Below are 57,671 nucleotides of genomic sequence, written 5' to 3'. Positions count from 1 at the left end.
TGACTTGCCTTGAAACAAGCAACCTGAATTTACAGGTTAACTAAAACAAATTATTTTTTGCTTTTAGCTGCTTTTTCTTCTTTTGCATCAGCGATTACTTTTTCTGCTACGCTGTTAGGACAAGGCATGTAGTGTGAGAACTCCATAGAGAACTGACCACGGCCTGAAGTCATAGTACGTAATGAACCGATGTAACCAAACATTTCTGAAAGAGGTACGTCAGCTTTGATACGAACACCAGTTGCACCAGCGTCTTGACCGTTGATCATACCACGACGACGGTTAAGATCACCGATTACGTCACCAACATGATCGTCTGGCGTGAAAACGTCAACTTTCATGATAGGTTCGATTAACTGTGCACCAGCTTTCGGGATAGACTGACGGAAAGCGCCTTTTGCAGCGATTTCGAAAGCAACAGCAGATGAATCAACTGCGTGGAAGCCACCATCGTATAATTCAATTTCAACGTCTAGTACTGGGAAGCCAGCTAGAACACCTTCGTCCATCATGCTCTTGAAGCCTTTCTCAACAGCAGGGAAGAATTCTTTAGGTACGTTACCACCAACAACAGATGATGAGAAAACGAAACCTGAACCTGGTTCACCAGGCTTGATACGGTAATCGATTTTACCGAATTGACCAGAACCACCAGATTGTTTCTTATGTGTGTAAGAATCTTCGATTTCAGACGTGATAGTTTCACGGTAAGCAACCTGTGGTTGACCTACTTCAAGCTCAACGCCATAAGTACGCTTAAGGATATCTACTTTGATATCTAAGTGAAGTTCACCCATACCTGAAAGGATTGTTTCACCAGAATCTTGGTCAGTTTCAACTTTAAATGTTGGATCTTCTGCAACCATTTTACCGATAGCAATACCCATTTTCTCAGTTGAACCTTTATCTTTAGGCTTAACAGAGATTGAGATTACAGGTTCAGGGAATACCATCGCTTCTAGGATGATAGGGTCTTTAGGATCACATAAAGTATGACCTGTTTGAACGTTACTCTTCATACCTACGATAGCGATGATATCACCAGCTTGTGCTGAAGATAGCTCATTACGATCATCTGCTTGCATTTCACACATACGACCAATACGCTCAGTTTTACCTGTTGCAGCGTTAAGGATTGTATCGCCTTTATTTAATGTACCAGAGTAGATACGTACGAAAGTAAGGGCACCAAAACGGTCATCTGAAATTTTAAATGCTAATGCTTTAAATGACTCATCTGGAGAAACAGTTGCTACTGCGCCAGTTGCTTCACCTTCTTCATCTGTAAGTGGTTGAGGATCAACTTCAGTTGGGCTTGGTAAGTAATCAACAACAGCATCAAGGATTAATTGAATACCTTTGTTCTTAAATGCTGAACCACAGTAAGTTGGGAAGAAGTCCATAGTACGAGTACCTTTACGGATACAACGTTTGATTTCTTCTAATGAAGGCTCTTCACCTTCCATGTATGCTTCCATTAGGTCATCGTCTTGCTCAACAGCAGTTTCGATTAGCATCTCACGGTATTCTTCTACTTTATCAACCATGTCCGCAGGAACATCAGTTACTTCGTAGTTTTCTGGAAGACCAGAGTCATCCCAAACGTATGCTTTACGAGTAAGAAGGTCAACAACACCTACAAATTCGTCTTCGATACCGATTGGTAAAACCATAACTAATGGATTTGCAGCAAGTACGTCTTGAGTTTGTTTAACAACACGGTAAAAATCAGCACCCATACGGTCTAATTTATTTACGAAGATAATACGTGCAACTTCTGATTCATTCGCATAACGCCAGTTAGTTTCTGACTGAGGCTCAACACCACCAGAACCACAGAAAACACCAACACCACCATCTAATACTTTAAGTGAACGGTAAACTTCTACTGTGAAGTCAACGTGTCCAGGAGTATCAATAACGTTAAAACGGTGATCATCCCAGAAACAAGTTACAGCAGCAGACTGGATAGTAATACCGCGCTCAGCTTCCTGTTCCATGAAGTCAGTCGTAGACTCACCATCATGTACTTCACCAGTTTTGTGGATTTGACCAGTAAGTTTCAAGATTCGTTCAGTTGTCGTTGTTTTACCAGCATCAACGTGAGCGAAGATACCAATATTTCTGTACTTTGATAAATCTGCCATTGTTCTACTCTTAAAGTTGCATTCAAAATGAATTCTGGAGTCACAGTATAAGCGAATTTTTGATTTTCTTCCGCTTTGACTCGATATTTGGGGCGCTATTATAAGGCAATGTGAACTAGATGGGAATAGAAGTTAAAAAAACAACGAACAAAAATGATACAAATTGATATTTTAGTGAGAAAAACACTTAAAAAAGGCATTGTAAATTTAAATGAAAAGACTGTTAGTGATTGATTTAACGATAAAAATATAATGTAGATGTAAAAGTGTAAAATAATATCTCAGAAACAAAAAAGACCTCAAATGAGGCCTTAAGTAAATGATTAAATGGCGGAGAAGGAGGGATTCGAACCCTCGATAGAGCTACAAACCCTATACTCCCTTAGCAGGGGAGCGCCTTCGGCCACTCGGCCACCTCTCCGACGCTTAATATTTTAAAATTTTAAAAAGAAAAAACTCTTTTATGGAAATGCTTTATTTCAGATAAAAAGAGTGAATTTAAATCTAAAACAAAAATTACCGCTTAAATGGATGGATATTAATATATCTACCAAGTTTAAAATGGCGGAGAGATAGGGATTTGAACCCTAGATGGGCTATAAACCCATGCCGGTTTTCAAGACCGGTGCATTCGACCACTCTGCCATCTCTCCGTGGGGTGAGATAATACTTAGCTGATTTGCTTGTGTAAATACTTTATTGTGTTGTTTGCCTAAACTTTAATCAAAAATGTGAATTTATTTATTATTTGTTAGTTTTTTCTAACTTTTAATATTAATTTGAACACTTTTTATTGATTTTTCGTTCTTAATTATTAGAAGGTTTTTCTCTGGAAGTAAAAATGCTGATAAAAAACAAACAAAATAACCTATTAACAGAAGCTGATGTCACAGATGAAGTCATTTATAGGCAACGTCGCGATGTGATAAAGACAATGGGATTCATGGGTGGAACTGCTTTAATGAGTCATTCAGTACAAGCAAACCCCTTTAGTTTTTTTAGTAAAGAAGAAAAACCTTTATTTAAAACAAGAAAGCTTGATTATAAAGCCGCAATACTCGATGAACAAAAACGTACTCCTGAAGCAAAAGTTATTTCCCATAATAATTTTTATGAATTTGGTACTAAAAAGTCCGATCCAAGTGAAAATGCACAACATTTTCAGGTTAATCCCTGGCAGTTAAAAGTACATGGCGAAGTAAATAAACCCTTTATTTTAGATTATGATGACTTATACAAGCAGTTTTTTTTAGAAGAGCGTATTTATCGACTTCGCTGTGTAGAAGCTTGGTCTATGGTGATCCCTTGGTTAGGATTTTCATTGGCAAAGTTAATTAGAAAGTCAGATCCTACTTCAGATGCTAAATATGTTGCTTTTGAAACTTTACATGATAAAGAGCAAATGCCAGGACAGCGTAGTCGTTTTGGTGGTATTCATTATCCATATGTTGAGGGCTTAAGATTAGATGAGGCAATGAATCCACTTAGTTTTTTGGCCGTAGGCTTATATGGTAAAACATTACCCCCGCAAAATGGTGCCCCCATCAGATTAGTCACACCATGGAAATATGGCTTTAAAAGTATTAAATCTATTGTTTCTATTAAGTTAGTTAAACATCAACCACCTACAAGTTGGAATAGGTTAGCCCCTCAAGAATATGGTTTTTATGCCAATGTAAACCCTAATGTCGCGCACCCTAGGTGGAGTCAAGCATCTGAAAGGAGAATAACCAGTGGGGGGTTATTTGATCGGAATCGTATCGCGACCTTACCATTTAATGGTTATGGGAAAGAAGTTTCACACTTATATAAAGGTATGGATCTTGAAAAATACTTTTAAGTGCGGTTGTCGGTGTGATTTTTATTATGCGAGCTTAATCTAGAGATTGGTAATGTGATAGAAGAACAGCGCTATATAATTAATTTAATTTTGTCTGAATATGATGATTTGATATTCAAAAAAATAGATATTGAAATAGGTAATAAGATTGAAGTTAACAAGCAAAAATAAAACGGTATTATTAAAAACAATCTTGCATTGTATTTTATTTGGGCCCGCAGCATGGTTTTTTTATTTAGCTGTACTTAACCAGCTAGGTGCGGATCCGGTGCAAGCTATTATTCACTTTACCGGTTTAAGTGCTTTAAAGGTTTTAATTCTTGGATTAATTGTTAGTCCATTGGCTCCTAAAGTAAAAATGATTCCTTTAATGCAAGTGAGACGTTTAATTGGTTTATACGCTTTCTTTTATGCTTGTTTGCATTTACTCAGTTTTTTTATTTTTGACTTACAACTTGATTGGTCTTTGTTTATTAGTGAAATTATTAAACGCCCTTACATTACAGTCGGTATGATCGCTTGGCTGGCATTACTTGTTTTATCCGTAACATCACCTATGTTTGTTCGTCGGCGACTGGGTAAACGTTGGCAGTCGCTACATAATTTAATATATATTACCGTACCTGTTGTGATATTACATTTTTATTGGTCTTTAAAGTCAGGTTGGGTAGAGCCTTTGGTTTACTTAATAATCACTCTATTATTATTGCGTTATAGAAGCCAAAAAATAAGCCGTTTATTCAGCCGTAAAATAAAGACAACACTGCTTAAAAACTAAAGCTCAAGCTTGCTCAGTATTAAAGTGCTGAGCATTCTTAATTAATGCTCATTATATTTATTCATTTTCTATTAACCGGTAGCCAATACCTCGTTTGGTTTCTACCATGCTAATCTGCTCTTGATTACGGTCAAACATGAGTTTTTTTCTCAATTTACCTATGTAAACATCTACAACATTCGTCATAGGATCCATATCCATACCCCACACATTTGTTAATATGCGTTCACGACTTAAATATTTACCAGGGTGTGTCATCATAAGCTCTAAAATAGCCATTTCTTTAACGGTAAGAGAGACTTCTGCTTCATTTAAAGTAACAACATAACTATCGCGATTAAATTTTATTGGACCAAATATGAGTGAGTCGTCATTGTTTTTAGTTGTTTGTGTTCGCTTTGAAACGACTTCAATTCTTGCTAATAATTCGTCATAGGCAAAAGGTTTGGTAACATAATCGTCGGCGCCTAAACGTAGTCCTTTTACGATATCTTGAGATTCATCCATGGCGGTTAACATTATTATTGGCGTATGGTTTTGTTTTATTCTTAAAGCCTGACATACTTCTAAACCATTTAAACCTGGTAACATGATATCTAAAAGTATTAATTTAAAATCACCTTCTAGTGCTAATGCTAATCCTTCTTTGCCATCTGAGGCACGTACAATAAAATAACCTTCGGCTCTCAAGCCTCGCTCTAAAAAACTCGCTACCCGATCGTCATCTTCAACTAATAATATTCTCATTAAATTTCAACCTTTTCTTTAAAGTGCCAGGGTAACAGTATAGTTGCAGTACTACCTGTGGAGTGTTCATTGGGTTTTAATGTTATGTGGCCATCGTGTGCATCTATAATTGCCTTTGCTACAGGTAAACCTAAACCTGAACCTTTAGCCTTACTGCGATTGCCACGATAGAAACGTTCAAAAATTTGCTGCTGCTCATTATCAGTAATGCCTATACCTTGATCTATAATTTTAATCGCAATGAATTCTTTTTGTACATGTATCTGAATTTCATTTTGTGCGCGTGATTTTGAATAGATTAAGGCATTTTCTAATAAGATCATGAGAACTTGACGTATTCTTCGTTCATCAGCTTCAATAAAAAGATCTGTTACCATTGAATTTAAAACAAGTTGTTGTTGTTTTTCAAGGGCTTTTCTTTGATAAGTATCGAAGAGTTCATTAAGTAACTGTGAAATATTAAACTGACTTCTTTGTAATGTTAGTTGTCCTGCACTGGAACGAGCAACTAGCATTAAGTCTTCAATTAAAGCTGTGGTGTGTTTAACCTCATCTATAATGCATGCAAGTACTTGTTGGTATTCACTAACTTCTTCAGACTGGCTTCTTAATAATACTTCTGATTCCCCCCTGATGATGGTTAAAGGTGTGCGTAATTCATGGCCGATATCGGCTAAAAATTGGCGCCTTTGTTGGTCAACCTGAGCAAACCTTTTATTACTGAGCTCTAAATCATAGGTTCTTTGTTGGACTTTTTCTTCAAGAGAGCGCTTTGCTAAGTTTAGTTGATATTGTTGCTCAGCTAACTGCTCAGCCATATTATTTAATGATTTAGCTAAAAATTGAAATTCAAAATCGTTTTGAGGCGCAATTCTGTGGTTTAATTTCCCGGCAGTGAACTCTTGTGTTGCCCATAATAATTGCTTTGTGGATAAATTAATACGTCGCCAAAAATACCAAAATGTAAAAAGTGTGAATAAGCTCATGACTGCTAAAGCTGTCAGGAGTATTTTATTATTTGTATGATAGAGCTGGTTGACACTTTTGCGAATGAGTTCCGCTTGTTGTTGTTCTTGCTTCACCGCTTTATCTATTAATAAATTGAATTGCGTATCTACATTTTGTTTCTGTAATAAGCTAAATAGCTTTTTTGCTTGAGACAATTTATTTTCTGCAACAAGTAATTTTATTTCATTATTTGTTGCTAAAATTCTCTCTACTTTTTGTGATATTTGATCATAAGCCTGGAGTTCAAGATTAATGCTGATATGTTTATTATCATTAAGTTTATGTAATAAAATTTGGCGAATATCAAATAATGTTTGGCGTAAAACTTGTGCTTTTTCTGCTTTCAATTGAGGTGTTTGTACTTGTCCTGTTCTTACTATCTCCCCCATAGCAATTAGCTTTTCTAAGCTAAGCTTTGCAACAGATGCATACTTAATTAAAATATCATGAGTATGATCTGACTCTTGAGCGTGCTGGTTATATTGGGTTGAACTGTCAAAATAAAACCAACCAATTAAGCAGCTAAGCAAGAAAATAATCATAAAAGACAGTAATAATTTATGAGTTAGTTTACTGATAATTGGCTTCAATCAAATATCTCAATAACAGGTTGGTAAACGATATATAACTAAAGTATATCAGTAAAAAAACTCGTTATAGTGAAAAAGCAAAAGAACGCAATAACGAGTTTGAGGGTAATGAATTCTTAGTTATTTTTATATATCAAATTTGAGTAAATTACCGACCGGTTGTAATGTTTATATTGTTATAAATATCACAACCGGTTAGTAATACAGGAACGCATGATTAATATACAGAAAAGTTATAAATGCATCTTGTTGAAAACATTAAAACAGGCTAAGAGTTGGTTAAATTTAACTTAAATAAAAAAGACCACTTAAGTGATCTTTAGATGACTGACTTTACTTTTACTTAATGATTTACCGCAAATAAATCATAGGCTTTAAGTTCTGGTAAAAATTCTTGTATTTGATCTTCTTGTTTTGCTAGTTGCTTCATAGAACTGCAAAAAGTATGTGCTTTTTGTTCTAAGTTTTTTGCTTGTGTTTCTACTTTTTCTTCAATTTGTTCACCCATGCGTTGCATTCTATTTTCAAATTCATTCATATCACCGCCAGCACCGATCATTTCAGATCCTAATGCCATTAATAAACTACCAATAGAGTCCATCACTGCGCTTTGCATCGCTTCTTCCATTTTATTTTCGAATGATTCATTAAAAGTATTTTCAATAGAGTCAAATTCTTGCTGGCTCATAACAAAGGTACCGTCTTGATAAAATTGATTATGGATTTCTACTGATAACTCATCCATTAATTCAGTCATAGAATCTATGTTATTTAGACCAAATACATTGCTAACCTCAGTGATAGCGACACCTGCAATTTTGACACCTTCCAGCGCTATAGTGGCGACTTGAGGTAATTGCTCTCTTAAGTTATCAGCGTAATCTTCTATAGAATCTTGATCTTGCTGGTTTAGCGCTACTATTTTGTTATTGATATACAAATTCCCATTTTGTTCGATACGCATAACTTGGTTGTTGGGTGTTTGTATTTCTATGGTATTTGGTTGAATGCGAACGGTATGTTGTAATGCGATATTGCAGTTATCTGAAGAAATATTAATGTTGTTTGAATGGGCAATCGCAGAGCCTGACAATAAACTTGAACTAATAATAAGCGCAGTGCTAATTTTTTTTGAATTTGATATTAATATATCTTTAGTGACCTTTTTCATGTTTAGTCTTCCCATATTGAAATAGTTATTATCTTTTTTGTTGATGAATAAACTATTTCAATATCGGTGCCAATGTTTATTTTTAAGTAAAAACATGTGGTTATGTTTATTTGAGCTTTTTATTTTGTGTACTTAATCATTTTTAAACTAAAAATTGGTTAAATAGACCATATTTGTTGCAAGTTATTTTAACTGCGATATTAAATACTCTAATAAATTTTTAAGTTGCATTGCATTATTCGTATCATAATTTGTTTGTGAAATAAGTTGCTTTGGAATACAAGAAAGTTCTTTTTTCAGTTGCCAACCTTTATCCGTGAGTTTGATATTTATTAATCTTTCGTCTGTTTCACTTTTAACACGCTCTAATATATTTGCCAGCTGCATGCGTTTAAGAAGGGGTGTTAAAGTATTTGTATTAAGTAATGCTTTTTCACCAATTTGTTTAATACTCGCACCATCATATTGCCATAAAATCATTAATACTATGTATTGGGTATAGGTCAGTTTATGTTGCTCTAATAGTGGTTGATATAAACGCGTAACTAAGCGAGACGCAGCGTAAAGCGGAAAACATAGCTGGTTTTCTAACATCTGATGATCAATTGTTTTATCTGACATTTAAGGCTCTATTAATGCTTGTTTTATAAAGTTTTCAATTGCAGCAGGTTTTGTGGTTGGAGCAAAGCGTTTTAGTGGCTTTCCGTCGCGGCCAATTAAAAACTTAGTGAAATTCCATTTTATATTATTGCCCAAAATGCCAGGTAAAGCTGATTTTAGATATTGATATATTGGGTGGCTATTTTTTCCGTTAACTTCTATTTTTTCAAACATCTCAAAACTAACGCCATAATTAATCAAACACCCTTCGGAGATTTGTTTTGTATCACCAGGCTCTTGTTGGCGAAATTGATTACATGGAAAACCTAAAATTACTAAGCCTTTTTCTTGATATTGTTCATATAACTTCTGTAGACCTTCATATTGTGGTGTAAGCCCACATTTACTTGCTGTATTGACAATAAGAACCACTTTGCCCTGATATTCACTCATATCGATAAGTTTATTTTGTAGGTTAGTGGCTTGCAGTTGATAAAATGGACGCATAGGTTATCTCTTTTAAAATATTTATATCATTGTATCGTGCGCGATGTAATTATCAAGTTTTAATCAGGTTTAGTCTTAGTATTAAGATGCAAAATAGTAACGTGAGTTGTTTGGCTTTATGTCACAATACGGTTCGTTTGTTTATTATTGAGGGTGTCAGGTGCAAAAAGTTAAAGTTTGGGATGGATTTGTTCGATTTTTCCATTGGTCGTTGGTGATATTAATTGCTGTGCTGTATTTTTCTGGTGAAGAAGGTTTGATGGATTTACACTTTATTGCTGGGTACTCTTTATTATCTTTAGTGATTTCACGTATTTTTTGGGGTTTCATTGGGAGTGATACCGCCAAATTAAAAGCATTATTACATACTCCAGTAGCTGCAATAAACTCCGTAAAATCAAACGAACATTCAGTAGGGCATAATCCCGCAGGAAGTTATATGGTATTAGCATTTTTTATCTTGTTATTAGTGCAATCAATTACTGGATTAATGACAACTGATGATATTTTAACGGATGGTCCTTTGGTTGAATACGTGTCATCGGCTTGGGTGGAGATTGCAACGAGTCTGCATCATTTAAACTTTAATTTTTTGCTATTTGCGATCGTGATACATTTTCTTGCGATTGCGATTTATAGATTAAGAGGTAAAAACTTAGTGAAGCCTATGATCACAGGGTTTAGCTCTGGGCCTTATATTTCTGAAATAAAAATGAGAACGGGCTGGTGGGGGTTTATGGTTTTGTTAATCGTTCTAAGTCTTATCCTTTCAAGCTGGGGTTGGGAACCATTAATCACCTTGTTTGACAATTTATAATGCTTTTCTGTGGTAAGCAAAAAAATATTTTTTACCACAGAAATAAAATTTCAGAATTTAGAAACGCAACTTAATCTTTAAACATTTTGTGGCAATCCTTACAGCCTTTAGCCCAATTTCCAAATGCTTTTCCAATTTGTTTTTTATCCCCTTTCATGGCAACTTGCGCAAGTTCATCTGCATATTTTTGAAAGGTGGAGGCCTTTTTCATAAAGGTCTCATTGTCAGACCAAATCGTAGGTAAGGCATCTGTTTTTGCACTGCCTTTAGCTGTTCCTGCAACAAATCCTTCCCAAGGCATTTTAGAAAGAGCTGCTGCATTATTGGCGCGCATTGCAAAACGTTTTTCATCAAAAGGAATTTTGCCTTTTAGCATGGCACCCATATCTGCAATTTGAATTCGTATCATTGAAAAAGCCGATTGACGGTATTCAACAGCATCGGCTGGCTTTTCAAAAGCACTATTTGCCATACTAGGTGCAGCATAAGCACTGGTTGCAAGTATTAATGAAAGCATTAAGTTCGACGGTTTTAATTTCATTGTATTTCCGAATTATTGGTTTGGTAATTGTTCCTTTTACCTGAGCAAAGTTCAACATTCAATTAAAAGCGGTGAATTTAATTATTTAGTGAAAGAATTATTGTGAAATTGCAGCCTGCATATGTATTCACTTTTTATTTTAGATAGTCGATAAATAATATTGCTATTTTTCTGCTTGATTTTTGTTCCTTTTTAAGTATTTTATTTACCTTGTTTACAATCATTAACAAATGATGTTATTGTCCTAAATCTACTACTTTCAGTGTATTAGCTGGTTGCTTGATGGGCTTCTAAATAAAAAGTTTATTTTTTGTTTACTAATTGTTGTTTTTAATCATCAAGTCACCTTATAGTAATGCCCGATAATCGTTATGTTATTAACAAATAAAAAACAGAATATTTATTCCAGGGGAAAATATGTCTACCAATTTAATTAAAAAATCAGCCATTGCAATGGCTGTTACCGGCGCTTTAGTTGCTGCGGGTACGGTTCAAGCTGCTAATATCTCAGTATCTCAATTAGCACAAACACCGGTTCAAATTAAAAATGTAAGTTCAAAATTGAAAGCTTCAGTGGGTCCTGTTTCAAGCAGTGCTATTTTTACTCCTGAAGCAAACTTAGCGTCTGGTACTCATCGTTACTTTGTGCGCCTTATCGAAAGTCCTGTTGCTTTATATGAAGGTGGTATTGAAGGCTATAAAGCAACAAGCCCTGCTGCAAAAAATAGTGATAGCCGTAAATTAAATGTAAAAACAAAACGTGTTAAAGCGTATCGCTCTTTCCTAAATCAACGCCAAGATGATTTAATTTCTAAAGCGACAGCTGCTTTAGGTGAACTAAATGTTAAGCAACGTACAACACTTGCTTACAATGGTTTAGTGGTAGAAATGACTCAAGCACAAGCAATGAAATTAGCTTCTGTTTCTGGTGTTGCGCATATTAAACGTGAAACTTTACGTTATACTTCAACTGATTCTGGCCCTGCTTATATTAAAGCTCCTAGTATTTGGGATGGTTCAGCAACGGGTGGTTCCGGCACTAAAGGTGAAGGCATGGTTGTTGGTATCATAGATACTGGTGTTAATACTGATCATCCATCTTTTGCAGATGTAGGTGCAGATGAATATGATCATACAAATCCAGATGGTGCAGGTGTTTACTCTGGTGATTGTGCTACTGAACAGTGGGCTTCTCTTTGTAATGATAAATTAATTGGTGTTCATAGTTATCCGTTAATTACTGATGAGTATGCTGCTCATAATAGTGAAGTACCTGCAAATGGTGAAGATCACGACGGTCACGGTTCACATACTGCAAGTACAACGGCTGGTAATGTTGTATCAAATGTTCCATTACTTAATATAGATGGAATTACATCTGGTATTAATTTTGATGCTATTTCAGGTGTTGCACCACATGCTAATATCGTTTCATATCAGGTATGTAAGCCAGGTGATGATGATGCAATTAACTTCCGTGGTTGTTACCCATCTTTAACAGTTCTTGCTGTTGAGCATGCAATTGAAAGCGGTGTAGATGTAATCAACTACTCAATTGGTGGTGGTTCAAGTGATCCATGGCAAGATGCTGACGCATTATCTTATTTATCTGCACGTAAAGCAGGTATTCATGTAGCCACATCAGCTGGTAACGATGGCCCAGGTCCTGAAACTGTAGGTTCACCTGGTGATGCTCCATGGATCACAACTGTTGCTGCATATACACATGATCGTGATTTTACTGGTAAGGCGATGAATACTTTCACTGGTGGTGAAACTATTCCTACAGCTAATATAACAGGTAAGAGTATTACTGGTGGTATAACTGGTAAGGTTGTTTATGCTGGTGATTTTGAAAATCCTAATGACACTGTAAATGCCTCAGCTCTATGTGCACAACCTTTCCCTGAGGGTACATTTGAAGCTGGCACTATTGTTTTATGTGACCGTGGTGCTGTTGCACTTGTAACGAAAGGTCGTAGCGTTAAAGCTGGTGGTGCTGCTGGTTTAATTATTGCGAATGTTCAAGGAGCTGCAACTGTTCTTCATGATATTGCTCATGCAGTTCCTGCAATTCATGTGAATGCAGATGATGGTGATCAACTAAGAACTTGGTTAGCTTCAGGTTCAGATCATATGGCAACAATTACAAATGCTGAATTAGCACAAAATGATGATGTTGCACGTATTGCTGCTGACTTTACATCTCGTGGTCCAAATAAATCAGTACCTGATGTAATTGTTCCTTCAATTGCTGCACCTGGTGTAAGTATTTATGCTGCCAATGCAGATGATCAACCTGTCGGTTTTAAAGAGTTTCCAGCACCAAGTGATTATGGGTTTAAAAGTGGTACTTCAATGGCAAGTCCGCATATTGCCGGTGCTTTAACATTATTAGCTAAACTTCAACCAGAATGGTCTCCAGCTGAAGCACAGTCTGCATTAATGTTAACTGCTAACCAAGATACATTGAAAGATGATGGTGAAACAGCATCTGATTTCTTTGATATGGGTGCTGGTTACGCAAATGTAACAGCTGCTGCGCAAACTGGTTTGATCATGGATGAAACTTATGCAAATTACATGGGTGCGAACCCATCTGTAGGTGGTACACCATCAGAAATTAACTTAGCAAGCATGGCAAATTCTAAATGTGTTGATACTTGTAACTGGACTCGTACGGTAAAAGCAACTAAAGATGGTTCTTGGACTGCAAGTGCATCAGCAATTGAGGCTGATGGTTTTGCTATCACAGTTTCTCCTGCAACATTTGAGCTTAAAGCGGGTGAAACACAAGTACTAACAGTGAGTGCTGACGTTACAGAAGCAAATGCAGGTTGGAATTTTGGCAATGTAATGTTAACTGCTGAAGGCATGCCTAATGTTAAGTTACCTGTTGCGGCAAAAGCAAACGGTGATAACTTACCTGAGTCTATTACGCTTACTTCACATCGTGATACTGGCACTATGACACTTTCAGGTTTCATGTCAAAAGAGTTAACAGATATCAAACTAGGTGTTTATGACAAACAATCAAATGTTGTAGAACCACAAACACTATCTGTTGAAGTTGGTAAGTTTGCTTTCTTTGTATTAACACTTGAAGAAACTGCGCCAAATATCACTATCAATACATCATCTATGGCCAAAGATATTGATTTACGTATTTTAGATGCTGGTTTTAATAACATAGCATCGAGTGGTGGGCCTGATTCAAATGAGTCTGTTTCTTTTGTTAATTTAGCTGCAGGTTCTTATTATGTTGTAGTTGATGGTTTTGCAACAGATACACCTGGTGGCATTGATGATGTACTTGTTAATGTAACATCAATTCTTACAAATGATGACTCTCTAAGTGATGACGTAGTTGCTACTGTTGCTGAAGAAGATGGTAAATTTAGCTTAACATTTGATTGGAACGATGAAGTTGAAGGTGGCTTATTATCACTGACTTCTGGCGATGACAGTGTAATGAAGCAAATACCATTTAGCATTACACGTGGTGAAAGTGATGTTGAAGGTTCAACAAGTGTTGCAGCTGAAATGGTACCAGGTGTTGCATCAGCAGTTAAATTTAAGTTAGCACCTAACTTTACTAATGCTGACAAGGTTTATACTTTAACAGCTGATATTTCAGAAAATGCAGCAGAGAACATTTCACATGAAGGTGTGCAAGATGGTTCTATGATTACCTGGACTGTGACGCGTAAAGCTGGTGAGTCTGCTGAGATGATGGAAGTAGGTTTTGACCTTATTCCACGTAAATCTGGTGAGCATACTCTTAAGCTAAAAAATACTTTAGGTACTGATGTTGTTGAAACTAGTCATGACTTTAGTGTTAATGAAGTTGCACCTATCGCTGCTATTGATGCGCCTTCTGCTGCTGAAGAAGGTAGCTCAGTATCGATTGATGCTTCGGTATCAACTGATGCAAATGCAGACACTTTATCTTACAAGTGGATTCAGTTAGCAGGTGCTCCTGTTGCATATTCTGATACAGATGCAAAACTTAGCTTCGAAATGCCTAAAGTATCAAGTGAAAATGATGTGGTATCTTTCCATGTAACTGTAAGTGATGGTAACGGTAATTCAGATGAAGAATTTGTATCTGTAAGTGCTGTTAACAAGAAAAAATCTTCAGGTTCTCTTGCATGGTTAACGCTTTTAGCTGCACCATTTGCATTTATTCGCAGAAGAAAATCTCAAAAATAATTTGATTTTATAAATCATGTTTAAAAAGGGCGCTTTATGCGTCCTTTTTCATGTTTACACCTATTTACATTGCTATTCATATTTAGGCTGAAATTGCTCTAATATGCACAAGTTAAAAATTTAAAACACAAAGGAATTGATGATAATGAAAACTCGAAATTCATTGAGCTTAGCTTTGCTCTCAGTAGCTGTGCTTGCAGGTTGTAATAGCACTGAAGAAAAAAGCAATGAGCAAAGCGTAAAAACTGTTGAAGCAGAAAATTCTGTATTTGCACCTATTGCTAAAAAGGTTGCCTATGAAATGAATATTCATGGTTCTAAGCGAGTTGATGATTATTATTGGATGCGTGATGATAAACGCGAAAATCCTGAAATATTAGCGCATTTAGCAGCAGAAAATAGCTATACAGATGCAATGCTAAAACACACTGAAAATTTGCAAGATGATTTATTTGAAGAGTTAAAATCCCGTATTCAAAAAGATGATGACTCAGTACCTGTAAAACGTGGAGATTTTTATTATTCATCTGAAATGCGTGGCGATAATGAATATCCAATTTATGTGCGTAGCAAAAATTTTAAAGGTGATGATAAAGAAGTTTTATTAGATGTTAATGCGCTTGCTAAAGCGCATGAATATTACCAAGTATCAGGTTTAAATATTAGCCCTAATGATAAGATCATGGCTTATGGTGAAGATACATTAAGCCGCCGTGTTTATACCTTACGTTTTAAAAACTTAAAGACTGGAGAGTTATTTTCTGATGAACTAAAAGGCACTGAAGGCAATGCTATTTGGGGGAATGACAATAAAACGGTTTATTACATTAAAAAAGATCTACAAACTTTATTAGGCTTTCAAGTATATCGTCATACATTAGGAACATCTCAAGATCGTGATGAATTAGTATATGAAGAAGAAAATAAGTCATATTATACTGGCATAAGTAAAAGCAAAGATGGCTCACATATATACATTCATCACAGCAGTCCTGAAGCATCCGGTATGTCATTAATTGATGCCAATAAGCACACAGCACAACCATTGCGCTTTGTGCCTAGAGAGCAGGGATTAGAATACAATGTATCTAAATTGGGAGAGTGGTATTACGTAAATACCAATTTAGATGCTGTTAATTTTAAATTAATGAAAGTGCATCAAAGTAAGTTAGGAAATAAGCAAAAATGGCAAGAAGTAATACCTCATAGGGAAGGGGTAAAGCTAGAAGGTGTTAGCTTGTTTAACCAGCACTTAGTTTATCAGGAACGAGAGCTAGGTATTAATACGGTTACAGTTCGTTCTTTAACTTCCGGAAAAGAACAAAAACTTAAATTTAAAGATAAAGCTTTTGCAGCCTATTTATATGGTAATAATGAGTTAGATAATGAAAATGTTCGTCTTTATTATACAAGTTTAACAACACCTGGTACCCACTATGACTTTAACTTAAAAAGTGGTGAACCACAGTTACTTAAACAACAAAAAGTACTTGGGGACTTTCACCCTGAAAACTACACATCGGAACGTATTTTTATTAAAGCGAGAGATGGTGAACAAGTACCAGTATCTTTAGTTTATCGTACTGATAAATTTAAAAAAGATGGTACAAACCCTCTTTATCAATACGGTTATGGTTCATACGGACATACAATTCAACCTAGCTTTTCAAGTGCTAGATTAAGTTTGTTAGATCGTGGTTTTGTTTATGCTATAGCGCATATTCGAGGTTCTCAAATGTTAGGTCGTCCTTGGTATAATCAAGGAAAAAAACTAACGAAACAAAATACATTTAATGACTTTGTTGATGTGACTAAATCTTTAACTGCCCAGGGTTATGGTAATAAGAAACAGGTCTTTGCTGTTGGAGGTAGTGCAGGTGGTTTGTTAATGGGAGCTGTGATTAATCAAGCCCCAGAGTTATATCAAGGAGTTGCTGCACATGTTCCATTTGTTGATGTAGTAACAACTATGCTTGATGAAACCATACCACTTACAACAAATGAATATGATGAGTGGGGTAATCCAAATGACAAATCATATTATGATTATATGTTATCTTATTCACCATATGATCAAGTTTCAAAGCAAGCATATCCTAATTTATTAGTTACGACGGGTTTGCATGACTCTCAGGTGCAATACTTTGAGCCTGCAAAATGGGTTGCTAAGTTAAGAGACTATAAAACAAATGATAATAAATTATTGTTTAAAGTTGATATGGAAGCGGGTCACGGTGGTGCATCAGGTCGCTTTAAAGGCCTTAAAGATCGTGCTTTAGAATATGCTTTTATTCTTGATTTAGCTGGTAAAAATAAGCTTTAACTTTTTCATTAAAATGTGTACATAAACATGAGGTAGGGAGTTTATCTCATGTTTATGTTATGAAGCAGGTGTGAATCGCTAAATTTGGCTAAGCTGCTTGCCTGATGCTAAATTCAAATAATGTTCCTTTGCCAAACTCACTGTGTACTTTTATATCTGAATTAAGTATTTGCAACAGACGTTTGCTAATTGCGAGCCCTAACCCACCGTGTTGCTTTTTATGCCCTACAGCATTGCTTGCTCGATATCTAGCATCAAAAATATAATTTATTTCTTCCGCTTTTATACCTGTTCCAGTATCACTTACTTGTATTACTAGTTTTGAATTTTTTGCAAAAACATTAATAATAATTTCGCCATTTTCTGGGGTGTGGCGTAAAGCATTTTCAATCAGGTTGCTGAGTACTCTCTCTAATTTTGCGATATCACATAATGTATTAAAATCACATACGGTAGGTTTTATGGTCAGCTTTACGTTTGCTTTTTGTGCTTTAAGGGTGAATTTTGCCACGATATCGTATATCAGTTCGCCCAAATTAAACATTTCATTATTGACTGAGACTCGACCACTTTCTAAATGTGCTAATTCAAAAATCTGATCTATTAAATGTTTAAGCTGCTTGCAGTTATTCAATGTGATTGTTAAATACTCTTGTTGCTGTTGCTCATCTAGCTTGGTATTTTGATGGTTTAGAATTTCTAAATACCCTTGTAGTGATGCAAGTGGTGTTCTTAAGTCATGAGATAAATGTGTTAGTAATTCCCGTCTTTGGCTGTCGTTTTGTTCTAATAAATTAATTTGCTGATGTATTAGCCTGACTATGACATTTAAACTATTGCCCAGTAAATGCACTTCATTAGATTGGTATTTTGGCCACTGGCTAAGCTGTACCTTACTTAAATCAAAATTAGCGGCTTGAATTTGAGATATTTCTTTGGCGAGTTTATTAATTGGGTTGGTAAAATATTTAAACAATAATAATAAAATTATAAATAGAAATATTAAGGCGGCAAATAACCAACTCGCTGTGATGAGTAGTGTATCATTGGATTTTATACGTGAAAAAACGGTATCGTATATTTCTCCGCCAATAATGACATAAAGATAACCTTGTAATTTTCCTCTATTTTTTATGCCATCTTGATCTTCATGACTATAAACGGGAGCAGCAGAGAATATTTTTAGCTTATTTAAATTTCTTGGATCATCACCGTAAATGGGCATATTTTCAGCATGCTCAATTAATTGTAAAACAGGGCTTAAGTTTATGCGTTTACGTTTTACTTTTCCGGGTTTTGCTGAGTAAGTTAAAATTTCTCCTGATGGGTCAACAAAATAAAACTCAAAGGCAGGGCCTAATAACATAAGAGTATGAAAGAGGTTTTCAAGTGCTTGATGATCATAAACTCCTTGTTGTAATAATGGGTTATCCTGCACTAAATGTTCTGCAAGATTTAAATGGAGTTTTTGTTCTGCCTGATTTTGCGATATATGATCTAATTGCTGACTCCATGAAAGTACTAAAGTACAAATTAAGCTAAAAATAATAAATAATGAAAATGCTAACTTTTGATATAAAGAAATTTTCATAATAAGACCTAGTGATGTATTAAACTGTTTGAGTTAAGTTTGTAACCTACACCCCATACAGTTTCTATGATGTGTGTATTACATGTTTGTTCTAATTTAGAACGTAAACGATTAATATGTGAGTTAACGGTATGTTCGTAACCGCTATGCTGATAACCCCAGACAGAATCTAATAATTGCGTACGTGAAAATACTTGATTTGGGTGTTTTGCAAAAAAATGAAGTAAATCAAATTCAGTAGAAGTTAGGCTGATAGTTTCATTGTCAAAATAGACTTCGTGACTTTGTAAATTGATTAATAACTTGCCCAAATATACAGATTTAATATCAGTTTTTGGGTTGTGCTTGTCTCTGAGTAAATGTACATGTCGCAATTGAGCTTTTACGCGAGCTTGTAATTCTCTTGTACTGAAAGGTTTGGTAATGTAATCATCTGCACCCATCTCTAACCCTAAAATTCTGTCCATTTCAGCACTCCTTGCTGTTAACATTAAAATACTTTGTTCAGGAGACTTGTCTTTAATTTTACGACATAAAGTTAAACCATCCATGCCTGGTAACATAATATCTAATAGTAATACTGAGTATGTGTGTTGTTGGATTGCTTTTAGAGCTAACTCTGCGGAAGTGACATGATCAACTTTGAGGGATAATTCAGCTAAATGAACTTGTAAAATTCCAGCGATATCATGATCATCTTCTACGACTAAGATCTTGTCTTGCATTGTTTCACCCAATAAAAAGGAGTGATGTCTATTTTTAGAATAGGCACCACTCAATAAATTTATTGTATCCGTGTGATTGAAACAGCCATTAAGGGATTATCAAATTTATGTTGATAATTTAACACTGAATTTGTTAAGCCATCATCATTACCTATAATGCCAGGATGCATACTTACAAAGTTAACATCTTCACGCTGGGCATTAAAACCTTCTCCCATGTCAGCAGGTCCTGGTATGGTACCTGCAGCTTCATTATTCGCTTCAGTACCAGAATCATAAGCATGGGTTTTAAAGTTGAGTTTAGCACCAATAGCTAACGCGGATACGTCTATAGCATTAAGACCGGAGAAGCCATCATTTGTATTCACCATCATAGAAATCAGACTTAATTTCATATCGGTTATATCTTGGGTGGAAAGAGTTAAAGTAACAGATTTACCGGGTACTAAAGGCGCAGTATCACTGATTGAAGTATCTATCATATCCATGGCTAATAAAGCTGTGTTATCACCTGACTCAGCTAACATTTCAAGTTCAGATGATGCTGCTTGCCCTAAGTTCCAAAAGTGACCTTGTTTATGAAGTGCAATACCTATGGGTGATAAAGGTTGACCATATGTTAGGTTATTAATTTTAACTTCAAAGCTAAATGTTGGCACTGGTACAGGTCCGGGTGCTGGCATCATGGTCATGTCATCATTGTTATTATCGTCACCACCACAGCCTAATAAAATCATTCCCAATAAAGGTAATAAAAGAGCTTTTTTATTTAACATGATAAGTCTCCTTATTTTACAGTAACGATTACTTTCGCAACTGGGTTTAACCATCTGTGAACGGTATTATTTAAATCACTTTTACCACCTGCCATATCATCGTCACCTAAAGAGCCTCGATGAATATGTACCATAGGATTTGCTTCGTCACTGGTAACAGAGCTGCCATTTGTGCCTGCACCCATACCAGGAGCCGCAGGTATGCCTAACATGCCTGGTGCACCGGAACCTTCTAGAATTAATTCGTTATTTGCTTCTGTTCCTGCGTCATATGCATTTAACAGTATGGTATAAGTACCTGCTTCAGTTGGAATTTTCCAGCTATCTAAGCCAACAAAACCATCATTAGTTGGTAACATCATGGCTGTAATTGATAGCATGGTATTGCCATCTGTGGTTTCTAACATTGTCATAGCTGATTGGCCTGGGGCCAATAATCCAGCTGCTGGGTTTTCAACTTTATTGGCTGAATAGGTATCTAACATACTAGATAAACCTGAAATGTTTCCGCCTTCAGCCATCATTTGTAATTCGGTTGAAGCAGTCATGCCTGATTCAAAAAGGTGGTTTGTGTCTGGATGAGCGGCAATCAGAATAGGAGTATAATAAATGCCTTGAGTGAGGTTTTTAATTTTTATATCTAAAGAAGCAGCTTGTGCATGCTGCATTCCTAAAGTGATTAAACCTAAAGCGGCAAATGCTGAGATCTTCATGTTGTTTTCCTTTTTATCTGTCGATGTCGTCTTGTTTAAAATAAGAATACAAAGCAAATATCAAGGAAGTGTCACCGAGTTGTCACATTTTTATCACAATTAGAGTGATTCTTTATCACAGATAATTTTTAATTACTCCCAAATAATACGATCTATAGTGTGTTGATCTTCCCCTATTAAAGCTTTTACTAGTTTGTTATTTTCATCTAATAGCAATAACCTAGGCAGACCTGTATTGGCAAATTGGTCATATATTGCTTTATCTGGATCTGATATCAAAGGAAATGATACTTGATATTCAAGTTTGAACTTTTTAAGAGATGTTACTGACTCTTCTTTACCTATACCAACTATTTGTAAATTTGGATCTGTGCTGAGTTTTGAGGCTAAAATATCACTTATAGTGCGCTGTGAATCGTGACACCAAGTCGCAAATAATAAAATGAGTTTTCGTTGTTTAGGTTTATTAAGTTGTATTGTTTTATTATTTATATCAATTAGGCTTTTAATTGGGAATGTTTGGCCTGCAGATATGTAAGTTTCACGTTTTGTTGTTTGTGAGTGTGTGATCCCAACACATGCTGAGAGCTGTGTGATTAAGAAAAGCATGAATAGCTTATTCATTGTATATCCTAATTTTTGTTATGATTGCTTTTTGTTTTTATAGATTAGCAATTTCATATTTAAATGATATATTTTTCATTATTTTTGACCTCGTTTATTGCTGCAACTTTATTTCCTGCTGCTTCAGAAGCTTTACTGGCAGCATTGGTGACTCAAGATTATGGCGTATTTTTGTTATGGATCAGTGCAACTCTAGGAAATACATTAGGAAGTTGTGTTAATTGGTGGTTGGGAAAAGAGAGTTTAAGATTTAAAGAGAAAAAGTGGTTCCCAGTATCAGATACCCAATTGAAAAAATCACAAATGTATTTTCAAAGATATGGGCTACTCACTCTACTATTTGCTTGGTTACCGATAGTGGGTGATCCTTTGACTTTGATCGCAGGTGTGATGCGGATCAGATTTGGGTTATTTTTAATTCTAGTGTTTTTGGGCAAGGGTATGCGATATGCGTTTGTGATTTGGCTTGCAACATCGATAGCCTAGTTTGCATGAATAAGTTTGCGCCTTCATGCTACTGTCAGGTTTATAGATTAGTCTTTTTGCCAAGTTAAGGTTAAAGAAACGGAATCTGCAAATCTAAGGGCGTGGGGCTTATCGACTCTGACTTTTGCAAAAGTAACAGATTCATGTTGATGAGTAACTTCTAAAATGTCAGCGACTAATTTTTCAAGCAGTAAAAAGTGTCCTTTTTCTACTAATTCAATGATAGCTTTGGTGATTACCTTGTAATTAAGTGCTTTATCTACTTGGTCGTATTGGCAGGCAAGTTCGGCAGGGTAATGCACTTCAACATTAATCACGACATCTTGTTTTTTGCTTTTCTCATCGGGATTGAAACCAATATAAGTTCGTAATCTGAGGTTTGTGACATTAATAATTGCAGCTTGCATTTTCTTCCCTATAAAAGCGATTTAAGGTGGGTAACCACCTTAAATTAAACAATATTTAGCTTTTTAGCAACTGTAAAAATTCATTTCGTGTTTTAGCATCTTCTCTGAAGTTTCCTAACATCACAGATGTACGCATTTTTGAATTTTGTTTTTCAACGCCACGCATCATCATGCACATATGTTGGGCTTCTACAATAACGCCTACGCCTTTAGCACCTGTAACTTCTTCAACTGCTTTGGCAATTTGGTGAGTCATTTGCTCTTGAATTTGAAAACGGCGGGCAAACATATCAACAATACGGGCAAATTTAGATAAACCTAAAACTTTGCCATTAGGAATATAAGCAATATGACAGCGGCCAACAAATGGTAATAAATGATGTTCACACATAGAGTAAAGCTCAATGTCTTGGATCATCACCATATCATCGGCATCAGAAGTAAATACTGCATTATTCGTAATGCCTTCTAAGGTTTGATTATAACCTTGTGTTAGGTATGACATTGCTTTGGCGGCACGTTTAGGTGTATCTAATAAGCCTTCTCGCGCTGGATCTTCACCAACACTTTTAATGATCTGTTGATAACTATTTTCTAATTCTTCATGCATAATAAGCTCGACTTTTTTACTTCAGATGACGTCCGCCATCTACTTGAATTGTGCGACCAGTAATATAGCTGCTACTTAGCAACATATCTAGACAATTGAGTATTTCTTTACTGCCAGGTTCTATTTCCATTAAGGATTTTTTTAATGTTTTAGCTTTGTATTCTTCGTCGTCATTTTGATTAAAAATAATCAAAGAGGGCGCAATCGCGTTCACCTTAACTTGTGGTGCAAGTTTGCTGGCAAAAGATTTTGTCATATTATCTAAAGCAGCTTTACTTGCCGCATAAGCAATATGCTTAGGGCTTCCTGTTTCAACGACATAATCTGTTAAATGAACAATATCGGTTTTATCTGGGGTGACTGTTAATAATTTGCTACATGCTAAATTAATTAAGTAAGGCACTTTGGCATGAATACGCATCATATCATCAAATAAAGATGCAAAATCCGGGTTGTTTTTTTCACAATCCCAACTTGAAGCATTATGAATGATTCCGCGAAGGCATGATGTATGTTGTTTTATTTGATTAATAAAATGATCAATGCTTGCATTATCAATAAAATTTGCCTGAATACAAATCGCACCTAGGCTTTCTAACTCTTGTATTTCTGCATGCTGAGTTCGATAACTTAAAATAAGATCATGGCCTTGACGTAATAAATGATGGGCAATTGCAAGCCCTATTCTTTGTCCTGCGCCTGTGATTAAAATAGGTGATGTCATTATTTAAAGTATGGTTGCCGATTTAGCTAAAAATTAGTGCCGTAATTATAAACTAAGATCTACAAATTAATAAACACTTAGGGTAATTAGACAAGAATTATTCATTTTAAAGCTTATTTATACGTGTCAATTTGATTATAAACTCCGCATAATGATAGTGCTATTCAGTTAATGTGATTGTTATGCCACATAAAAATAATAAAAATATACTATTCATAAAGTTAATCCCTTTATGCTTTCCCATTTTTGTATGTGCTATTTGGTTTTATAGTCAGGGGCCTGATGCAGCGTTAGCAAATTTTACAGAGCAGTTTAATATTGCATTAACTATGGTTTTTGGTTCTTTTGTTGCGGGAGGTACAGCCTTAGGTGGAGGTGCCATTGCGTTTCCTGTGATGACTAAGATTTTACAAATAGAACCCCAAACAGCTAAGGTTTTTTCATTAGGGATCCAAAGTTTTGGTATGACAGCAGCAGCATTAACCATTATATATAGCAGAATTAGCTATTATAAAATTATTGTGTTTCTTGCGCTACTAGGGGCAATACCAGGTGTAATTCTGAGTTTGACCTTAATAGCCGATTTTATTCCAAGATTAGCAGTAAAGTCGATTTTTAGTTTATTATTATTTTGTTTTGCGATTACCTTAATTAAACAGCACTTTACGAAAAAAAATGCGCGTACAAGTACAGCTTGGAAACATAAACTTTTAATTCCTTTGGTTGGTTTTATCGGAGGGATAACAAGTGGTTTAATAGGCTCAGGTGCCGACATAGCTATTTTTGCTTTATTGGTTTTGTTTTATAAAAAGGATTTAAAAGCTTCAACTGCAACGTCCGTGATCATTATGGCCGTGACCTCTTTGATTGCGTCTGTATTTAATTTTTATTATTTGGATGCATTTAATAATCAAATCAATGAATATGTTTTAGCTGCAATACCTGTTGTGGTAATAGGGGCGCCATTAGGAGCCTATGTATGTACCAAGGTGCATAATTATGTTTTGATGATTTTTTTGCTATGTTTAATTAGTCTTGAAGTTAGCTTTACATTATACGAAGTATTAACGGTTGTTTAGCACAATTCAACTCTGTTTCTGCCATTTTCTTTTGCTTTATAAAGGGCTGAGTCTGCTTTTTCTACAAATGTATCAGGAGTTTCATTAAAATACTCTGCAACACCAAAAGAAGCGGTAATATTATGTAAATTTTTACCCGATTTATTATCTTTAATAATAATACGTTCTATATCAAGTCTAATTTTCTCCGCATATCCAGATGCCTCATTCATATTATTTGCTTGCGATAATATGCAGAACTCTTCGCCACCAAAACGATAAGGAGTATTGAGTTGATTTGAATTTTTCAATAGCTTGTCGGCAACGGCTTCTAGTACTTTATCTCCTTTCTTATGACCAAAATTATCATTAAAAAGTTTGAAGTGATCTATGTCTACAAATGTTAAAAATAGCTTTAGTTTAGAGCTATTGTTATCGCATAATAACTGTATATCTGAATCAAAAGTGCCTCTATTAAGTAACCCTGTGAGAGCATCTGTTGTGGCAGCTTGTTGAGTGTGAGCGAGTTCGTCTTGTAATCTGGAAATTTCTTGATACGCGGTGCTTAATTTATCTTGAAACTTTTCAGCACTGCTTTGCATTGCTTTAGATTCTTCAGACAATTTGGTGACTAAATTTAGAATGTCAGTACTAGATGCACCATCTTGTTGCATTTTATCTAAATCTTGATTGCATTCATTTAATGCCGCAGAAAAATCTTTTGTATTATCTAAGGTTAAGTCAACATCTTGTTGAAAGTGAGATACAAGCTCTGAAATAGTTGTTGTAATTTCATCATATAGTTCAAGATCTTTATCCGATAAAAACTCTTCGAATAATTCTCTAGACAGGGTTGGAGGACAAGTACCAAATTGCTTTAAGGCTTTATTTAACTTTTCGTTTAATTTCGGATGATTACCAGAAACATAGGTATACCAAAGAGCATAATTAGAAGGTGTTACTGCGATATTATATTTTACCATCAAAGGTACTGCTTTACGTAAACACTCAGCAGAATGGGTCATTGTATTATTATTTACATTTATACTCATAATCACTTTGATATTTTGATTTTATATAGAGAACATAAAGGACTAAGCATTTAGTTATTATGTTGTGTATTGTTCAGTGTAGTAAAGGATATATAACTTGGGTAATGAAGATTTGATTTTTCTTAAATGAAATTTTTCCCAGCTAATTAAACTTATTTTTTAATTAGTTGGGAAGAGTGGATGTTTTTAATCGTATATAGTTGGAATAGGCTGGCGTTTATGTTGTGTTCGTTGATAAATCGCAATAAGTTTTTCTTCAATTTCCTTATCAACTGATTTTCCCTCTAGGAAATCATCAATTTGATTATAACTCATGCCGAGTGCATCTTCATCGGCAAGACCTGGTTTATCACATTCAAGATCAGCTGTAGGGACTTTGTTTACAAGTAAATCAGGAGCGCCTAATGTAAGTGCAAGTAAGCGAACTTGACGTTTAGATAAACCAAATAGCGGTGCTAAATCACAGGCACCGTCACCAAACTTAGTGTAAAAACCAGTGATATTTTCAGCGCTATGGTCTGTGCCTACGACTAAACCGCCGGTGAGCCCAGCTATTTCATATTGGGCAGCCATTCGCTGGCGTGCTTTTACATTGCCTTTTACAAAGTCTATCGCTGTTTCATTTGGCTGTTGTAAACCTGCTTTAGTTAAAGCTTCAAGCGCTTCATTATGAATGCCATCGGCACCGTCTTTAATATTTACCGTGACGCAGCTAGAAGGTTTAATAAAGTCTATTGCTAATTGTGCTTCGTCTTCATCGGCTTGAATACCATAAGGTAGGCGCATAGCAATGAACTGATATTGATCTGTGAATTTCTCAGCATTAAGTTCATCAATGGCTAATTGGCATAAACGACCACATGTTGAAGAATCTACACCACCGCTGATCCCTAAAACTAAAGACTTTGTATTTGATTGAAGTAATTTTGTTTTGATGAAGTCAGTACGGCGTTTGATCTCAAAATCGGCATTTATATTTGGTTGAACGCGCATTTCTTTAATAATAGTGTGCGTAAGAGATAACGCAGTATTCTCAGCTAAATCTGTAACCGGTTCATCGGTTAATAAATTAGCATATCTATGATCTCGTTTACCAACTTCTTTAGCTAATTTAGCAATATGTCCTTTTTCTTGTAATTTATCTAAGCTTTGCTCTATTTGTTGTATATCATTAAAGGTTGCTAAGCGACTTGTTCTTGTTTTTAATTCTCCAATACTTTGTGCTCCGCGCAATAAAGTAATGCAAATAATCGCTTTTTCTTGCTCTGTAAATTGCAATGAGCCAAAAGCTGTATTACAAAAGCGGTGACGATATTTACTTACGCGGCCTGATACGCCTTCATCTATCATGACAAGTCTTTGTTCTGTTAGTTCATTTAAAGTGTGTTGTACTTCACCTTCAGATAAAGACATGACAGGTTCGCGGCTAGATTTTTGATTACATGCATTAGTTAGAGAATTTAAAGAAAGTGGATATTGATCTGGTGTTGTGACTTCTTTTTCTAGCATACAGCCGATCACTCTGGCTTGAATTGTTGAGAGTTTTATTTCCATTGCTAAATTCTCTAGTTAATTAAGGCTGGGCTGAGTTTAACGTAATAAATCAAGCGGGAAAAGAAGAGTAAAGACAAAAGCGGCCTGATTTTAATTCATTTATTATCGTTATTGAATTAATTGCAAAAGAAGGCCTATATTGAAGAAGAAAGTAAGTTACAGTTATTTTAGTTAAATAAAGTTGAGCTTGTTAGTTTTTTCTGGTAAGAAAAGAGTATTTTTAGTTTCGTTTTTTGTTCATAAATTTTTCATCTGTAACGGCTGTTTTTTTGTGGTAGTGCCGTTAGAATTAAGTTTATAAAAATAATATAGGTGATATCAAATGCTTAAAAAGTTAAAAATATCGATTTTGGGGTTAGGTATTTTAGGCTTATTTCTCACTGCTTTAGTGTATGGACTGCTGAGTTTAAGTTTGCCGTCATTATCCGGAAAAACGAGTAGTAAAGGCATAAATTCCAAGGTTAGTATTGAGCGAGATAAGCTGGGTATCGCAATTATCAACGCTGATAACCGCCAAGATGCAGCTTATGGGTTAGGTTATGCCCATGGGCAGGACAGATTTTTTCAAATGGACTTGTTAAGGCGAAATGCAGCTGGAGAATTATCTGAGTTGTTTGGTAAGGCGGCTATCCCAGTTGATAAAAAGCATCGGTTTCATCAATTTAGAAAACGTGCCGAAAAAGCATTTTCACTCATGCCTGAGAAAAATAAAAAATTACTAAAAAGTTATGCTTTGGGTGTTAATGAAGCTGTTGCGCAAATTCAATATCCCAGTTTTGAATATATGTTATCTGGTGCAAAAGTGAAGCCTTGGCTACCTGTAGATAGCTTATTGGTTATTTATACTATGTATCTTGATTTACAAACAAATACTTTTAAGCGTGATTTAACATTAACACAAGTTGAAAAAGAGTTCGGAACAGATATGTTGGCTTTTATTACGCAGCCAAGTGAATATCAAGTCGCTCTCGATGGTAGCAAATTACCTGAATATACACTTTCAATACCTGATATACCTAAACAAAAAACAATTAATATGAGTTATCACAAAATAACTGAGCCTTTGGATATAGGCAGTAATAATTGGGCTGTTACTGGGGCACTGACAAAAACAGGGCATGGTATGTTATCTGATGATATGCATTTATCATTACGCGTACCTGTAATTTGGTATCGTGCGCAATTAAATTACAATGAAAATAATGATAATCGTCAGATCAACGGCGTTTCTTTACCTGGCACACCTGCTATCGTTGTTGGTACAAATAGTCATATAGCATGGGGGTTTACGAATGGTTATTTAGATACTGCAGATTGGTATAAATTAAGTGAACAAGATGAGACATATTTTATTACACAAGACATAAAATTACCCCAAGGCAGTGAGCCTTATATATTGGAAATGAGTGATTATGGTCCCGTAAAAATTCTTGATGGTGAAAAGTATGCGTTAACTTGGGTTGCTCACCAAGAATATGCGGTAGATATGGAGTTAATGAATTTAGAAGGCGCTAAAACGGTAAAGCAAGCACTCGATATAGCAACAACTATCGGTATTCCAGTACAAAATATGTTGGTTGTTGATAGACATGGCGATGCGGCTTGGAAACCTGCGGGAGCTGTTCCTGGGCGTTTAAAGCCAATGCAAACTGCTGGGATGTCAGAACAGTATTCGGCGAGTTGGTCTATTGATGAAATACAATTACCTCAGGTTTTGAATCCTGAAAATAATAGGTTGTGGACAGCAAACGCTCGAGTCATATCTACTGAACAATTAAAGAGGTTTGGTAATGGTGCTTATGCAATGGGAGCAAGGGCACAGCAAATAAAAATGCGATTATTTGAAAAAAGTCAGTTTTCAGAATCTGACTTCTATAAAATTCAGCTAGATAATCAAGCATTGTTTTTGAAATCTTGGCATAAATTATTAACAAAAGTATTGTCTGCTGAACCAACAAAATATAAAGAAGACCTTAAGCTGCTATCGCAATGGGGCGAATGTGCATGCAGTGATTCCGCTGGGTATACCTTAGTGAGACACTATAGAGCTGCACTTATAGATGAAATTTTTGCCCCAATAGAAAATGCATTAATTAAGCATGATTTGAGTTTGGCTCCTGTTAAAAGGGATTTAGAGCCAGGTGTTTGGCAGTTAATATCACAATTTCCAGACTCTTGGTTAACTGAAAAACATGCTTCTTGGCCACAAATGATGATCAATACATATCAAGATATGCGCAAAAACTTACTGAACGAATATGGTGCCAACGAGAGGGATTCTTTACATGCATTGGCTTGGGGTAAAGTGAATGCTTTAAAGTTGCAACATCCTTTTAGCAAGCAGATGCCATTTTTATCATCTTTGTTAGATATGCCTACAGCTTCCGGTTTTGGTGATAGTTTTATGCCTGCAGTACAAAAGAGTGGTTTTGGTGCATCCCAGAGGTTCTTTGTGCAACCTGGTTTAGAAGAAAATGCGATATTAACCATTCCTGGTGGACAATCTGGTCATCCACTTTCACCATTTTACCGTGCAGGGTTTGATGATTATATCAAAGAGCTAAATACGCCATTATTACCAGGTGAAGTAATTCATCGTATTGAAATTAGCCCTAATCAGTAGAATGTAAATTAACTTAAAATCTATATAAGTTGTTTTTTACAGCCGAAATAGTCTTTAACTCGGCTGTTAAAATAATTTATTTTGTGCTCTTTTCATCTGATCCGGATTTAAATTTTAAAGTTTTAAGGTGTATAAATTTCTTAAATCTTAAGAAATCAATAGGATGATTACATAATTGATAGAGATTGCTAAGGGGTTGTATTGACAAGGGATGTTATTTGGATGCTTTAACTTTATAAACATCCAAACTTATAAACAGATAAAGAAAGGTTAATTATGCCATTTTATTATTGTTGCTAAGGTATGACTCTCTCCTGGTGACAAGGTGATAGTGTCTTCTTTTACATTTGCAGCTTCTAAACATAGCATTTTTTGATATTCGTCATCGCTGAAATTACTTAAACGTTTTGATTTTTCTATCCAAGGATTCCATAAAACACAGGAAGTTGAATTTTCTCTTGTGACATTAATCGTACCATCTTGCGTAATGATGTTTTGAATTTGAGAGGCGTTGTTATAAACCATATCAGTTTCTCGCTCAAAGCTTACGATATCATTTTGTTTAAAAGGCCCTTGGCCAAACTCTATGTATTGCGCTCCTTGTAGACCATCAACGTGAGTACTTTTAATATCTGGAGTTGGAAAGTAAGTATGTAATGCTTGCGTAAAAGATATTTCAGCATTACCTAAGTTGGTGTTTGTAAGATAGACACTTAAACTAGTTGATAATCGAAAAGTCACTTTTAGCGCTGTTTTGTGCGGCCAGTAATTTTTGTCAATCTGGTTCATAGGTAATGAAAGAATAATTTCAATATAGTCATCTAATTCATTAACTTCTTCAGCACGCCAAATTTGTGTTCTGGCAACGCCATGAATTGGCCAGCCTTGTTTTTCATGTAAACCAAACCATGGCCAACAAATTGGAATGCCACCTCTAATGCTTTTGCCTTCACTATAGTCTTCATCTTGAGAAACCCAAATTAAAGGTTTTTGATTTTTAGGGATGAACTGAGTTATTTGTGCTCCTTGTAAAAATATCTTAGCACCACAGAGATTGGAATTTATGGATATATACTCTAAACCTGTTTCAGTTTGTTGAATGCTAACGGAAGGAGAAAGTTTCATAAAATCCCTTAAAGGCTAATGTTAAATGCTTAGCTACCATACCTAAAATGTTGGGTAAGTAAATTTATTTATTCTCAAGTACAATAAATAAAATGATGTTTTTAAAATTTTGTTTACGTATTATCACCTTTGAAATTACATGATTTTTTTGTTTTTAATCTTATTTTGAGTGGCATTAGTGAGAAAGAAGGTAACTCTATGAAGGGCAACAAATGTTAGATTTAAATACTGTTTTTTATACCAGCATTAGTGTCACTGTGCTTATGAGCTTCCTTAATTTTTTAACTTGGCGGGCTAATAAATCAATACCAGGTACTTTACTTTATGTTTTTTACCCTGTTGTTATATTTGTTGCTTTATCATGTTTCTTTATTCTGAAGTCTTTACCTTCAGGGGTGAGCCTTGGATCTGGTATATGCACAAGTATGCTTTTTATCGCCTCTTTATTACAAGCGTATGCCTTATGTAAATTTCTTGATTTTAAGCATATTTCTTTTAATATTTTTATTGCTGTCACGACATGGTTAATTATTGCATTTTGGTGGTTTCTTTATGGTGATGTTAATCTCCATAATCGCATTCTTATCGTTGACCTTCATCGTATTATAGAAGCATTATTTTTAAGTTACTTGTTTATTAAAATTGGTTTAAACACATACCCAAATGGTAGTTATATTTATTTATGTAATTCTGCTTTATTGTTGGCTGTTTTTTCATTAAGAGCATTTTTATTATTTGATGTTAATAGTAACGAAATCACACAAAACCTATTTTTTAGTTTACCTATTTTTATGGCCGGTATCTTATCTCCAATGTTAATTGCAACGGGTATAGCGGTTTTATGTAATGAAAGGCGTGCTTTACACTTAAAAAACATGACTGAAAAAGCGCAAAAAGATTCAGAGCTAAGGGGGCTATTTTTATCTACTATGAGTCATGAAATTAGAACGCCGCTTAATGGTATTTTAGGCAGTGCACAATTGGTTATGAATCAATCAAATGACCCAAGAGATAAACCTTATTGTGAAGCCATTATAAATTCGGCTGAGTCGCTAAACTTATTGATAGATAAAGTATTAGATTACGCAAGTTTAGACCAAAGTACAGGGCCTCTATACGAAGAAGATATAGAACTTAAGCCTTGGTTAGAAAATTTATGTTTATTATTAAGCCCATTAGCAGAGCAAAAAAATATCAAATTTGAATTGAATTTTAATTTACCTGATCAAGCTTGTTATTACTGTGATCAGCAAAAGATAAGACAAGTATTAATAAATTTAGTGGGTAATGCCATTAAGTTTACCGATAGAGGTAAAATTAAAATTCAAGTTGATTTAATAGGTTCGACAGCTTTAGAGCACAGTTTACGTTTTGCTGTTGAAGATACTGGGCCTGGCATTGAAAATGATGAGATAGAATATTTAACTGAACCTTATGTACAAAGTTCGGCAGGAAAAATCAAAGGGGGGACTGGGTTAGGTTTAGCTATTAGTAGCCGCATCCTTGATAAATTAAAAAGTCAGTTAAATATTAGCAGTGAATTGGGTAAAGGCAGTATTTTTAGTTTTGATATTACTTTAGGTTTAGGTGAATTAAGTTTAGTGGAGCAACGCCATCAATCCTCAGAGTACTTAACTGGGTTGAATATTTTATTGGTTGAAGATTTACCGCTTAATCAAAAGATAGCAATTGAGTTCATGGCAATGGATGAGCATAAAGTAAAACTGGCTGATAATGGGCAATCGGCAATTGATATGATGCAAAAACATCAATTTGACTTAGTATTGCTTGATATGAATTTACCCGACTTTAATGGCCCTGAAGTACTTAAAAAGTTAAAACTGCTTAAGCATAAAAATCAGAGAACTCCAATATTGGCATTTACTGCGAGTTTAAGCCCAGATGAAATTAAAGAATATTTATCATTGGGTATTAAAGATATTGTAGGTAAACCGATAAAGCTAGAAAAATTAAGGCAAGCCTTACTAAACTCTCAAAATACACAAGCGCCTTCATTAGTTACTGAATTAACACCTGTTTTATATGATGAAACTGCGGCCAAGACACTCGAGAACTCTTTTACCGAAGATGAACTGTCATCTATTTATAATGAGTTTGTATTATCTGCAAGGAGCAAGTTAAATCGATGCCAGGAGTTGTTGAATACTGATACAGAGCAAAGTATCAAAATTATACATAGACAAGCTAGTACTGCGTTACAGCTCGGGTTTAATTTATATGGCATGGCACTAAAAAAAGTAGAAAGAAAGTTATTAGATAAAAAACCGACAGAAACAGAATTTGAACATATTAGTGAGCTATGGCAGGAAAGTTTGGTTGGATATTTGGCATATGTTAAAGGTAGTCTTTAGCGGTAGATAAGTTAATGTTACTATTTTTAATAGGTTAGTTATGTTTTAAAAATAAATTTATATAAATGGAGTTTCAAAAGTGAAAAAAGTATTAATAGCGGTCGCTGCAATCGCAGCTGCAGGCACTGCGTATCTATATAATAAACAAGATAGCAGTGTGTCTAATGTGCAATCATTAGAGTCACCTGCTTTATCATATGTTCCGGCTGAAACTTTGTTCTTCTCAGGGCAGTTAAAACCTTTCCCACTTAAAAAATATATAACATTATTTTCAAAAAATGAAGCAAATCACCAGCAACTAGACTCTATCGTAACTGAGCTTTCTACAGGGGAGCATTCAGGTCAAAAGTTTCTTGTTAGTTTACTGGAAACTTATAGAGATACGATAAACTCACCTGATTTATTAATGCAAAACTATGGTGTAGAAGATAGCTTTAGTAGCTTATTTTATACTGTTGGTTTGTTACCTGTCATGCGCTATGAAATTAGTAAACCTGAAGCGCTATGGGCTATGTTAGATAAAGCACAAAAAGCATCGGGCATTAAAGTAAAAGTGAATACAAGCTCTGGGATCGAATATAAAAGTTATACATTATATGAAGAAGATAATCAGGTCATTGAGTTAACAGCAGCAGTTAATAATGGCTGGGCAACAGTCACATTTAATACTCCGGTTAACGATCAAAAGCAGCTGGAATTAGCCTTAGCGATTAATAAGCCTGAGAGTTCTTTAGAAAATACACACTTATTGAACAAGATGGTCACAAAATATGGTTTTGATTCTGCTTATTTAGGGTTTTTTAATCATGTCGCACTGGTTAATGGTTTAACAAATAAAGATAATAATCAATTTAGTCAAATGTTTAATAAAATGTTGACACTGGCTAATACTAAAACGGATACAAATACATTAGATGTATTTCGTGATAAAGCATGTCAGGATGATTTATCTACAATAGTTAATAATTGGCCTAGAACCGTTTTTGGCACCAAAGCGTTTAATGTATCTCAGTCATCACTTAATCTTAAAGCGTCGATGATCATTGAAAGTGAAAATACAGAGCTAATGCAGGTATTATCCGGGTTACGAGGCTTTTTACCTGAGCATTTACATTCAGCAAAAGATAAAATAATGAGTTTTGGTTTAGGCCTTGATGTTGCCAAGGTTACGCCTGTATTAACAACGTTGTGGAACGATTTTACACAAACAAAATATCAGTGTACTCCTTTAGTAGAAATGCAAGCTGAAGTGGCTAAAAATAGCCCTATGATGACTGCTATGGTGACTGGCATGGCTACAGATGTTAAAGGGTTGAGTGTGTCTTTGTTTGATTTTGAACTGAGTACTGAAAATAATAAACCTGAATTAAAAACGCTTGATGCATTAATGACTTTTTCAGTTAAAAACCCGATCTCATTTTTTAATAGTATTAAAGCATTTTATCCTCCATTTTCAAATTTGAAATTAGAAGCTGATGGTACATCTGTTGCCTTAAATGAATATCTTCCTATATTAACTGAGTTTGGTGTTAATTTAGAACTCGCAGTTAAAGGCGACAATATTGTACTGTTGAGTGGCAATAAAGCACTAGAAGTAAGTCAGAGCTTGATCAAACAGTCACTCGTTAATAATGGTGTAAATAGTTTCAGTTTAGATTATAAAAAGTTTTTCACTCCTTTATTTGATGTTGCCGCTATGGCTGGTCAAGAGCTTCCTTCTGAATTAGAGAGTTTAAAAAATACAGATATGAGAATTCATTTTTTAATGGATTACACCAATAACGGTATCGAATTTAACAGTACTATGGATAGCGAAGTAAACTAAAATCTCATTCATATTATGTAATTAGTATTCTGTTTGACTCCTGCTTAATGAAAGTTTTAAGTGAAGGCGTTTAACAGGGACCAATTAGTTTATTAAATTGCCGAAGTGCGAGCTTCGGCTTTTTCATACCTATTTTTTTGGTACTAAAATTGCTTTATATTCATATCTAGTCTACACGTCAAAAAATAAGCACATGTCAGTTAATCAAGTAAATGGGTATAGTCAATCAAATGATTTTTCTAATAACTCCGTAAAAAATCAAAAAACCACCCAGTCTCAGGGTGTTGGTGCTAATAAAAATAATGAAGATCAAAAAGCAGTCGCATCAGCTGGTGGTGATATTATTTTGTCATCTCGTTCACAGAAGTTGGCTGCCATTACGAGTGAATTTTTCTCGGGTAAAGATTTAACGCAACTGGATGTAAATAAATTAGTTGAGCGTGTTTATGAGTATGGTTTAATTGATAATAATCAGTATTCAAAGTTTAATGCTGGTGTAAGTAATAGGCCAGAAAGTGAGCAAGGCAAAAGTCAAAAGCTATCTTCTTTTTTAACTGACTTTTCAAAGTCAGAAGCTGCTGAATCACTTGATGAAAGTTTAACGTCGAGTTTAGGTAATGCACAATACATTTTAAAAAACGTAAATCGTGCTAAAGAAGATGAAAATTTTAATAAAATATTAGACCAAACAATGAAAGAATTTGATAAATATTTAACTTCAGAAGAGTTTAAGCAGTTATCTGAATCAGATCAACAGAGCTTTAACAGTGTTTCCAATGCTTTAAATATTGTTGATCAGATAAGCCCAAAACATTTGAACAACAAACAACTTAATAGTTATTTAGCGATTGCGAAAATGTAATTTTTTATTCATTAAACCTTTGATATTTAACTAACTTGATTTAAATACAAATTATTTGTAAATCAATGGTATGCTTTTGGCGTGAAATTTGTCTTGATTGGCTCAATTCAAAAAGACTAGTTTGAATATATTAATCAAAATGTTTTCTAAGGAATTATAATGCTGAAGTCATTGGTCCCTCTTTGTGTTACTTTATTTTTATCTGGCTGTGTTGTTCATATTTCTCCCAATGTTGCTGATATTTCGGAGCAACAAACTTTGCTTTTAAATGCACAAGGCTTGACGCAATTAGTTGCCAATACTGGATCGGGCGATTTGAAATTAATAGGTATTGATGGGGTTTCACAAATAAGAATTAAAGCCGATATAACAACATATAACCATAATAAACCTTACACACTTACATTAGAAAGACAGGGTCAAAAAGCTAACCTTATAGCAAAACATGATTCAATAGTTGGTTTTTATAATGGTAACGCTCCTCGTATAGATTTAATTATTGAAATACCTACCAAGCTTAATTTAAGTCTAAATGATGGATCTGGTGATGTTGAAATTCATAACTTAGATGCTGATATTACCATAGATGATGGTTCTGGTAATTTAACCTTAGATAGCGGTAGAAATGTCAGGATTGAAGATGGTTCAGGTAATATGGTATTAAATAATATTACGGGTGATATTAAAGTAGAAGATGGCTCTGGTAATTTGAGCATTCTAGGTGGCCTTAATTTAGATATTGATGATGGTTCTGGAGATTTATCGATTCAGCAAGCTAAAGGAAACTTAATCGTTAATGATGAGTCTGGAAATGTATCAATTATGGATATTCAAGGTAGTGCGACTATAGAAGATGGATCTGGTGATTTAGAAATATACAATGTAGGTGGTTTTGTCGCTATCACTGATGGCTCAGGTAATTTAACGGTTAATGAGACTAAAGGTGACGTGAGCATTGATGATGGTTCTGGTAATTTGAGTGTTAATCAAATTAAAGGCTTAGTGACTATTACTGATGGCTCTGGAGATATTGTAGTAGTGAATACCTTGGGGCTGATCATTAAAGAAAGTGGTTCCGGAGAAGTGAAGGTAAAAAATGTAATAGGCACTCTAGAAATAGACTAAATCAAGTTTCTAAAGTTATTTGTAATGGCGTATAAAATACGTCTTTTTTATGCTTGTCTAATAAGTCACTTAAAGTTAGAGTCGTCAAAATTTTATAGGGTTTATTATTTTGAATTCACAGTCTAGCTTGTCTTTTATTTTCCTAGCTATTATTTCTGCTATTTGCATGGGCACTATTGGTGTTTTAGCAAAGTTTGCTGTTTTTCCTGCTGAACATATTACCTTTTACCGATTGTTTTTAGGGGCAATATGCCTTTTACTTTATATGCTAAGCACCGAAAAAAAAAGTCAAATATTACATAAGCCAAGTAAGCGCACCATTACTAACGGTATTATGTTAGCGAGTTTTATGGTGTGCTACATTCAAGCCATGAGTTATACAAGTATGGCAAACGCAGTCATGTTGATATATTTGGCTCCTTTGCTTTGTGCTGTTATCGCTCATTTTATATTTTCAGAAAAATTAACAATATTTAATTTATTTACAATTGCTTTAGCACTTATTGGCTTTGCGATGATGATGCAATTTTCATTATCAATTCCAGGCTCAAAAAATGAGTCTTTAGGAATTTTGTATGGTGTTTTATCTTTATTTTCATATAGTGCTTTTATGTTAATTAACCGTAAACCGAGTAACTCTACACCTTATCAAAGTACATTAGTTCAACTGCTGAGCGGTGCGCTATGTATGTTACCATTTTTGATCCTATCTCCTGAAACACCTTCTATTACTCAAAGCTTTTGGCTGCTCGCAATAGGTATTATTCCTGGTTTTATTGCGATTTTATGTGCTGTTAAAGCGTTACGGAACTTACCTTCAGTAACTTTTGGTACTGTTGCTTATATTGAGCCTGTTGCTGTAGTTTGTTTTGCGTGGTGGCTATTTGATGAAACTTTAAATTTCATGCAATTAATTGGGTGTTGTTTGATTATTGGAGCTGGTATTGTGCAAGGAATATTAAGCCAAAAAAGAGTTGTTGGTTGATTTAAAAGTAAGCAATATAAATATTTTAGTTAAGCATCCGTTTTCTTTTTACCTCTAAGGTTTATCTCACTTTCGTTTTTAAAAAATGAAAGTGAGAAAAAAATTAAGTTTATTCAGCTTCAAAAAGGTTGTCAGCGCTATTATCGTAAGTAAAAGCACCTAAAAAAGTTAGGTATTCGTCTTTTGCGACACTGGTTGTTTTTACACTGTATTCATTTTCGAATAATAAAACGACCCAACTGACATTTTCTAATTTTTTTTGTTTTGCTTTGCTCATTAAATTTACAATGTAAGATGTTGAAAATGAACATGCTCCGACAGCTTGTTTAATATCAATTAAACCTTCCATTGTACCATTGGTTTCCATATTTTCAGGATTGAAATAGCATAGTTTAAAATTTTCAGACCAGACATTAACTGCTCTTGTATTTTTACGGCTAAAAGTTTCTTCAAAATATGCTTCAGGAATATCTTGATAAGGGTACTGTGAGGCCCATATTGAGACTTTCTTTTTTTTCGTAAAATCATGGCCTTTATTAGTCGGCTTCGTTTTCATTTAAATAACCTAAGTCGTTTAGTTTAATAATATATATTTTACGCTTTTATATTATTAATACCAATCAGGATAAATTATAGAAATAAAAAACGCGGCAAATGCCGCGTTTAGATCATGAAACAAAAAAGAATGAGCTTTATAAGTTAAATTCCATCACCATCTGTATGTAGGCCACATTCGCGACTTAAACCGAAAAATCGAGTTTCTTCTTCCGTCATTCCCGGTTCTAACTTACGTGTAGTATGTACGTCACCCATAGAAACATAACCTTTCTCCCATAATGGGTGGTAAGGTAAGTCATGCTTAGTTAAATATTGATAAACATCACGATTATTCCAATCTATGATGGGGTGAAATTTAACCGTACCACGGCTAATCTCAACAATATTTTTATTCGCGCGTGTTGAAGATTGATCGCGTCTTAAACCACTAAACCAAGTACCAGCCTGTAAATCTTGTAAAGCACGATTCATAGGCTCTACTTTGTTCATATTGTTATATTGCTTAATACCTTCAACATCTTGCTCCCACAGTTTGCCATATTTGGCTTCTTGCCATGCAGGACTATGCGCAGAGCGATATACTTTTAAATTTAAGTCGAGGCGTTCAGTTAAGTGATCAATAAACTGATAAGTCTCAGGAAATAAATAACCTGTATCAGTTAAAACGACAGGTATATCTGTTTTTTGTGATGTCATTAAGTGCAACATTACAGCCGCTTGAATGCCAAAGCTCGATGACAAAAATTGCGTATTTGGTAAATTTTCAATCGCCCAAGCAACACGCTGCTCAGCAGTTAGCTCAGTAAGTTGCTCATTAACTTTCGCTAATAATGCTACTTGCTGGTCATTATCCATTGCTAAAATGTTTTTAAATTCGCTCATAATTCCACCTGATATTTTAAGGTGGCATCCACCTTAATATCATTATTTTTTTAACTGTGAAAATCAGTTTTACTGATTTTCACTTCTTGCACTATGCCGGCACGGATCACAAAATCACCAAAACATTCGCCTTCATTGCGCTCCGTTGCCCAGCGACCAATTAAATTATCTAATTCAGGTAAGAAAATATCTTCACTCACATTTTCTTTGTAAAGCTTTGGTACGCGAGTACCAATACGATTACCACCCAAATGCATGTTGTATTTACCGGGACCTTTGCCAACTAAGCCAACTTCGGCCAACATTGCACGGCCACAGCCGTTAGGACAACCAATAACACGTAAAATAATGTTGTCATCGGCAATTCCGTGTTTCGTTAATAAACCTTCAACCTTTTCTACTAAGCTCGGTAAATAACGTTCTGATTCTGCCATTGCTAATGGACAAGTTGGTAATGCAACACATGCCATTGAATTTTTTTGCTGATTACTATGGCTATCATCAATTAAGCCATGCTCACGAGCCAGTTTTTCAATTGCTGATTTCTGTTCTGTTGGTACACCGGCAATAATTAAATTTTGGTTCGCTGTCATGCGAAAATCACCTTGGTGAATTTTCGCAATTTCACGACACCCAGTTTTTAATGTTTTACCTGGGTAATCTAAAATACGGCCGCTTTGAATGAATAGTGCTAAATGATGTTTACCATCAATGCCTTCAACCCAACCTATATTGTCACCACGAGTCGTAAATTCATATGGACGACTTGTTTCAAATTTAACACCCGCACGGCTTTCAACTTCTTCTCTAAATGCATTTACACCAACACGATCTAAGGTGTATTTCGTTTTTGCATTTTTACGATTTGAGCGGTTACCCCAGTCACGCTGAACAGATACAACATGTTCTGCAATCGCTAAAGTATGTTCTACAGGAATAAAGCCAAAATCATCCGCTTTACGAGGATAAGTTGCAGTATCACCGTGAGTCATGGCTAAACCGCCACCCACTAATACGTTAAAACCAACTAATTTACCGTTTTCACTGATTGCAATAAAGTTTAAATCGTTAGCGTGTACGTCCACATCATTGTTAGGTGGTATTACAACGGTCGTTTTAAATTTACGTGGTAAATAGTTTGAACCTAAAATAGGCTCTTCAGTCGTTTCTGACTTCTCACCGTCTAACCAGATTTCAGCATAAGCACGAGTACGAGGTAATAAGTGCTCTGAAATTTTTGTTGCCCACTCGTAAGCTTCTTGATGTAACTCAGATTCAATTGGGTTAGTAGTACACAGAACATTACGGTTAACATCACCAGCGGTTGCAATAGAGTCGATGCCAACGCTATCTAACATTTGATGCATGCCTTTAATATTTGGCTTTAAAACACCGTGAAACTGAAATGTTTGACGTGTTGTTAAACGAATGCTGCCATACATGGTTTTTTCTTCAGCAAATTTATCGATTGCTAGCCATTGGTCTGGGTTAATGATGCCGCCTGGCATACGAGCACGTAACATGACGTTATGTAAAGGTTCTAGTTTTTGTTTTGCACGTTCACCACGAATATCGCGATCATCTTGCTGATACATACCGTGAAAACGAATTAACTGGAAGTTATCAGCAGTGAAACCACCTGTAATTTCGTCTTGTAAATCTGCTTCTATTGTTCCACGTAAAAAATTACTTTCTCTTTTAAGGCGTTCGTTATCAGAAAGCTTTACGGTTTTATCTTGCTCGCTCATGTTGCTTTTCCTAAATTCTTTTTAACTTCTTATAAATGTGACGGTTTATAAGCTTACGTGTACCTTATACTAATGATATTAATACACGTCTTTCTGATATCTGTTTTGGTTACGTAAGTCTTTTAAATACGCTTGAGCGTCTTCTTCTGATTTACCACCAAATTGCTGAACTATGTCTAATAATGCTTGATGAACATCTTTTGCCATGCGATTAGCATCACCACATACATAAAAATGCGCACCTTTTTCTAACCAAGCATAAACCTCAGCACCATTTTTACGTAGCTTGTCTTGTACATATACTTTGTCAGCTTGATCGCGGCTAAAGGCAACATCTAATTTAGATAACACACCTGACTTTAAGTAGCCTTGAAGTTCTACTTGATATAAAAAATCTTGTGTAAAGTGCGGGTTGCCAAAGAATAACCAGTTTTCACCTTGTGCTTCGCTTGCTTCACGCTCTTGCAAAAATGCTCTAAATGGTGCGATACCAGTACCTGGACCTACCATTAATACTGGTGTATTTGTATCTGTCGGTAAACGGAAGTTATCATTATGCTCAACAAACACTTTAACTGATGCGCCTTCTTCTGCACGTTTTGCTAAATAACCAGAACAACCACCAAAATGTTCGCTACCAAAAGTTTCAAATTCTACTAAGCCAATTGTTAAATGTACTTCTTCTTCAACTTCAGATTGCGAAGAGGCAATAGAATAAAGACGAGCTTGTAATTTACGTAAACAATCAACTAGCGCTTGTGCTTCAAGTTTTGCTGGGTGTTGACGAATAATATCGAAGATTTGGCGAGGTTCAATAAACTCACGTAATGATGCTTTATCTTCTGCAATTTTTACTAACTCAACATTATTTGTTGCAGCAGCAAATTTTTCAACAAATGCAGGGTAAGATTGTGTTAATTCAAGGTTTTCAATTAATGCTTGGCGCACGCTGATTGTTTTATCACCTAAAGTAATTTCAGTTGCAGCATCTATAGATAATAAAGAAAGCGTTTCATCTACTAAAACTTCATCATTGAGGAAGTAAACGCCTAATGAATCACCTGCTGTATACGTTAAATCTGAACCTTCTAGTGAAATCTCAACATGGCGTACGTCTTTTGTTGAATCTCTACCGGTAATTTTTTGTACTAGAGAAAGTTCTGCTGCAAAAGGGTTTTGTTTATTGTATTGACTCGTTGATGTTGCAATGCCAGGCATCGTTATTACTTGTGCACTATTTCCTTGCTGTGCTTTTAAGTCAGGTTCGAAGGCATCTAATGCACCATTCACCCAAGTTGTTGCCTCATCTTCATAGTCAACATCTAAATCGGCACGTGCAAAAATGCTTTGTGCACCAAGTTCAGTAAAGCGTTGTTCAAAATCTTGTGCTGTTTTACAGAAAAACTCATAACTTGAATCACCTAAGCCCAATACCGCAACTTTAACGCCTGCTAATTTAGGGGCTTTTTTAGAATAAAGAAACTCATGCAAGTTTTCAGCATCTTCAGGTGGTTCACCTTCGCCATATGTTGAAACGACAACAGTAATAAATTTTTCTTTTTTAAGAGCGTTAGGTTTGTAATCAGCCATGTTCACTAATTTTACAGTTAATCCGCGTGCTTCAGCTTGAGCTTTTAATTGATTAGCAACCCCTTTAGCATTACCAGTTTGAGAGCCAAATAAAATGGTTAGAGTAGCGGCTTCACCAGCTTGAGCGCTTGGTGTCGCACTACCTAAAACGGCTGTATTGGCATTCGCTGCTAAATATCCACTTACCCAAGCTTGCTGAATTGGGTTCAGTTCTGCCACTAGGCCTTGTAATTTTTGCACTTGCTCTGCTGAGAGCGGGCTTGCCGCGCTAGATAATTGACCTAACAACATGAGTCTTCCTCAATATCTTTAAAAATTCATAAATAATTGCTATGTAACTTGTTATGTTGAATTAAATTCAAACTACAAGTTAAATTCTGAACCCAAATAAAATTATTTTTAATAAAAGGGCTAATTTGATGCTAAAGGATAACGGGCATTTGCCAGAACAAAAAAGAATAGAAAATACTTTGTTATTCCTTTTTGGAATTAAAAACATCTGCAATGAAAAAATAGATTAAAAACAAACGGTTTTATTTTTGGTTTTTAAATCGGTTTCTCTAACAGCCAAAAATAGGATTTCTTCTATACTTAATTTAATTTGTTTTTGACTTGGCTATTCGATGAATAAAAACAAAATGTTAATCATTACATATTGTTTATTTTTTGCATCAATGTGCATGGCACAAAATAAATCTATAAATGAAGCTGCATTGGAACGTTGGGCCACATTTTTTAGTCCATCAGCGATAGATAAAGCTGAGAAAATAAAAGAGTTAAGGTGGTTTGCACACGCAGCTCAAGAGTATCAGGGATTGCATATTCGTAGTGTGGCTGAAGAAATAAAAACACATCAATGGGAGAGTGAAGTTTTAAGCCGAGCATTTGAAGAAATAACAGGCATTACGGTGGATCATAAAATTATAGGTGAAGGACAAATTGTTAGAAAAATGATGGATCAACTTATGACAGGTCGCTTGTTATTTGATATTTATGTTAATGATGCAGATATGATAGGCACACATCTGAGACTAAAAAAAACCGTTAACCTTACCCAATATATGAAAAATGAAGGTAAGAAATACACTAATCCTGATTTGCATTTAACTGATTTTATGAATTTAGAATTTGGCCAGGATTATGATGGTGATCAGCTGCAATTACCTGACCAGCAATTTGTTAACTTATATTGGTTTCGTTATGACTGGTTTTCTAGAAAAGATATTAAAACAAAATTTAAAAAACAATATGGTTATGAATTAGGTGTGCCACTTAATTGGGCTGCTTATGAAGACATTGCTGCTTTTTTTACTGGAATGGAAATTGATGGTGTTAAGGTTTATGGTCATTTAGATTATGGTAAAAAATCACCTTCTTTAGGGTGGCGTTTTACAGATGCTTGGCTATCAATAGCAGGTGTGGGAGATAAGGGGTTACCCAATGGTTCACCTGTTGATGAATGGGGGATCAGGGTTGAAAATCGTATTCCTGTTGGTTCGACTGTATCAAGAGGGGGCGCTTTAAATAGCCCTGCCGCTGTATATGCTTTAACTAAATATATTGATTGGTTAAAAAAATATGCACCGCCTCAAGCAATTAACTGGCGTTGGCTTGATGCTGGACCAAAAGCAGCAGAGGGAAATATAGCACAAAGAATTTTTCAATATGTCACTTGGCTATCCGACGATGCTTTTTACCGTCCTGGTTCAAAGTTAAGTGATGCACAAGGGTCTCCTAAATGGCGGGTAGCACCTACACCCCATGGTCGATATTGGGACCCTGGTATGAAGGTCGGTTATCAAGATGCTGGAAGCTGGACGATTCCTAAAAATGTAAAAGGTAAGCGTCGCAACATGGCATGGCTTTGGGCGCAATTTTGTGTATCTAAAACCGTTTCTCTTAAGAAGTTTTTAGTGGGTGGTACGCCTGTTAGAAAATCCACGATAGATTCAGAACATTTAACAAAATACAAAGATAAATGGGGGGGACTGATAGATTTTTACAGATCAAAGCAAAGAGTATATTGGACTGATACAGGAGTTAATGTTCCGCATTACCCCGCATTGTCAGCAGCTTGGTGGCCTAAAATTGCAAAGGCAATAAATGGGCAGTTAACTCCAAAACAAGCTATGGATGCTATGGCTGTTGCGCAGGATGAGATGATGGCCAAAGTACGGTTGAAGGCTTATTCACCGAAATTAGCATTAGAAAAACCTGAGTCTTACTGGTTGGAGCAACCAGGTTCACCAAAACCTATGCGTACTCGCCCTAAACCAAAAACAATCGCTTATGAAGCATTGTTAAAGCAGTGGCGAAATGAAAATGATGACTAAACTATATTTTGTATTTTTAATTTCTGTTATGTCTGCTGCTTGTTGGGCTGATAATACACTTAAAATTTGCATTGATGATCGTGAGTGGTATCCATTTATTTATCATCAAGATGGTAAGGCTAAAGGTCTTTTTGTTGAAATCACTAAAGCAGCGTTAGCGCATAATAAAATTGATGCTAAATTTCTGGTTATGCCTATGAAACGCTGTATTAATGTATTCGCTCGTCAGGGGAAAGTAGATGCTGTAATTGGTGTACCTTTTGATAAAACTTTAGCTAATAAGTTGCATTACCCTGATGATGCTCAGTCAAACACTTCCCGTTGGCGTTTAATGCAGATTGATTTTAATTTAGTTACTCCAGTGCAAAGTACATATGATTTTTCTGGGCAATTTCAAACGATCCCTCGACCAATACGTATCCCAAAAGCATACTCTAAAATTATTCAAAAAATGAATGCTAAAAATATACCTGTTGAAATATCGAAGCAAGATGAAAGTTCTTTTTATAAATTGATTCGTGATAATTCAGGTAGTTTGATCACATCTTCAATTATGGCTGTACATCAAGATGAAACTGAAAAATTTCATGATAAATTTATAGTTCATCCTTATCCAATTGCGTCGTTATCATATTTTTTAGCTTTTTTTGATACCAAAGCAACATCCCCAGCATTACATCAAAAAATTTGGATGAACATTGAATATTTACGAAATGATTATGTTTTTATGCTGCAGTTACTTTCTGAGTATTAATAAATGGTTGATAAAAAGATAGGAATGAATATAAGGCATTCAATTTCTTTTACTTTAGCAAAAGTGGGGGTTCTGATTGCTTTTGTTTTTGGTGTATTAATAAGCTCCTATCAGATTTATTCTGATTATTTAAATCAGGGCGATTCGTTGGCACAAACCGTAGAACAAATACTTCAAGTGACGGAGTCTTCAGCCACTCAGGCTGTTTATGAATATGATGAAGCTTTAGCTGCAAGGGTTAGTAATGGTTTGTTTGCTTATAAACCTATTTCTGAAGTTATTATTTCGGATGATTTTGGAGAAGTCTTAGCAAAAAAATCTAGAGACATAAAACGAATAAAACCATGGTGGGTCCCAGAAAAGTTATTTGGTAAAAACAAGAAGTTTCAAATTGATTTGAATACGAGAGATAGTATTGATAATGCGAAAGCACGTTTAGTCGTGATTGTAGACCCATATTATGGCGCTTTAGCATTTATGTCTCGGGCTGTTGTTATTCTGGTATCTGGCATAGTGCGAAATATTTTTTTGGCTTTTGCATTATTAGCCGTATTTTATTATTTGATAAGTAAACCTTTAATTAAGCTTATTAATGATTTGATGCAAATAAACCCTGAATACCCACAAAGTGAATTAGTTATTTTAGCAAAACATAAAGACAGCGAACTAGGTTTGTTGAAGGAAATTATAAATCGATTGCTTCAATCTGTTGTAGATCATATTACTGAAGTCAAAGGTTTAAATGATACTTTAGAGCTAAAAGTATTAGAGCGTACATCTGAGTTAGATTTAAAATCTAAGGAAGCATTATTTTCGCTTGAAAAACTAAAAAATACAGAATTACAACTAATTGAAGCTGAAAAAAATGCAGCTTTAGGGGGGTTAGTTGCTGGCGTTGCTCATGAAATAAATACGCCATTAGGTATTTCAGTTACTGCATCTTCCAGCTTATTAGAAGTAACAGATGAGCTAAATACTAAATTTTCATCGGGCTCAATGAAACGGTCAGACTTTGAATCTTCGATGCTACATTTACAAGATTGTGCACATATTATATTAAAAAACTCAAATCGGGCTGCTGATTTAATTAGTAGCTTTAAGCAAATAGCTGTTGACCAAACGTCTTATGAGCGTCGTTCATTTATGTTTAAGGCTTACATCGATGAAATTGTATTTACTTTAAGGCCTCAAATTAACAAGTCAGAAATAAAAGTACAAGTTGAATGCGAAGAAGACTTTATTGTTGATAGTTATCCCGGTGCGATAGCACAAGTTGTTTCTAATTTAGTCTTAAATGCTTTACTTCATGGATATAGCGATAAAGATGAAGGTAACATAGTGATTAAAATAGATAAGAAAGGAGAGAGAATACAACTTGATTTTTGTGATGATGGGAAAGGTATTTCTGTAGAGCATTTGGGTAAAATATTTAACCCTTTTTATACCACAAACAGAAATGCAGGTGGCAGTGGATTAGGATTACATATTATCAGTAATATAGTAACCAACTCTCTACAAGGGCGAATTACTTGTGATAGTGAATTGGGCAAAGGTTGCTGTTTTAAGTTGAACTTTATGGCATCACCAAATTTGGATAAATAAATACAAGTTTAATTTTTAACTTGCTCAATGGCTTTATTCCAGCCTCTTATGAGTTTTTTTCTTTGTGTGAATTGCATTGTAGTTGTAAAAATTTCATCAACTTTATAAATGTTTTTTGGTATTGCATTATGTGACCAAATATTAGCACCTATTCCAGCAAGTAAAATAGCACCAAGGGCTGTTGATTCTATATTTTCAGGTCTTACTAGTTCTATGTTTAATAAATCGGCCTGAAACTGCATTAAAAAAGCATTATTGCAAGCGCCTCCATCCACATGCATTGACTTAATGCTAATACCTGATTCAGATTGCATTAATGTTAATACGTCGTAAGTCTGATAAGCAATGGACTCTAATGTCGCTCTTATAATTTCATTCTTTCCTGAGCCGCGAGTTAAGCCCGTAATTGCACCCCTGGCATCCATATCCCAATGCGGTGCACCAAGCCCTGTAAACGCTGGTACAAAATAAACACCTTGTGTATCTTGTATGCTATTTGCAATGTGCTCTGTTTCAGAGGCATGAGTTATGAGTTGCAACTGATCTCTTAGCCATTGAATTGCTGCACCAGCAATAAATACGGATCCTTCTAGCGCATATGCAGGCTGGCCTTTTTCATTACAAGCGATTGTTGTTAAGAGCCCGTTTTTACTTATAGAGTTATTATTTCCTGTGTACATCAACATAAAGCAACCTGTGCCATAAGTATTTTTAACTTGGCCAGAGTTGATACAACGCTGACCAAATAGAGCCGATTGTTGATCACCTGCAACTCCGGTTATTGGGATTGCATTACCAGAAAATAAAGTTTTACAAGTTTTTCCAAAGCAACTGGCTGAATTTTGAATTGTTGGTAATATTGATTTTGGTAATGAAAAATATGATAAAAGCTCTTGATCCCAAGTTTGATCATGTATGTTATATAACATCGTTCTTGAGGCATTTGTATGATCGGTAACATGGTGTTGCCCACCGGTTAATTTCCAAATTAACCACGAATCTATAGTACCAAAAGCGAGCTTGTCTTGTTCGGCTAAAGTATTAACCTCTGGGCTATTTTCGAATAACCATTTTATTTTGGTTGCTGAAAAGTAAGCATCAACAACTAAGCCTGTTTTCTGTTGGATCCAATCAGATTTCCCTGATTTTTTGATTTTATTACATATATCTGTAGAGCGTCTACATTGCCAAACTATGGCATTGTGTACAGGTTTCCCTGTTGTTTTATCCCATAAAACGGTTGTTTCTCTTTGGTTGGTGATCCCGATACAAGTGATAGCATGGTAAGAGGTATCAGTTTTGATTAAAACCTGTTTTATGGTTGAAAGTGTATTTTGCCAAATTTCTTCAGCATCATGCTCTACCCAGGAGGGGTGTGGATAAATTTGCGAAAATTCATTATGTGATTTTGCTAAAAACTGACCCTGTAGATTATAAATAACAACTGTAGTGCCTGTCGTTCCCTGATCAATAGCAAGTATCATGAGCTTCTTTTTCTTATGTTTATAATAATTTTATTATATACAGATTAGCGCCATTTTATTGTTTTATCCGTTAAAAGAACATTTTATATGGTAATGCTACTCCCATTTTTAATGCGATAATCGCAACAATCATTAAGTACTTACTCTAATTATTTTTTGATGTTACTTAATTGTTAATGTAAGATTAATTTTTGGTGTTGTAATTAACCCGATTATTAATTTTAATCTACTTAAATAATAAAGGAGTTCACAGTGAAGTATAAAAATAAATTAGCGCTGAGCTTGCTTGCGTTAATGCATGTAACTGCAATTGCAGGTGTTACAAATGGTAATTTTGAAACTTGGTCTAATGGTGTTCCGTCTGCATGGACAACAATAGATACAGGCATTAGTTTGAGTCAAAATACAACTATTGTGAAGGAAGGCCTTAATTCAATTGCTATTTCTGTTAACACCAGCACACAAGGTTCTACCGATTTTCAACAATTAGTTGCTGTAGAGAGTGGTAAAACATATGCTTTTTCTACTTGGGTATATCATACAGAAGGGAATGTTAAAGCAAGGTTATATATTGATGGTTACCAAAATTATTCAAATGAAAACTTAGTAAACCAATGGCAGCAGGTTTCTTTTAATTATACGGCAAGTAGTAGCAAAAATATTGCAGTGGGTTTTCGTTTTTATGATGCTGCTGGATTTGATGGTTCTGAAATAGTTTACATTGATGATTTTCAACCTAGAGCGGCAACAGTCCCAGATCCTGATACCAATAATTGTGCGGATACGAGCTTAGCATTTAGTTTAACAACTGATAAATATGGTTATGAAACAAGTTGGAATTTAAAAAATGCAAGTTCAGTTGAAATTGCTCAGGGAAGTAATTTAGCAAATGATAAAACCTATAATGAGACATTTTGTTTAGTTGATGGTGATTACAGCTTTACTATTAATGATAGTTATGGTGATGGAATTTGCTGTTCATTTGGAAATGGGTCTTATGACTTATCGGTTTCTGGTACTTCATTAGCTTCAGGTGCAACATTCACAACAACTGAAACAAAAACGTTCTCAATTGGAAGTACAGATACAGGTGGTGGTAACACAGATCCTGGAAGTTATTATGAGACCGCAACAGGTAAAACGGGTTTTGCATTAAAAACAGCATTACATAATATAATTAAAAGTCATACAACTAAGGGATATTCGGCTTTATGGACTTTTTATGAGGCACATTCACTGGATACTTATTATGAAAAAGATGGCTCAATATTAGACATGTATTCTGAAAAACCTCTTGCTACTGAAAGCTACACATATACAAAAGTATCAGACCAGTGTGGTAATTATAGTTCCGAAGGTGGATGTTATAATCGTGAGCATTCATTCCCTAAAAGTTGGTTTGGTGGAAAAATTGAACCTATGAATTCAGATGTACATCATATTTTTGCAACGGATGGTTTTGTAAATTCAAAACGAAGTGCTTATCCATATGGAGAAGTGGGTACTGCGAGTTTTACTTCAACAAATAATAGTAAACTGGGTTCTGCTAAAACTGATTTAGGTTATACAGGTACGGTATTTGAACCAATTGATGAATTTAAAGGTGATTTAGCGCGTGCGCATTTGTACATTGCAACACGCTATGAAGATGTTATTTCAGGTTGGACTAACAATAGTACTTATGGGGCTGCAATTTTGGATGGTACTGAGACCCAAGTATTTAAACCTTGGGTGATTGCGATGTTATTGCGCTGGCATAAAAACGATCCGGTCAGTCAAAAAGAAATTGACAGAAATCAAGCTGGATTTAATCATCAGGGTAATAGAAACCCTTATGTTGATCATCCTGAGTATGTCGATGTAATTTGGAGTAATTAACTTCAGTATATGTCTATTCAATCATTTGAAGTGGCATTTTATACTAAGCTAATTAAGGTGTGTAATACTTTATTGGCTTCGTTTTATTTATTTCCTAGAGGGTAAATTGTAATTTCGATACCAGCATCAATCGCTGATATACGTAATAGGGTGTCAGATTTGATGGCTTGATTAAAGCATTTAGGGTTTCTGCCTGACTGAAAACCAATATCAAAAGTGCGTTTTTTACAGCTTAACCATTGTTTTAATGCTTCGCGAGAACATGATTCTAGTTGTTCACATAAATGATTAATTGCTTGGTCTGGACTAGTGATGTCTGAATTAGCTTCTATACGCGCAAAGTGTCGGTAATCATCTTTATCAAAATGTAATATCGTTGTTTTTTTTGCAAGTTCGTTCACTAGTATGCTGATATCATTTTTAGATTCTAATTCTAAATCAACATTTAAAAATTGGATTTCAGACATTTAATTTATTTCCTGTGCTTAAGCGACGTAATAATATATTTTTTATTCGAAGTTATAACGCGTACTTTACCTTAGATACGCTTATGGCTCTAGTTAATCTCTTGTTTTTAACTAAGTTCATTAAAATGAATTAAATTAAGTTGATTTTATTTGATTAAATAAAAATTATTTAAAATTATTCTGCAAAATTTTAAATTGTTTCTATGCTTTAGCTATGACCCAAATAAAATAGCTAAATATGACTGTTCACATTGAAAACAATCAAGAAATAGGATGTTTCATTATTGTAGCAACTGTCGTTGCGCAGTTAGATATCATTCTTGTTGAAGCAAAAAATTTATCACTCGCTGCAAAAAATGCGCGTGTTGTTGCTATTAGAGCTGGAGAAGCCGCACTCGGTTTTAAATCGATTACTAACTTTATTGATGAGTTTTCAACAAAGACAATTCAAACGACACAAGAAATAAATCAACATTCAAATTTATTGTTCAAACTCGCTTTGGGGCAATTAAGAGCATCGCAATTTGAACATCATATTAATAAAGCGTATTTATTGAATGAGGGAGGTTATACAGAAATAAAAAAAATCCGAAATGATGCCACACAAATATTAAGAGAAAGTCTTACGCGTTTTAATAGTGAAATGCAGGCATTAACACTCCAGTTTGAAGAAATAAGACAGCAAATGCGTGCTGCGGAATATATAGCTGTTACTTCTCGAGTAGAGGCATCACAGGCTGGTGAGTATTGCGATAGTTTAGAATCGGTTTCTGATTATATTGCTTCTGCAGCTTTAAGAATAAAGTCTGCGATTTCAATTAATTTAAGCACCCTGTCTCAATTACAGAAAATAAAAGTGAGAAGTTAATAAAGGTTATTAGCTGTAGAAAAGTTTACTTAGATTTACTACAAATGGAATAAAAAATGAAATCAAGTGTAATTTATGAAGGAAAGCATCATAAGTGGGTGGTTTTTGGCCGTGATGAGTCAAAGCCAGAAAAAATTATAGATACTAACCAATATCTTATTTGTAGCGATACGGAGTCTATGTTGCTTGATCCTGGTGGAATAGAGCTTTTTTCACCTATGTTAACGGGTATTTTAGGTTATACAGATTTAAAAAATTTAACGACTTTATTTGCCTCACATCAAGACCCTGACATTATCTCTTCACTAGGTTTATGGGATAAAACTATACCTAATGCAAAGCTTTATGCTCCTTGGTTATGGGAGGGCTTTATTCGTCATTTTGGTATGGAAAATATTGAATTCATGCCTGTTAAAGATGAAGGTGGTGAAATAAAGCTTGGTAGTAATACCTTTAGACTTATTCCTGCTCATTATTTACATTCATCGGGAAATTTTAACGTATATGATGCTGAAGCTAAAATTTTAATGAGTGGTGATCTTGGCGCTGCTCTTGAAAAAGGGGATGTGCCAATGTTTGTGGAGAATTTTGCAGAGCACATTCCACATATGGAATACTTTCATCGTCGTTGGATGCCTTCAAATAGGGCTAAACTGAATTGGATTTCTCGGGTTAAAGAGCTTGATATTGAAATGATGGCACCTCAGCATGGTCGAATATTTAAAGGGGAAGCTGTGCAGGAATTTTTAACTTGGTTCGAAAAGCTTGATGTGGGCTGTGCATAAATTTAAGTTGTCTTCTTAAAAAGGTTCATTATTGAAAAATAATGAGCCTTTTCTTTTTGTTTACTAAAATTTATTTGAGTGAGTTGATTTTAATCATAAGCTAAAGTAGTGTTTGTTCCTATATTGATAAAAGGAATTTAAAATGAAAAAAGTAACAGCCACATTAATTCTAATTTTTGTTTTTTTTAGCAATTTTAATGTGGCCGCTGAGTCTCTTTATGATTTTGATCATAAAGTTTATTATGATCAAATTAAACTTTCAGATACTAAATATCAGTTAGAAATCAGATCTGATTCTTATCAGCATTTTACTCAGCAAAGTGTTTTTTTATTACGTCATAGCTCTCTTTTATGTAAAGGCAGCACTTATACTTTAAAGGTATTAGCAGGCGTGCAAAGTTTTGATGCAATACCGACTGTGCCAAGAGGATATCAACCTAATTTAAAAGTATTACTGACATGTAACTCTATATCTGATTAATCTTTATAACCCCAAGGTGCGGGTGGTGGAGTGATTGATTTTGTCAAATCAAAGTCTACATTAAACTCTCTGCCTTCTCGGGTAAGTCTATATGTAAATTTTTTAGGATAAATATACATATGCCAAGTATTACCAATTGATTGTGGGATGCCTGTTTTTATAAATAATTCTTTTGAATATTGATCTGCTGGAAATGATTGTGCTTGAGCCCAACCTGCAGTGTTTGTATGACCGCCATACATAGTTGACTCGTCAGGTAGGCCATTTTTATGGCGGTGGTCATGCTTTAAAGAGAGTCCTGATCCTGTTTTTGTTATTAACCAAGTTCGGGAAGCATCAGCACCAACGTGAAAAGGAATTTGAATTTGGGTTTTATTGCAATGGCGTACATGCATAATTAATTCATTTTTGCTAAAGCTATCATTGTCACTTCCACCCACAGTCACTTTTCCTAGAAAAGCTTTACCACAGTGTTGAGACAGAGCATTAAAAAATTGATCTTGGGTATTTATTGAAACAGGGGCTGGTGAGCCTGCTACAGCGAATTGAGAAGTTAATAGCAAGGTTGTAAACAAATTTTTTTTCATGTCGTACTCTTTAGTTAAATATGAAAGATAAACGAGCATTAGATTATAGATAAATTATATTCACGCAAAGAGCTTTTATTTCTTAATTTAAAGAAGTAAAAATAAAAAGGAAAATAAGAATGGCAAATTTTGATAAACATGCCGAAGGTACTTTTTGTTGGCCAGAATTAAGCACATCAAATTGGAAAGAGGGAAAAGCTTTTTATACTCAGTTATTTGGTTGGGGTTTTGATGATCAGCCCATAGAGAAAGATGCCTTTTATACTATGTTGCAGTTAGAAGGTCTTGATATCGCTGCGATGTATCAAATGAATAAATCGCAAATAGAGTGTGGGGTACCTAGCAGTTGGTTAAATTATATCGCGGTAAAAAGTGTAGATTTGATGACATTAAAAGCCAGAGAGTTAGGGGCTGATGTGATTTGTGGCCCTATGACTGTTGGTGATGCAGGAAAAATGGTCTTATTATGTGAACCTGATGGGGCTATGTTTGCTTTATGGCAAGGAGAAAAACACCCTGGAGCTAAGAAATTGAAAGAGCATAGGGCAATGCACTGGAATGAATTAGTCACTAGAAATGCAGCGAAAAGCAAAGCATTCTATTGTGGTTTATTTGACTGGAAAACGAAAGTAGAAATTAAATCCGGTATGACCTATACATTATTTTTTAATGTAGAACAGGATAGCCCTGTCGCAGGCATGCTAGAAATGACTAAAGAGTGGAGTGAAGAGGTTTCTGCTCAATGGATGATATATTTTTCGGTTTCTGATTGTGATGAGTACGTTGCTAAAACTGAAGAACTTGGAGGAGATGTTTGTGTTTCAGCAACAGATATTCCTGGTGTAGGCCGATTTAGTGTATTAATGGACCCTCAAGGAGCGGTATTCTCGATTATTAAAAGTGAGATGACTAAAAGTTAATGATTTATTGCTAGATTTATTTATATAGGCACTCTTTTTGGGTGCTTTTTTATTACCTGGAAGTACAATCTGGTACTATGATGATATTAAAATATTGATTAGGAAATTATTATGGATTTAGCTGTAGGTACTAGTTTAACTTTACCTTTATTTTTTTTAGATGAGACTTTACAAAATAGAGACCTTGAAAAGCCTGATTTATCAATTGAAATTACCCTCGATGAAGATTTAGTCGCGCATGCTTGTGAAAATCCTGAAGCAGATAGTAGTATTTGTGTTTATATCACTCAATATCAATTGTCTGATATTAATAATGATTTTAAATTCATTGGCTCCGAACATGTTGCACAACTACAAATCACACCAGGCCCATGTATTGCTGTTTTATTGAGTTTGCCTGATGGAAAAACATTTGTTTCACCACAAATGGACTTTTTACCAACTTTTGATTTTGAAATAGAAAGCGATGAGCAGAGTGATTAGTTAATTATGCAGCATGATTGTATCGTATTTGATACATTTTAATATTATCAATTTGTAAATAACTTGATAACACTTGATTTCCATAGCCATACTTTGGCAAAATTAGTAATGTAATTATGTATAAAAATGAGAACTAAAATGAAGTACTTTTTAATTTTGTTGTTGTTGTTTTCAGGATTGACTTTTGCGGAAAAAAACGTAAGTAAATGCATCAGTTCATCGGGCGAAATGCGATATACAACCAGAGGTTGTAGCTCAGGCGAGCGTGAAATGTCGATTAATAAAAATCAGTCATTATTGCAATTTGCTCAAAAAGCAAAAGCAAAACGTCCCGAAAATAATGCCGGGCCTAATAATTCAGATTTATCCTTCTACTTAAAAGAAAATTTTGCAAATACCGATTGGTCTGAAAATGTTGAACGTAGCTTTTTAGAGAAAAATTATGCTGTTGTTATTGTTGATAGTTTTAGACTACATAAATTGGAAGGGATTTGTAACGCTACCATGAATTGGATTGATAAGTACCCGCATACAAGGTTTGAACTAGATTCGATGCGATTTGAATTTAATACAGGTGAAAGCTTTAAAGAGCGTTATGTGGTCGTTAAAGAGTGTGATTTTGAATTAAGATAAATTATAATTTGCCAAATAATCACTAAATAGAGAATTAAAAATGTCTGCAGGTGCGAATAAAATAGCTATTATGCTTGAAATGCAAAATGCTATGAATACTAAAATTCATGAGAAGTGGTTTGAACAAGGTTTTGAATGGAATCGTGCTATTTGGGTTGAGTGTGCTGAAATGCTTGATCACTATGGTTGGAAATGGTGGAAAAAACAGTCGCCAGATACTGAACAAGTGATCTTGGAACTAGTTGATATTTTTCATTTTGGTTTAGCGTTGCGTATTGATGGTACGACAAGTTATCAAGACTTGGCTAATGCTTTAATGGATGAAATGTCAGTCCCTAAAACTGCTGATGACTTCAAACAAACACTAGAATTATTGGCAGGAGCAGCTGTTACTAATAAAGAATTTGATGCTGCAGCTTTTGCAGGTTGTATGAAACAAATTGGCATGAATTTGAACGACCTGTTTTGTGGTTATGTCGGTAAAAATACATTGAATTTCTTTAGGCAAGATCATGGTTATAAAGATGGAAGTTATATTAAAGTTTGGAATGGGTTAGAAGACAATGAGCATTTAGTTGAGGTTGTTAAGTCTCTTGATACGGAGCATCCTGACTTTTCTAAATTAGTATATCAAGGTTTAGAATCTCGTTATCCTGCATAAGTATTATTTCAAAAAAACGCACGAGTCAAATATTAAACTTGGATAGAACACATTAGAGTTTAATGTTTGACTCGCTACGCCTATTATTTAATAGGCAATAAATTGTGATAATTTGTAATTGATGGAAATTGACTAGGGGCTGTTGATCTTTCACATTGGCAGCCAAATCATTGCACACGCCAGTGCTAGCATACTTTCAAACTGTAACTTTAATTTATCATATCTTGTAGCTATAGCACGGAAGTGTTTCAGTCTTGCAAATGCATTTTCAACTAAGTGCCTATATTTATATAAGCACCAATCTATATCTCCATTACCCGTTTTTGAGTTCTGCTTTCTGGGGATCACAGGGCTTGAATTTCTCTCTCGAACTTTATTTCTAATCGCTTCACTATCATAGCCTTTATCCGCGATAACAAAATCACCTTGAGGCAATAAT

The 57,671-nt window shown here is 34.9% G+C and carries 50 protein-coding genes, 2 tRNA genes and 1 pseudogene; 24 read left to right on the top strand and 29 right to left on the bottom strand.

The genetic code is table 11. The annotated features are described in order from the left end of the window. Positions 1 to 50: 50 nt before the first annotated feature. From fusA to BM088_RS13135, 3 genes are all read right to left on the bottom strand, one after another. A complete protein-coding gene (gene fusA / locus BM088_RS13145) occupies positions 51 to 2,147 on the bottom strand; it encodes an elongation factor G (RefSeq protein WP_091984585.1) in 2,097 nt (698 codons plus the stop codon). Between the two features lie 328 nt (positions 2,148 to 2,475). Continuing rightward, a tRNA-Ser gene (locus BM088_RS13140) sits at positions 2,476 to 2,568 on the bottom strand. Positions 2,569 to 2,709: 141 nt separating this feature from the next. Then, positions 2,710 to 2,800 (bottom strand) — tRNA-Ser (locus BM088_RS13135). Positions 2,801 to 2,988: 188 nt separating this feature from the next. Here BM088_RS13135 and msrP point away from each other — a divergent pair. Together msrP and msrQ are read left to right on the top strand one after the other, a co-directional pair. Next, complete coding sequence (msrP, locus tag BM088_RS13130; RefSeq protein ID WP_091984582.1) at positions 2,989 to 3,987, top strand: protein-methionine-sulfoxide reductase catalytic subunit MsrP; 999 nt, start codon at positions 2,989 to 2,991, stop codon at positions 3,985 to 3,987. Between the two features lie 148 nt (positions 3,988 to 4,135). Further along, on the top strand, positions 4,136 to 4,765 hold the full coding sequence (msrQ, locus tag BM088_RS13125) for a protein-methionine-sulfoxide reductase heme-binding subunit MsrQ (RefSeq protein WP_091984579.1): 630 nt from the start codon (positions 4,136 to 4,138) through the stop codon (positions 4,763 to 4,765). A 57-nt stretch (positions 4,766 to 4,822) separates the two neighbouring features. Here the strand turns inward: msrQ and BM088_RS13120 are convergent, their stop codons facing one another. The 5 genes from BM088_RS13120 to BM088_RS13100 form a co-directional block, all read right to left on the bottom strand. Continuing rightward, positions 4,823 to 5,512, bottom strand: coding sequence for a response regulator transcription factor (locus BM088_RS13120; RefSeq protein ID WP_091984575.1), 690 nt, complete (start codon positions 5,510 to 5,512; stop codon positions 4,823 to 4,825). Continuing rightward, positions 5,512 to 7,110: a sensor histidine kinase gene (locus BM088_RS28115; RefSeq protein ID WP_425439309.1), complete on the bottom strand. Its 1,599-nt coding sequence runs from the start codon at positions 7,108 to 7,110 to the stop codon at positions 5,512 to 5,514. The genes BM088_RS13120 and BM088_RS28115 overlap by 1 nt, the downstream gene beginning before the upstream one ends. Positions 7,111 to 7,453: 343 nt before the next feature. Beyond that, on the bottom strand, positions 7,454 to 8,281 hold the full coding sequence (locus BM088_RS13110; protein WP_245763821.1) for a YggN family protein: 828 nt from the start codon (positions 8,279 to 8,281) through the stop codon (positions 7,454 to 7,456). A gap of 183 nt (positions 8,282 to 8,464) precedes the next feature. Continuing rightward, complete coding sequence (locus BM088_RS13105; RefSeq protein WP_091984572.1) at positions 8,465 to 8,902, bottom strand: MarR family winged helix-turn-helix transcriptional regulator; 438 nt, start codon at positions 8,900 to 8,902, stop codon at positions 8,465 to 8,467. Further along, positions 8,903 to 9,388 carry a glutathione peroxidase gene (locus tag BM088_RS13100; RefSeq protein ID WP_091984569.1) on the bottom strand — a complete coding sequence of 162 codons (486 nt, stop codon included), beginning with the start codon at positions 9,386 to 9,388 and terminating at the stop codon, positions 8,903 to 8,905. It abuts the gene before it with no gap. Positions 9,389 to 9,548: 160 nt separating this feature from the next. Here BM088_RS13100 and BM088_RS13095 point away from each other — a divergent pair, with 160 nt between their 5' ends. Continuing rightward, the gene (locus BM088_RS13095; RefSeq protein ID WP_091984566.1) at positions 9,549 to 10,205 is read left to right on the top strand and encodes a cytochrome b/b6 domain-containing protein; all 657 of its coding nucleotides are present in this window, start codon (positions 9,549 to 9,551) and stop codon (positions 10,203 to 10,205) included. A 70-nt stretch (positions 10,206 to 10,275) separates the two neighbouring features. On the opposite strand, the gene BM088_RS13090 is transcribed toward BM088_RS13095, so the two are convergent. Further along, the gene (locus BM088_RS13090; protein ID WP_091984563.1) at positions 10,276 to 10,746 is read right to left on the bottom strand and encodes a c-type cytochrome; all 471 of its coding nucleotides are present in this window, start codon (positions 10,744 to 10,746) and stop codon (positions 10,276 to 10,278) included. A 417-nt stretch (positions 10,747 to 11,163) separates the two neighbouring features. Between BM088_RS13090 and BM088_RS13085 the strand changes: the two genes are divergently transcribed. After that, positions 11,164 to 14,958 (top strand): S8 family serine peptidase, encoded by a 3,795-nt coding sequence (locus BM088_RS13085; protein ID WP_091984560.1) that lies wholly within the window; start codon positions 11,164 to 11,166, stop codon positions 14,956 to 14,958. Between the two features lie 145 nt (positions 14,959 to 15,103). Then, positions 15,104 to 17,281, top strand: a complete 2,178-nt coding sequence (locus BM088_RS13080) for a S9 family peptidase (protein WP_091984557.1) — start codon at positions 15,104 to 15,106, stop codon at positions 17,279 to 17,281. 88 nt (positions 17,282 to 17,369) lie between these two features. On the opposite strand, the gene BM088_RS13075 is transcribed toward BM088_RS13080, so the two are convergent. From BM088_RS13075 to BM088_RS13055, 5 genes are all read right to left on the bottom strand, one after another. Beyond that, positions 17,370 to 18,872: a sensor histidine kinase gene (locus tag BM088_RS13075; protein ID WP_091984554.1), complete on the bottom strand. Its 1,503-nt coding sequence runs from the start codon at positions 18,870 to 18,872 to the stop codon at positions 17,370 to 17,372. An 8-nt stretch (positions 18,873 to 18,880) separates the two neighbouring features. After that, entirely contained in the window at positions 18,881 to 19,597 is a 717-nt protein-coding gene (locus tag BM088_RS13070; protein WP_091984551.1) for a response regulator transcription factor, read from the bottom strand. 59 nt (positions 19,598 to 19,656) lie between these two features. After that, positions 19,657 to 20,373 (bottom strand): spondin domain-containing protein, encoded by a 717-nt coding sequence (locus tag BM088_RS13065; protein WP_091984549.1) that lies wholly within the window; start codon positions 20,371 to 20,373, stop codon positions 19,657 to 19,659. 11 nt (positions 20,374 to 20,384) lie between these two features. Beyond that, positions 20,385 to 21,086: a spondin domain-containing protein gene (locus BM088_RS13060; protein WP_091984546.1), complete on the bottom strand. Its 702-nt coding sequence runs from the start codon at positions 21,084 to 21,086 to the stop codon at positions 20,385 to 20,387. A gap of 132 nt (positions 21,087 to 21,218) precedes the next feature. Continuing rightward, complete coding sequence (locus BM088_RS13055; protein WP_091984543.1) at positions 21,219 to 21,710, bottom strand: TlpA family protein disulfide reductase; 492 nt, start codon at positions 21,708 to 21,710, stop codon at positions 21,219 to 21,221. 63 nt (positions 21,711 to 21,773) lie between these two features. On the opposite strand from BM088_RS13055, the gene BM088_RS13050 reads away from it, so the two are divergent. After that, positions 21,774 to 22,196, top strand: a complete 423-nt coding sequence (locus tag BM088_RS13050; RefSeq protein ID WP_091984540.1) for a YqaA family protein — start codon at positions 21,774 to 21,776, stop codon at positions 22,194 to 22,196. Positions 22,197 to 22,243: 47 nt separating this feature from the next. Here the strand turns inward: BM088_RS13050 and folX are convergent, their stop codons facing one another. From folX to folM, 3 genes are read right to left on the bottom strand one after another with little or no spacing between them, the layout of a single operon-like run. Then, on the bottom strand, positions 22,244 to 22,603 hold the full coding sequence (folX, locus tag BM088_RS13045) for a dihydroneopterin triphosphate 2'-epimerase (protein WP_091984538.1): 360 nt from the start codon (positions 22,601 to 22,603) through the stop codon (positions 22,244 to 22,246). Between the two features lie 55 nt (positions 22,604 to 22,658). Continuing rightward, a complete protein-coding gene (gene folE / locus BM088_RS13040; protein ID WP_091984535.1) occupies positions 22,659 to 23,213 on the bottom strand; it encodes a GTP cyclohydrolase I FolE in 555 nt (184 codons plus the stop codon). A gap of 16 nt (positions 23,214 to 23,229) precedes the next feature. After that, positions 23,230 to 23,937, bottom strand: a complete 708-nt coding sequence (folM, locus tag BM088_RS13035; protein ID WP_091984532.1) for a dihydromonapterin reductase — start codon at positions 23,935 to 23,937, stop codon at positions 23,230 to 23,232. 182 nt (positions 23,938 to 24,119) lie between these two features. Between folM and BM088_RS13030 the strand changes: the two genes are divergently transcribed. Then, positions 24,120 to 25,016, top strand: coding sequence for a sulfite exporter TauE/SafE family protein (locus BM088_RS13030; protein ID WP_091984530.1), 897 nt, complete (start codon positions 24,120 to 24,122; stop codon positions 25,014 to 25,016). Here the strand turns inward: BM088_RS13030 and BM088_RS13025 are convergent. The 3 genes and pseudogenes from BM088_RS13025 to BM088_RS27570 all read right to left on the bottom strand — a co-directional run. Beyond that, positions 25,013 to 26,047 (bottom strand): GGDEF domain-containing protein, encoded by a 1,035-nt coding sequence (locus tag BM088_RS13025; RefSeq protein WP_091984527.1) that lies wholly within the window; start codon positions 26,045 to 26,047, stop codon positions 25,013 to 25,015. The genes BM088_RS13030 and BM088_RS13025 overlap by 4 nt on opposite strands. 186 nt (positions 26,048 to 26,233) lie before the next feature. Continuing rightward, positions 26,234 to 27,040, bottom strand: coding sequence for an ammonia-dependent NAD(+) synthetase (gene nadE, locus BM088_RS27575; RefSeq protein WP_218156521.1), 807 nt, complete (start codon positions 27,038 to 27,040; stop codon positions 26,234 to 26,236). Between the two features lie 108 nt (positions 27,041 to 27,148). After that, positions 27,149 to 27,601, bottom strand: a pseudogene (locus tag BM088_RS27570) (YceH family protein); the annotation flags it as partial. Between the two features lie 322 nt (positions 27,602 to 27,923). Between BM088_RS27570 and BM088_RS13015 the strand changes: the two are divergent. After that, the gene (locus BM088_RS13015; RefSeq protein ID WP_091984521.1) at positions 27,924 to 30,224 is read left to right on the top strand and encodes a penicillin acylase family protein; all 2,301 of its coding nucleotides are present in this window, start codon (positions 27,924 to 27,926) and stop codon (positions 30,222 to 30,224) included. 270 nt (positions 30,225 to 30,494) lie between these two features. On the opposite strand, the gene BM088_RS13010 is transcribed toward BM088_RS13015, so the two are convergent. After that, positions 30,495 to 31,349, bottom strand: a complete 855-nt coding sequence (locus BM088_RS13010) for a D-hexose-6-phosphate mutarotase (RefSeq protein WP_091984519.1) — start codon at positions 31,347 to 31,349, stop codon at positions 30,495 to 30,497. 212 nt (positions 31,350 to 31,561) lie between these two features. On the opposite strand from BM088_RS13010, the gene BM088_RS13005 reads away from it, so the two are divergent. The 5 genes from BM088_RS13005 (at position 31,562) to BM088_RS12985 (ending at position 38,518) form a co-directional block, all read left to right on the top strand. Next, positions 31,562 to 33,721, top strand: a complete 2,160-nt coding sequence (locus BM088_RS13005; protein ID WP_091984516.1) for a response regulator — start codon at positions 31,562 to 31,564, stop codon at positions 33,719 to 33,721. 79 nt (positions 33,722 to 33,800) lie between these two features. Beyond that, positions 33,801 to 35,546, top strand: a complete 1,746-nt coding sequence (locus tag BM088_RS13000; RefSeq protein ID WP_091984514.1) for a hypothetical protein — start codon at positions 33,801 to 33,803, stop codon at positions 35,544 to 35,546. 193 nt (positions 35,547 to 35,739) lie between these two features. After that, on the top strand, positions 35,740 to 36,408 hold the full coding sequence (locus BM088_RS12995; RefSeq protein WP_091984511.1) for a hypothetical protein: 669 nt from the start codon (positions 35,740 to 35,742) through the stop codon (positions 36,406 to 36,408). Positions 36,409 to 36,567: 159 nt separating this feature from the next. Further along, positions 36,568 to 37,533 carry a DUF4097 family beta strand repeat-containing protein gene (locus BM088_RS12990; protein WP_091984508.1) on the top strand — a complete coding sequence of 322 codons (966 nt, stop codon included), beginning with the start codon at positions 36,568 to 36,570 and terminating at the stop codon, positions 37,531 to 37,533. 109 nt (positions 37,534 to 37,642) lie between these two features. Further along, positions 37,643 to 38,518 carry a DMT family transporter gene (locus BM088_RS12985; RefSeq protein ID WP_245763820.1) on the top strand — a complete coding sequence of 292 codons (876 nt, stop codon included), beginning with the start codon at positions 37,643 to 37,645 and terminating at the stop codon, positions 38,516 to 38,518. A gap of 109 nt (positions 38,519 to 38,627) precedes the next feature. On the opposite strand, the gene BM088_RS12980 is transcribed toward BM088_RS12985, so the two are convergent. The 4 genes from BM088_RS12980 to BM088_RS12965 all read right to left on the bottom strand — a co-directional run bounded on the left by BM088_RS12980 (position 38,628) and on the right by BM088_RS12965 (position 43,587). Beyond that, entirely contained in the window at positions 38,628 to 39,074 is a 447-nt protein-coding gene (locus BM088_RS12980; RefSeq protein WP_091984503.1) for an immunity 22 family protein, read from the bottom strand. Between the two features lie 143 nt (positions 39,075 to 39,217). Then, a complete protein-coding gene (locus tag BM088_RS12975) occupies positions 39,218 to 39,958 on the bottom strand; it encodes a phosphoadenylyl-sulfate reductase (RefSeq protein WP_091984501.1) in 741 nt (246 codons plus the stop codon). Between the two features lie 50 nt (positions 39,959 to 40,008). Beyond that, positions 40,009 to 41,706: an assimilatory sulfite reductase (NADPH) hemoprotein subunit gene (gene cysI / locus BM088_RS12970; RefSeq protein WP_091984498.1), complete on the bottom strand. Its 1,698-nt coding sequence runs from the start codon at positions 41,704 to 41,706 to the stop codon at positions 40,009 to 40,011. 78 nt (positions 41,707 to 41,784) lie between these two features. After that, positions 41,785 to 43,587 carry an assimilatory sulfite reductase (NADPH) flavoprotein subunit gene (locus BM088_RS12965; protein WP_091984495.1) on the bottom strand — a complete coding sequence of 601 codons (1,803 nt, stop codon included), beginning with the start codon at positions 43,585 to 43,587 and terminating at the stop codon, positions 41,785 to 41,787. A 332-nt stretch (positions 43,588 to 43,919) separates the two neighbouring features. Between BM088_RS12965 and BM088_RS12960 the strand changes: the two genes are divergently transcribed. From BM088_RS12960 to BM088_RS12950, 3 genes are read left to right on the top strand one after another with little or no spacing between them, the layout of a single operon-like run. After that, positions 43,920 to 45,629: a type 2 periplasmic-binding domain-containing protein gene (locus tag BM088_RS12960; RefSeq protein ID WP_218156520.1), complete on the top strand. Its 1,710-nt coding sequence runs from the start codon at positions 43,920 to 43,922 to the stop codon at positions 45,627 to 45,629. Continuing rightward, entirely contained in the window at positions 45,619 to 46,383 is a 765-nt protein-coding gene (locus BM088_RS12955; protein ID WP_143085075.1) for a hypothetical protein, read from the top strand. The genes BM088_RS12960 and BM088_RS12955 overlap by 11 nt, the downstream gene beginning before the upstream one ends. 24 nt (positions 46,384 to 46,407) lie before the next feature. Further along, on the top strand, positions 46,408 to 47,985 hold the full coding sequence (locus BM088_RS12950; protein WP_177208039.1) for a sensor histidine kinase: 1,578 nt from the start codon (positions 46,408 to 46,410) through the stop codon (positions 47,983 to 47,985). 8 nt (positions 47,986 to 47,993) lie between these two features. Here BM088_RS12950 and glpK read toward each other — a convergent pair whose 3' ends face one another. Continuing rightward, positions 47,994 to 49,469, bottom strand: coding sequence for a glycerol kinase GlpK (gene glpK, locus BM088_RS12945; RefSeq protein ID WP_091984488.1), 1,476 nt, complete (start codon positions 49,467 to 49,469; stop codon positions 47,994 to 47,996). A gap of 294 nt (positions 49,470 to 49,763) precedes the next feature. On the opposite strand from glpK, the gene BM088_RS12940 reads away from it, so the two are divergent. Beyond that, positions 49,764 to 51,347: an endonuclease gene (locus tag BM088_RS12940; protein WP_091984686.1), complete on the top strand. Its 1,584-nt coding sequence runs from the start codon at positions 49,764 to 49,766 to the stop codon at positions 51,345 to 51,347. Between the two features lie 83 nt (positions 51,348 to 51,430). On the opposite strand, the gene BM088_RS12935 is transcribed toward BM088_RS12940, so the two are convergent. Further along, a complete protein-coding gene (locus BM088_RS12935) occupies positions 51,431 to 51,814 on the bottom strand; it encodes a hypothetical protein (protein WP_091984486.1) in 384 nt (127 codons plus the stop codon). Between the two features lie 238 nt (positions 51,815 to 52,052). Between BM088_RS12935 and BM088_RS12930 the strand changes: the two genes are divergently transcribed. The 3 genes from BM088_RS12930 to BM088_RS12920 all read left to right on the top strand — a co-directional run bounded on the left by BM088_RS12930 (position 52,053) and on the right by BM088_RS12920 (position 53,948). Then, entirely contained in the window at positions 52,053 to 52,682 is a 630-nt protein-coding gene (locus tag BM088_RS12930) for a chemotaxis protein (RefSeq protein ID WP_091984483.1), read from the top strand. 56 nt (positions 52,683 to 52,738) lie between these two features. Continuing rightward, positions 52,739 to 53,467 carry an oxygen-binding di-iron domain-containing protein gene (locus tag BM088_RS12925; protein ID WP_091984481.1) on the top strand — a complete coding sequence of 243 codons (729 nt, stop codon included), beginning with the start codon at positions 52,739 to 52,741 and terminating at the stop codon, positions 53,465 to 53,467. A 142-nt stretch (positions 53,468 to 53,609) separates the two neighbouring features. Beyond that, the gene (locus tag BM088_RS12920) at positions 53,610 to 53,948 is read left to right on the top strand and encodes a hypothetical protein (protein ID WP_091984478.1); all 339 of its coding nucleotides are present in this window, start codon (positions 53,610 to 53,612) and stop codon (positions 53,946 to 53,948) included. Here BM088_RS12920 and BM088_RS12915 read toward each other — a convergent pair. Beyond that, positions 53,945 to 54,535 (bottom strand): hypothetical protein, encoded by a 591-nt coding sequence (locus tag BM088_RS12915; RefSeq protein WP_091984475.1) that lies wholly within the window; start codon positions 54,533 to 54,535, stop codon positions 53,945 to 53,947. The genes BM088_RS12920 and BM088_RS12915 overlap by 4 nt on opposite strands. Positions 54,536 to 54,654: 119 nt before the next feature. On the opposite strand from BM088_RS12915, the gene BM088_RS12910 reads away from it, so the two are divergent. The 4 genes from BM088_RS12910 (at position 54,655) to BM088_RS12895 (ending at position 57,232) form a co-directional block, all read left to right on the top strand. After that, the gene (locus BM088_RS12910) at positions 54,655 to 55,455 is read left to right on the top strand and encodes a VOC family protein (protein WP_091984472.1); all 801 of its coding nucleotides are present in this window, start codon (positions 54,655 to 54,657) and stop codon (positions 55,453 to 55,455) included. 111 nt (positions 55,456 to 55,566) lie between these two features. Next, positions 55,567 to 55,938, top strand: a complete 372-nt coding sequence (locus BM088_RS12905) for a hypothetical protein (protein ID WP_091984469.1) — start codon at positions 55,567 to 55,569, stop codon at positions 55,936 to 55,938. A 138-nt stretch (positions 55,939 to 56,076) separates the two neighbouring features. Then, complete coding sequence (locus BM088_RS12900) at positions 56,077 to 56,571, top strand: hypothetical protein (protein WP_091984467.1); 495 nt, start codon at positions 56,077 to 56,079, stop codon at positions 56,569 to 56,571. Between the two features lie 40 nt (positions 56,572 to 56,611). Continuing rightward, entirely contained in the window at positions 56,612 to 57,232 is a 621-nt protein-coding gene (locus tag BM088_RS12895) for a dUTP diphosphatase (RefSeq protein ID WP_091984465.1), read from the top strand. Between the two features lie 150 nt (positions 57,233 to 57,382). On the opposite strand, the gene BM088_RS12890 is transcribed toward BM088_RS12895, so the two are convergent. Continuing rightward, positions 57,383 to 57,671 (bottom strand): transposase (locus BM088_RS12890; protein WP_143085074.1); only part of this gene is annotated, 289 nt, incomplete at its 5' end.

Origin of the sequence: Pseudoalteromonas denitrificans DSM 6059, from assembly GCF_900112265.1 — a bacterium.
GTDB classification, from domain to species: Bacteria; Pseudomonadota; Gammaproteobacteria; order Enterobacterales; family Alteromonadaceae; genus Pseudoalteromonas; species Pseudoalteromonas denitrificans.
Note: the sequence above shows the minus strand (reverse complement) of the source record. Positions and strands in the feature narration are given on the sequence as shown.

What these genes read in the sequence shown, in the direction of transcription:
- BM088_RS13080 (WP_091984557.1), top strand. Translation starts at nt 15,104, where the DNA reads ATGAAAACTCGAAATTCATTGAGCTTAGCTTTGCTCTCAGTAGCTGTG.
- BM088_RS12995 (WP_091984511.1), top strand. Translation starts at nt 35,740, where the DNA reads ATGTCAGTTAATCAAGTAAATGGGTATAGTCAATCAAATGATTTTTCT.
- BM088_RS13105 (WP_091984572.1), bottom strand. Translation starts at nt 8,902, where the DNA reads ATGTCAGATAAAACAATTGATCATCAGATGTTAGAAAACCAGCTATGT.
- BM088_RS12920 (WP_091984478.1), top strand. Translation starts at nt 53,610, where the DNA reads ATGAAAAAAGTAACAGCCACATTAATTCTAATTTTTGTTTTTTTTAGC.
- msrP (WP_091984582.1), top strand. Translation starts at nt 2,989, where the DNA reads ATGCTGATAAAAAACAAACAAAATAACCTATTAACAGAAGCTGATGTC.
- BM088_RS13050 (WP_091984540.1), top strand. Translation starts at nt 21,774, where the DNA reads ATGATATATTTTTCATTATTTTTGACCTCGTTTATTGCTGCAACTTTA.
- BM088_RS13075 (WP_091984554.1), bottom strand. Translation starts at nt 18,872, where the DNA reads ATGAAAATTTCTTTATATCAAAAGTTAGCATTTTCATTATTTATTATT.
- folM (WP_091984532.1), bottom strand. Translation starts at nt 23,937, where the DNA reads ATGACATCACCTATTTTAATCACAGGCGCAGGACAAAGAATAGGGCTT.
- BM088_RS13060 (WP_091984546.1), bottom strand. Translation starts at nt 21,086, where the DNA reads ATGAAGATCTCAGCATTTGCCGCTTTAGGTTTAATCACTTTAGGAATG.
- BM088_RS12955 (WP_143085075.1), top strand. Translation starts at nt 45,619, where the DNA reads ATGATGACTAAACTATATTTTGTATTTTTAATTTCTGTTATGTCTGCT.
- BM088_RS13100 (WP_091984569.1), bottom strand. Translation starts at nt 9,388, where the DNA reads ATGCGTCCATTTTATCAACTGCAAGCCACTAACCTACAAAATAAACTT.
- BM088_RS12950 (WP_177208039.1), top strand. Translation starts at nt 46,408, where the DNA reads ATGAATATAAGGCATTCAATTTCTTTTACTTTAGCAAAAGTGGGGGTT.
- BM088_RS12935 (WP_091984486.1), bottom strand. Translation starts at nt 51,814, where the DNA reads ATGTCTGAAATCCAATTTTTAAATGTTGATTTAGAATTAGAATCTAAA.
- fusA (WP_091984585.1), bottom strand. Translation starts at nt 2,147, where the DNA reads ATGGCAGATTTATCAAAGTACAGAAATATTGGTATCTTCGCTCACGTT.
- BM088_RS12960 (WP_218156520.1), top strand. Translation starts at nt 43,920, where the DNA reads ATGAATAAAAACAAAATGTTAATCATTACATATTGTTTATTTTTTGCA.
- BM088_RS12895 (WP_091984465.1), top strand. Translation starts at nt 56,612, where the DNA reads ATGTCTGCAGGTGCGAATAAAATAGCTATTATGCTTGAAATGCAAAAT.
- BM088_RS12975 (WP_091984501.1), bottom strand. Translation starts at nt 39,958, where the DNA reads ATGAGCGAATTTAAAAACATTTTAGCAATGGATAATGACCAGCAAGTA.
- BM088_RS13085 (WP_091984560.1), top strand. Translation starts at nt 11,164, where the DNA reads ATGTCTACCAATTTAATTAAAAAATCAGCCATTGCAATGGCTGTTACC.
- BM088_RS12910 (WP_091984472.1), top strand. Translation starts at nt 54,655, where the DNA reads ATGGCAAATTTTGATAAACATGCCGAAGGTACTTTTTGTTGGCCAGAA.
- BM088_RS12915 (WP_091984475.1), bottom strand. Translation starts at nt 54,535, where the DNA reads ATGAAAAAAAATTTGTTTACAACCTTGCTATTAACTTCTCAATTCGCT.
- BM088_RS13065 (WP_091984549.1), bottom strand. Translation starts at nt 20,373, where the DNA reads ATGTTAAATAAAAAAGCTCTTTTATTACCTTTATTGGGAATGATTTTA.
- BM088_RS13120 (WP_091984575.1), bottom strand. Translation starts at nt 5,512, where the DNA reads ATGAGAATATTATTAGTTGAAGATGACGATCGGGTAGCGAGTTTTTTA.
- BM088_RS13110 (WP_245763821.1), bottom strand. Translation starts at nt 8,281, where the DNA reads ATGAAAAAGGTCACTAAAGATATATTAATATCAAATTCAAAAAAAATT.
- cysI (WP_091984498.1), bottom strand. Translation starts at nt 41,706, where the DNA reads ATGAGCGAGCAAGATAAAACCGTAAAGCTTTCTGATAACGAACGCCTT.
- BM088_RS12925 (WP_091984481.1), top strand. Translation starts at nt 52,739, where the DNA reads ATGAAATCAAGTGTAATTTATGAAGGAAAGCATCATAAGTGGGTGGTT.
- BM088_RS13070 (WP_091984551.1), bottom strand. Translation starts at nt 19,597, where the DNA reads ATGCAAGACAAGATCTTAGTCGTAGAAGATGATCATGATATCGCTGGA.
- BM088_RS13030 (WP_091984530.1), top strand. Translation starts at nt 24,120, where the DNA reads ATGCCACATAAAAATAATAAAAATATACTATTCATAAAGTTAATCCCT.
- BM088_RS12905 (WP_091984469.1), top strand. Translation starts at nt 55,567, where the DNA reads ATGGATTTAGCTGTAGGTACTAGTTTAACTTTACCTTTATTTTTTTTA.
- folX (WP_091984538.1), bottom strand. Translation starts at nt 22,603, where the DNA reads ATGCAAGCTGCAATTATTAATGTCACAAACCTCAGATTACGAACTTAT.
- BM088_RS12940 (WP_091984686.1), top strand. Translation starts at nt 49,764, where the DNA reads ATGCATGTAACTGCAATTGCAGGTGTTACAAATGGTAATTTTGAAACT.
- BM088_RS12965 (WP_091984495.1), bottom strand. Translation starts at nt 43,587, where the DNA reads ATGTTGTTAGGTCAATTATCTAGCGCGGCAAGCCCGCTCTCAGCAGAG.
- BM088_RS13015 (WP_091984521.1), top strand. Translation starts at nt 27,924, where the DNA reads ATGCTTAAAAAGTTAAAAATATCGATTTTGGGGTTAGGTATTTTAGGC.
- BM088_RS12930 (WP_091984483.1), top strand. Translation starts at nt 52,053, where the DNA reads ATGACTGTTCACATTGAAAACAATCAAGAAATAGGATGTTTCATTATT.
- nadE (WP_218156521.1), bottom strand. Translation starts at nt 27,040, where the DNA reads ATGCGCGTTCAACCAAATATAAATGCCGATTTTGAGATCAAACGCCGT.
- BM088_RS12990 (WP_091984508.1), top strand. Translation starts at nt 36,568, where the DNA reads ATGCTGAAGTCATTGGTCCCTCTTTGTGTTACTTTATTTTTATCTGGC.
- BM088_RS12980 (WP_091984503.1), bottom strand. Translation starts at nt 39,074, where the DNA reads ATGAAAACGAAGCCGACTAATAAAGGCCATGATTTTACGAAAAAAAAG.
- glpK (WP_091984488.1), bottom strand. Translation starts at nt 49,469, where the DNA reads ATGATACTTGCTATTGATCAGGGAACGACAGGCACTACAGTTGTTATT.
- BM088_RS13010 (WP_091984519.1), bottom strand. Translation starts at nt 31,349, where the DNA reads ATGAAACTTTCTCCTTCCGTTAGCATTCAACAAACTGAAACAGGTTTA.
- folE (WP_091984535.1), bottom strand. Translation starts at nt 23,213, where the DNA reads ATGCATGAAGAATTAGAAAATAGTTATCAACAGATCATTAAAAGTGTT.
- BM088_RS13005 (WP_091984516.1), top strand. Translation starts at nt 31,562, where the DNA reads ATGTTAGATTTAAATACTGTTTTTTATACCAGCATTAGTGTCACTGTG.
- BM088_RS12900 (WP_091984467.1), top strand. Translation starts at nt 56,077, where the DNA reads ATGAAGTACTTTTTAATTTTGTTGTTGTTGTTTTCAGGATTGACTTTT.
- BM088_RS13055 (WP_091984543.1), bottom strand. Translation starts at nt 21,710, where the DNA reads ATGAATAAGCTATTCATGCTTTTCTTAATCACACAGCTCTCAGCATGT.
- BM088_RS13025 (WP_091984527.1), bottom strand. Translation starts at nt 26,047, where the DNA reads ATGAGTATAAATGTAAATAATAATACAATGACCCATTCTGCTGAGTGT.
- BM088_RS13090 (WP_091984563.1), bottom strand. Translation starts at nt 10,746, where the DNA reads ATGAAATTAAAACCGTCGAACTTAATGCTTTCATTAATACTTGCAACC.